This is a genomic window from Candidatus Binatia bacterium (assembly GCA_036493895.1).
GTDB lineage: Bacteria > Desulfobacterota > Binatia > UBA1149 > CAITLU01 > DATNBU01.
The window spans coordinates 1-57,545 of sequence record DASXOZ010000072.1; the positions used below are offsets into that span (position 1 = coordinate 1).

Annotated in this window: 52 protein-coding genes (1 of these 52 running past the window's edge); 29 read left to right on the forward strand and 23 right to left on the reverse strand. The window is 67.0% G+C overall.

The annotated features are described in order from the left end of the window. The first annotated feature begins 180 nt into the window (after positions 1 to 180). Both VGK20_17020 and VGK20_17025 read left to right on the forward strand, forming a co-directional pair. A complete protein-coding gene (locus VGK20_17020; protein HEY2775746.1) occupies positions 181 to 513 on the forward strand; it encodes an AbrB/MazE/SpoVT family DNA-binding domain-containing protein in 333 nt (110 codons plus the stop codon). After that, a complete protein-coding gene (locus VGK20_17025) occupies positions 510 to 830 on the forward strand; it encodes a type II toxin-antitoxin system PemK/MazF family toxin (protein ID HEY2775747.1) in 321 nt (106 codons plus the stop codon). The genes VGK20_17020 and VGK20_17025 overlap by 4 nt, the downstream gene beginning before the upstream one ends. 169 nt (positions 831 to 999) lie before the next feature. Here VGK20_17025 and VGK20_17030 read toward each other — a convergent pair whose 3' ends face one another. From VGK20_17030 to VGK20_17040, 3 genes are all read right to left on the reverse strand, one after another. Further along, entirely contained in the window at positions 1,000 to 3,684 is a 2,685-nt protein-coding gene (locus VGK20_17030) for a hypothetical protein (GenBank protein HEY2775748.1), read from the reverse strand. A 220-nt stretch (positions 3,685 to 3,904) separates the two neighbouring features. After that, on the reverse strand, positions 3,905 to 5,662 hold the full coding sequence (locus tag VGK20_17035) for a phosphoenolpyruvate carboxykinase (GTP) (protein HEY2775749.1): 1,758 nt from the start codon (positions 5,660 to 5,662) through the stop codon (positions 3,905 to 3,907). 194 nt (positions 5,663 to 5,856) lie between these two features. Continuing rightward, complete coding sequence (locus VGK20_17040; protein ID HEY2775750.1) at positions 5,857 to 6,516, reverse strand: class I SAM-dependent methyltransferase; 660 nt, start codon at positions 6,514 to 6,516, stop codon at positions 5,857 to 5,859. Positions 6,517 to 6,585: 69 nt separating this feature from the next. Here VGK20_17040 and VGK20_17045 point away from each other — a divergent pair, with 69 nt between their 5' ends. The 3 genes from VGK20_17045 to VGK20_17055 all read left to right on the forward strand — a co-directional run bounded on the left by VGK20_17045 (position 6,586) and on the right by VGK20_17055 (position 10,052). Next, the gene (locus tag VGK20_17045; protein ID HEY2775751.1) at positions 6,586 to 8,001 is read left to right on the forward strand and encodes a sulfatase; all 1,416 of its coding nucleotides are present in this window, start codon (positions 6,586 to 6,588) and stop codon (positions 7,999 to 8,001) included. A 124-nt stretch (positions 8,002 to 8,125) separates the two neighbouring features. Then, on the forward strand, positions 8,126 to 8,449 hold the full coding sequence (gene grxD, locus VGK20_17050) for a Grx4 family monothiol glutaredoxin (protein HEY2775752.1): 324 nt from the start codon (positions 8,126 to 8,128) through the stop codon (positions 8,447 to 8,449). Between the two features lie 43 nt (positions 8,450 to 8,492). After that, a complete protein-coding gene (locus VGK20_17055; GenBank protein HEY2775753.1) occupies positions 8,493 to 10,052 on the forward strand; it encodes a DUF4301 family protein in 1,560 nt (519 codons plus the stop codon). 61 nt (positions 10,053 to 10,113) lie between these two features. Here the strand turns inward: VGK20_17055 and VGK20_17060 are convergent, their stop codons facing one another. The 5 genes from VGK20_17060 to thiS all read right to left on the reverse strand — a co-directional run bounded on the left by VGK20_17060 (position 10,114) and on the right by thiS (position 15,574). Continuing rightward, positions 10,114 to 10,914, reverse strand: a complete 801-nt coding sequence (locus tag VGK20_17060; protein HEY2775754.1) for a hypothetical protein — start codon at positions 10,912 to 10,914, stop codon at positions 10,114 to 10,116. Positions 10,915 to 10,942: 28 nt separating this feature from the next. Next, positions 10,943 to 13,828, reverse strand: coding sequence for a helicase C-terminal domain-containing protein (locus VGK20_17065; protein ID HEY2775755.1), 2,886 nt, complete (start codon positions 13,826 to 13,828; stop codon positions 10,943 to 10,945). Positions 13,829 to 13,940: 112 nt separating this feature from the next. After that, complete coding sequence (locus VGK20_17070) at positions 13,941 to 14,567, reverse strand: thiamine phosphate synthase (GenBank protein HEY2775756.1); 627 nt, start codon at positions 14,565 to 14,567, stop codon at positions 13,941 to 13,943. An 18-nt stretch (positions 14,568 to 14,585) separates the two neighbouring features. Then, on the reverse strand, positions 14,586 to 15,365 hold the full coding sequence (locus VGK20_17075; GenBank protein HEY2775757.1) for a thiazole synthase: 780 nt from the start codon (positions 15,363 to 15,365) through the stop codon (positions 14,586 to 14,588). An 8-nt stretch (positions 15,366 to 15,373) separates the two neighbouring features. Next, a complete protein-coding gene (thiS, locus tag VGK20_17080; GenBank protein HEY2775758.1) occupies positions 15,374 to 15,574 on the reverse strand; it encodes a sulfur carrier protein ThiS in 201 nt (66 codons plus the stop codon). 89 nt (positions 15,575 to 15,663) lie between these two features. Here thiS and alr point away from each other — a divergent pair, with 89 nt between their 5' ends. The 6 genes from alr to VGK20_17110 all read left to right on the forward strand — a co-directional run bounded on the left by alr (position 15,664) and on the right by VGK20_17110 (position 22,410). Continuing rightward, entirely contained in the window at positions 15,664 to 16,890 is a 1,227-nt protein-coding gene (gene alr / locus VGK20_17085; GenBank protein HEY2775759.1) for an alanine racemase, read from the forward strand. Continuing rightward, positions 16,887 to 18,476 carry a bifunctional phosphoribosylaminoimidazolecarboxamide formyltransferase/IMP cyclohydrolase gene (gene purH, locus VGK20_17090; protein HEY2775760.1) on the forward strand — a complete coding sequence of 530 codons (1,590 nt, stop codon included), beginning with the start codon at positions 16,887 to 16,889 and terminating at the stop codon, positions 18,474 to 18,476. The genes alr and purH overlap by 4 nt, the downstream gene beginning before the upstream one ends. Positions 18,477 to 18,542: 66 nt before the next feature. Continuing rightward, the gene (purD, locus tag VGK20_17095; GenBank protein ID HEY2775761.1) at positions 18,543 to 19,826 is read left to right on the forward strand and encodes a phosphoribosylamine--glycine ligase; all 1,284 of its coding nucleotides are present in this window, start codon (positions 18,543 to 18,545) and stop codon (positions 19,824 to 19,826) included. A gap of 194 nt (positions 19,827 to 20,020) precedes the next feature. Further along, positions 20,021 to 20,494: a 5-(carboxyamino)imidazole ribonucleotide mutase gene (gene purE, locus VGK20_17100; GenBank protein ID HEY2775762.1), complete on the forward strand. Its 474-nt coding sequence runs from the start codon at positions 20,021 to 20,023 to the stop codon at positions 20,492 to 20,494. 28 nt (positions 20,495 to 20,522) lie between these two features. Continuing rightward, on the forward strand, positions 20,523 to 21,149 hold the full coding sequence (locus tag VGK20_17105) for an L-threonylcarbamoyladenylate synthase (GenBank protein HEY2775763.1): 627 nt from the start codon (positions 20,523 to 20,525) through the stop codon (positions 21,147 to 21,149). Then, on the forward strand, positions 21,142 to 22,410 hold the full coding sequence (locus tag VGK20_17110) for a DUF1015 domain-containing protein (GenBank protein HEY2775764.1): 1,269 nt from the start codon (positions 21,142 to 21,144) through the stop codon (positions 22,408 to 22,410). The genes VGK20_17105 and VGK20_17110 overlap by 8 nt, the downstream gene beginning before the upstream one ends. 112 nt (positions 22,411 to 22,522) lie before the next feature. On the opposite strand, the gene VGK20_17115 is transcribed toward VGK20_17110, so the two are convergent. Continuing rightward, positions 22,523 to 22,777, reverse strand: coding sequence for a hypothetical protein (locus VGK20_17115; protein ID HEY2775765.1), 255 nt, complete (start codon positions 22,775 to 22,777; stop codon positions 22,523 to 22,525). Here VGK20_17115 and VGK20_17120 point away from each other — a divergent pair. From VGK20_17120 to VGK20_17130, 3 genes are read left to right on the forward strand one after another with little or no spacing between them, the layout of a single operon-like run. Beyond that, the gene (locus VGK20_17120; protein ID HEY2775766.1) at positions 22,776 to 23,837 is read left to right on the forward strand and encodes a DUF4056 domain-containing protein; all 1,062 of its coding nucleotides are present in this window, start codon (positions 22,776 to 22,778) and stop codon (positions 23,835 to 23,837) included. The genes VGK20_17115 and VGK20_17120 overlap by 2 nt on opposite strands. A gap of 60 nt (positions 23,838 to 23,897) precedes the next feature. Further along, the gene (locus VGK20_17125) at positions 23,898 to 24,725 is read left to right on the forward strand and encodes a hypothetical protein (protein ID HEY2775767.1); all 828 of its coding nucleotides are present in this window, start codon (positions 23,898 to 23,900) and stop codon (positions 24,723 to 24,725) included. Positions 24,726 to 24,765: 40 nt separating this feature from the next. After that, the gene (locus VGK20_17130) at positions 24,766 to 25,521 is read left to right on the forward strand and encodes a hypothetical protein (GenBank protein HEY2775768.1); all 756 of its coding nucleotides are present in this window, start codon (positions 24,766 to 24,768) and stop codon (positions 25,519 to 25,521) included. A gap of 60 nt (positions 25,522 to 25,581) precedes the next feature. On the opposite strand, the gene VGK20_17135 is transcribed toward VGK20_17130, so the two are convergent. The 4 genes from VGK20_17135 to rlmD form a co-directional block, all read right to left on the reverse strand. Then, a complete protein-coding gene (locus VGK20_17135; GenBank protein ID HEY2775769.1) occupies positions 25,582 to 27,900 on the reverse strand; it encodes an MMPL family transporter in 2,319 nt (772 codons plus the stop codon). A gap of 79 nt (positions 27,901 to 27,979) precedes the next feature. Continuing rightward, positions 27,980 to 28,615, reverse strand: coding sequence for an STAS domain-containing protein (locus tag VGK20_17140; protein HEY2775770.1), 636 nt, complete (start codon positions 28,613 to 28,615; stop codon positions 27,980 to 27,982). Positions 28,616 to 28,689: 74 nt separating this feature from the next. After that, positions 28,690 to 28,953 carry a hypothetical protein gene (locus tag VGK20_17145; GenBank protein ID HEY2775771.1) on the reverse strand — a complete coding sequence of 88 codons (264 nt, stop codon included), beginning with the start codon at positions 28,951 to 28,953 and terminating at the stop codon, positions 28,690 to 28,692. Positions 28,954 to 28,992: 39 nt separating this feature from the next. After that, positions 28,993 to 30,255 (reverse strand): 23S rRNA (uracil(1939)-C(5))-methyltransferase RlmD, encoded by a 1,263-nt coding sequence (rlmD, locus tag VGK20_17150; protein ID HEY2775772.1) that lies wholly within the window; start codon positions 30,253 to 30,255, stop codon positions 28,993 to 28,995. 207 nt (positions 30,256 to 30,462) lie between these two features. Between rlmD and VGK20_17155 the strand changes: the two genes are divergently transcribed. Then, the gene (locus VGK20_17155; protein ID HEY2775773.1) at positions 30,463 to 31,206 is read left to right on the forward strand and encodes an MBL fold metallo-hydrolase; all 744 of its coding nucleotides are present in this window, start codon (positions 30,463 to 30,465) and stop codon (positions 31,204 to 31,206) included. Between the two features lie 52 nt (positions 31,207 to 31,258). Here VGK20_17155 and VGK20_17160 read toward each other — a convergent pair whose 3' ends face one another. Then, entirely contained in the window at positions 31,259 to 31,867 is a 609-nt protein-coding gene (locus VGK20_17160) for a CoA pyrophosphatase (GenBank protein HEY2775774.1), read from the reverse strand. Between the two features lie 248 nt (positions 31,868 to 32,115). On the opposite strand from VGK20_17160, the gene thiI reads away from it, so the two are divergent. The 3 genes from thiI to VGK20_17175 all read left to right on the forward strand — a co-directional run bounded on the left by thiI (position 32,116) and on the right by VGK20_17175 (position 37,070). Continuing rightward, positions 32,116 to 33,327 carry a tRNA uracil 4-sulfurtransferase ThiI gene (gene thiI / locus VGK20_17165; protein HEY2775775.1) on the forward strand — a complete coding sequence of 404 codons (1,212 nt, stop codon included), beginning with the start codon at positions 32,116 to 32,118 and terminating at the stop codon, positions 33,325 to 33,327. Positions 33,328 to 33,513: 186 nt separating this feature from the next. Then, positions 33,514 to 34,047, forward strand: a complete 534-nt coding sequence (locus tag VGK20_17170) for a DUF721 domain-containing protein (GenBank protein ID HEY2775776.1) — start codon at positions 33,514 to 33,516, stop codon at positions 34,045 to 34,047. Positions 34,048 to 34,331: 284 nt separating this feature from the next. After that, entirely contained in the window at positions 34,332 to 37,070 is a 2,739-nt protein-coding gene (locus VGK20_17175; GenBank protein HEY2775777.1) for a vitamin B12-dependent ribonucleotide reductase, read from the forward strand. A gap of 57 nt (positions 37,071 to 37,127) precedes the next feature. Here VGK20_17175 and VGK20_17180 read toward each other — a convergent pair whose 3' ends face one another. Then, positions 37,128 to 37,481, reverse strand: coding sequence for a septum formation initiator family protein (locus VGK20_17180; protein ID HEY2775778.1), 354 nt, complete (start codon positions 37,479 to 37,481; stop codon positions 37,128 to 37,130). Positions 37,482 to 37,622: 141 nt separating this feature from the next. Between VGK20_17180 and eno the strand changes: the two genes are divergently transcribed. The 3 genes from eno to VGK20_17195 all read left to right on the forward strand — a co-directional run bounded on the left by eno (position 37,623) and on the right by VGK20_17195 (position 40,171). Next, positions 37,623 to 38,897 (forward strand): phosphopyruvate hydratase, encoded by a 1,275-nt coding sequence (eno, locus tag VGK20_17185; protein ID HEY2775779.1) that lies wholly within the window; start codon positions 37,623 to 37,625, stop codon positions 38,895 to 38,897. Positions 38,898 to 39,085: 188 nt separating this feature from the next. Continuing rightward, positions 39,086 to 39,298, forward strand: coding sequence for a hypothetical protein (locus VGK20_17190; GenBank protein ID HEY2775780.1), 213 nt, complete (start codon positions 39,086 to 39,088; stop codon positions 39,296 to 39,298). A gap of 534 nt (positions 39,299 to 39,832) precedes the next feature. Further along, positions 39,833 to 40,171 (forward strand): SCP2 sterol-binding domain-containing protein, encoded by a 339-nt coding sequence (locus VGK20_17195; GenBank protein ID HEY2775781.1) that lies wholly within the window; start codon positions 39,833 to 39,835, stop codon positions 40,169 to 40,171. 146 nt (positions 40,172 to 40,317) lie between these two features. Here the strand turns inward: VGK20_17195 and VGK20_17200 are convergent, their stop codons facing one another. After that, the gene (locus tag VGK20_17200; GenBank protein ID HEY2775782.1) at positions 40,318 to 40,809 is read right to left on the reverse strand and encodes a hypothetical protein; all 492 of its coding nucleotides are present in this window, start codon (positions 40,807 to 40,809) and stop codon (positions 40,318 to 40,320) included. A 75-nt stretch (positions 40,810 to 40,884) separates the two neighbouring features. Continuing rightward, positions 40,885 to 41,880 (reverse strand): MBL fold metallo-hydrolase, encoded by a 996-nt coding sequence (locus VGK20_17205; GenBank protein ID HEY2775783.1) that lies wholly within the window; start codon positions 41,878 to 41,880, stop codon positions 40,885 to 40,887. Between the two features lie 131 nt (positions 41,881 to 42,011). Between VGK20_17205 and VGK20_17210 the strand changes: the two genes are divergently transcribed. The 5 genes from VGK20_17210 (at position 42,012) to VGK20_17230 (ending at position 47,481) form a co-directional block, all read left to right on the forward strand. Next, positions 42,012 to 42,782, forward strand: a complete 771-nt coding sequence (locus VGK20_17210; protein HEY2775784.1) for an FxLYD domain-containing protein — start codon at positions 42,012 to 42,014, stop codon at positions 42,780 to 42,782. A 219-nt stretch (positions 42,783 to 43,001) separates the two neighbouring features. Next, positions 43,002 to 43,598, forward strand: a complete 597-nt coding sequence (locus VGK20_17215; protein ID HEY2775785.1) for a 2-oxoacid:acceptor oxidoreductase family protein — start codon at positions 43,002 to 43,004, stop codon at positions 43,596 to 43,598. Further along, positions 43,582 to 44,835 carry a transketolase C-terminal domain-containing protein gene (locus VGK20_17220; protein ID HEY2775786.1) on the forward strand — a complete coding sequence of 418 codons (1,254 nt, stop codon included), beginning with the start codon at positions 43,582 to 43,584 and terminating at the stop codon, positions 44,833 to 44,835. Before VGK20_17215 ends, VGK20_17220 begins: the two co-directional genes overlap by 17 nt. Positions 44,836 to 44,848: 13 nt before the next feature. After that, positions 44,849 to 45,856, forward strand: a complete 1,008-nt coding sequence (locus tag VGK20_17225) for a thiamine pyrophosphate-dependent enzyme (protein HEY2775787.1) — start codon at positions 44,849 to 44,851, stop codon at positions 45,854 to 45,856. After that, positions 45,853 to 47,481, forward strand: a complete 1,629-nt coding sequence (locus tag VGK20_17230) for an NAD(P)-binding protein (GenBank protein HEY2775788.1) — start codon at positions 45,853 to 45,855, stop codon at positions 47,479 to 47,481. Before VGK20_17225 ends, VGK20_17230 begins: the two co-directional genes overlap by 4 nt. 18 nt (positions 47,482 to 47,499) lie before the next feature. On the opposite strand, the gene VGK20_17235 is transcribed toward VGK20_17230, so the two are convergent. Further along, positions 47,500 to 48,252, reverse strand: coding sequence for a hypothetical protein (locus VGK20_17235; protein HEY2775789.1), 753 nt, complete (start codon positions 48,250 to 48,252; stop codon positions 47,500 to 47,502). Positions 48,253 to 48,528: 276 nt separating this feature from the next. Between VGK20_17235 and VGK20_17240 the strand changes: the two genes are divergently transcribed. Further along, complete coding sequence (locus VGK20_17240) at positions 48,529 to 49,722, forward strand: glycosyltransferase family 2 protein (protein ID HEY2775790.1); 1,194 nt, start codon at positions 48,529 to 48,531, stop codon at positions 49,720 to 49,722. Further along, the gene (locus tag VGK20_17245; GenBank protein HEY2775791.1) at positions 49,719 to 50,324 is read left to right on the forward strand and encodes a methyltransferase domain-containing protein; all 606 of its coding nucleotides are present in this window, start codon (positions 49,719 to 49,721) and stop codon (positions 50,322 to 50,324) included. The genes VGK20_17240 and VGK20_17245 overlap by 4 nt, the downstream gene beginning before the upstream one ends. 6 nt (positions 50,325 to 50,330) lie before the next feature. Here VGK20_17245 and VGK20_17250 read toward each other — a convergent pair whose 3' ends face one another. Beyond that, positions 50,331 to 51,407 (reverse strand): radical SAM/SPASM domain-containing protein, encoded by a 1,077-nt coding sequence (locus VGK20_17250; protein ID HEY2775792.1) that lies wholly within the window; start codon positions 51,405 to 51,407, stop codon positions 50,331 to 50,333. Between the two features lie 54 nt (positions 51,408 to 51,461). Beyond that, a complete protein-coding gene (locus tag VGK20_17255; GenBank protein ID HEY2775793.1) occupies positions 51,462 to 52,976 on the reverse strand; it encodes a DegQ family serine endoprotease in 1,515 nt (504 codons plus the stop codon). Positions 52,977 to 53,439: 463 nt separating this feature from the next. On the opposite strand from VGK20_17255, the gene VGK20_17260 reads away from it, so the two are divergent. Then, a complete protein-coding gene (locus VGK20_17260) occupies positions 53,440 to 53,871 on the forward strand; it encodes a hypothetical protein (GenBank protein ID HEY2775794.1) in 432 nt (143 codons plus the stop codon). 72 nt (positions 53,872 to 53,943) lie between these two features. Here the strand turns inward: VGK20_17260 and VGK20_17265 are convergent, their stop codons facing one another. The 3 genes in view from VGK20_17265 to VGK20_17275 are tightly spaced (at most 13 nt apart) and all read right to left on the reverse strand, a layout consistent with a single transcriptional unit that may run on beyond the window. Further along, a complete protein-coding gene (locus VGK20_17265; GenBank protein HEY2775795.1) occupies positions 53,944 to 55,311 on the reverse strand; it encodes a cytochrome c3 family protein in 1,368 nt (455 codons plus the stop codon). Next, positions 55,308 to 57,149, reverse strand: coding sequence for a cytochrome c3 family protein (locus tag VGK20_17270; protein HEY2775796.1), 1,842 nt, complete (start codon positions 57,147 to 57,149; stop codon positions 55,308 to 55,310). The genes VGK20_17265 and VGK20_17270 overlap by 4 nt, the downstream gene beginning before the upstream one ends. A gap of 13 nt (positions 57,150 to 57,162) precedes the next feature. Continuing rightward, positions 57,163 to 57,545: the end of a hypothetical protein gene (locus VGK20_17275; protein HEY2775797.1), read on the reverse strand. The gene runs 772 nt beyond the window's last position; 383 of the gene's 1,155 nt are visible here — the last part of the coding sequence; its start codon lies beyond the right edge, outside the window; the stop codon is at positions 57,163 to 57,165.

Consider the following 57,545-nt stretch of genomic DNA (forward strand, 5'->3'; position numbering starts at 1 on the left):
CGGCACAGTGTTCCAGTGCCGCCGCCGCCGCTCATTCCGGTTCACACACAAGGCATCCCCGGAGCCGCAGGTCTTCGGGGCAGTGTAGTCCTTCTGGTCCTCGCGGAGCCGGCAGAGAGCCCGATCCCTCCACCGGGGCGATCGATTGCGAACGACGTTCGAAGTAATTACGGTAATTACATGACGACCGTGAAGCTCAAGGTCGCGCGGATCGGGAACTCGCGCGGCGTCCGTCTACCGGCGGCGTCGCTGCGCCGCTATCGGATCGGCGATACCGTGCTGATGGAGGAACTGAGCGAAGGGATCCTGCTGAGGCCATCCGGTCGCGTGACCGAGAAGCTGTCCTGGGAGGAGACTGCCCGTCAGATGGCGAGCCCAGCGGAGAGCTGGAGCGAATGGGACGTGGCGCTGGGCGACGGCCTGGAGCATCTGCCCTGGTCCGACGGAGCGACGACGATCGCCGAACCGGCGCCGCGCTACCGGAAGGGGACCGGCAAAAAGCGTTCGCCGTGAAGCGCTACGAGATCCGCTGGACCGACCTCGATCCGACGAGGGGGGACGAGATCGCCAAGACCCGTCCTGCGGTGATCGTCAGCCTGGACGTGCTGAACAGGAGCCTTGCGACCGTCGTCGTGTGCCCGCTCACGAGCCAGCTTCGTCCGAGCTGGCGGTCGCGAGTCCAGGTGCGATGCGAGGGTAGACCGGCGGACGTCGCCGTCGATCAGATCCGGGCCGTGAGCAAGTCGCGGATCGGCGACAGGATCGGAAAACTGAGCGCCGACGAGGCGGCGACTCTGCGACGAGTGCTCACGGAGATGTACGGGGAGTGAGTCGGCGGCGCCGCTCTGTGCCTGACGACTGGTGTCGCGGCGCCGCCGCTGCAGTCTCGCGATTCTGCCGACGCCGCGCAAAAAAGAAGGGCGCGCCATCCGAGAGATGACGCGCCCTTTTGTTGCCGGAGTCAGGCACCTGCGTTCCGGTGCCTGACCCCAGGTGTGGTTAGAGCTGCGAGCAGGGCGCTCCGCTGCAGACGTCGACGATCGCTCCGTTCGGCTTGAGGAACTCCGACTTCTGCGTGCGGTTGTCCACATCGCTGCGCGGGCACGAGTGCGGATCCGAGCCGTGGCCCTGCGGGCAGGGTCCGAGGTCCGACCAGCCCGGATCGGACGGCGTGATGACTGGCGGCGGCTCGTTGCCCGTCGGCGGCGCCGGGTTGCCGAAGTCCCAGACAACCATCGCCGAACCGTCGAACGGATACGACGGGATCGCCGGGATGCCGTAGTACGGCGTCACGTTCGGATCCGGCCTGGTGGGCGCGTTGATGATCGTCGGCGTGTGGATGCTCATGCCGTTGGTGCGCGCGGCGATTTCGACCGTGACGGGCGAGACCTGGTGGTCGCCGTAAGCCACCGAGTACAGCGCCTTCTTGGCCGGCGTGTTCGCGTCGTATGTATTCGACAGCAGGTGGTTGATGTGCCCGTTCGGATCGGTGCGGTCCCAGATGAGCTGGGCCAGCGAAAGCACCAGCTCCCGGTCCGTGGAGAGCGGATAGCTCCCTATCAGGACCGCGTCGAAGGTGCCGAAGTCCGAGCTGCGATTGAGCAGGGTGCTGTAATTCATGCCCGGCACGCCGAGAGAGAAACGCGTGATGTCCTGCTCGATGGCGCCCAGCACGCCGCCGAGGATGCCGCCCTGGCTGTTGCCGTCGTAGTACAGCTCGGTGTCGTCGATCATCGAAGTGCCGCCGAGCTGGAAGTTCGCGTCGCTCGCGAAACCGGTCGGGTTCAGCAGCAGCTTGCCGAGGTAGATCTGGTTGATCATTCCCTGGTGCTGGCGGTCGATGAAGTTCGGGAACCGCGAGAAGCTTCCGAGCACCGCGGCGACGAATTCCTGGTCATCATCGGCGAATCCGGTCCAGTCGGTGGCGCAGAAGAGGAAGTTGTGTTCCTGCGCCATGTCCTCGACGTTGCCGGAGTCCACTTCGGTGTGGCTGCCGAGCAGGCCGTGCCCGTACAGTGAAGGACGCGCCGGCTGCGCAGGAGCCGCATCGCCGGTCGTGGCAGCGTGCGGAATTTCACAGCGGTAACTTGCCGTGTACGAGCCGCTTGCGACAGGCAGCCCGTCGGCACCGGTGTTCAGGATCGAACCGGGGTCGCCGTTGGTTGCGCACTGGTCGTTGAACGCGGGACCGGCCGGCGGGCAGTGCAGGTAGAGAGGCACCTGGAACGTGCCGTCGATCTCGCGGAAAATGTCGGAATTGGGGTTGGTCGTGACGTGGTCGACGGTGAACGCGGGCACCCCGCCGGCCAGGCGGGTCGTCGCGTCGTCGCGCATTGCCAGCAGGCGCTTGGAAACGCTCGACGTGCTCTGGGTCGTGAAATCCCATGCCAGGTACAGGCTGCCGCGCGTGATTCCGTAGGTGGTCAACGTCGAGAAGATACTTTCCATGTGGGCGCGGCGCGCCTCCAACGGAATCACCGTGCCGAGTGGAGCGTTGTCGCGATAGAATACGAAGTTTGCCGGTGCGGGCAGCTCCACGCCCATCGCGTCCTTCATGTGGCGGAACGCGATGATGTAACGGTGCCCTTCCTTCAGGTCCTTTGCCACGCGGACGATGATCGCCGGGGTGTCGGCGCCCATGTTGCTGGCGCGCTGGTCACGCTCCACCCACAGCATCTGCTGCTCGCCGTTGGACGCATCGATCATGATCACGGGGGCGTTCGCGTTCAGGGACTGCGCGATGTCGGTGATCGGCGCCGCGCCGGTCTGGGTCAGGTCGATGCTCGGATTGTTCATCATCAGCATCGGGCCGATGCTCCAGCCGTCGGCCTCGTTCCAGCGGGTCGGATCCAGCAGGGCGGCGCCGTGGGGCGGCAGCGTCTTGCGGCCGAGTGCGATGCGGCGTCCCGTCACCTGGCTCGCGTCCGCGATCGTGAAGAAGTCGTTCGGGAACGGCATCATGCAGCGGGTCGTGTCGAGCGCGTCGCAGGGCGACTGCACGGACTGGGCGACCTGGGCCGTCGTTGCGCTCATGTAGGTGGCCGTGTCGGTGCCGACGATCGCCAGGAACGTCGGGCACTTGCCGTCCAGCGCCGTCGCGGCATCGGAAGCGGCCGTCGTGAAATCGAAGGTGCAGCCGGTCGGTGCGCACTTGGCGAGCCCACCGATGGATCCGGACAGCAGCTTGGCAGCCGACTTGGTGGCGTTCTGGAGGCACTTCTGGCCGTCGGCGTCCGTGCCGCTCCAGTGTGCGCCCGTGCTGCCGAAAGTGCGGTCCGCGACGAGCTGCGATTCCCACTTGCACTGATCCGCAACCCACGTGCCGATGATGGTCGCGTCGTAAGGCCCGTAACCCGCGTCGGCGACCGCCTGGTTGGTTGCGCACTTGGAAGATGTGCCACTGACCGCCTTGCCGTAGGCGCCCTGAAGGTCCGAGTTGTCGGCTGCGCAGTCGGCGTCGACGTCCTTGTAGCACTTGCCGTGAAGGGCTACGGCTTTCTTCACGCACTTGGCTAGCGTCTTCGCGATCCCCTCCTGGCACGCGATGCCGGGGGATGTCGCCGCCGATGCGGGAACCGCCGGCATTGCGAGCAGCGCCGCGGCAAGCGCGCCGAGGGCGAATGTTTTCGAGACAGAAGCACACAGCCGGGGCTGCGGCTTCGACGACGCGATACGAATGGTCATTTTGCGGTACCTCCCCGCGATCGGTCAGAATCCCGGGACTATGTACCGAGGCCGCACGGGAAGAAAGTGAAGATCTCTACGTCCCACCAGGCCGAACAGCGCGAGCGCGCTGCGTCACGGAATTCATAACGCCGCGTCGCAACACCGTGTAATGTTGCGCGCGTCGCGGCTAGCGTGGCCAAAAGGTTGAGCCAAACCGCTCCTGGAGGCGGTCGTTCGTTCAGATTTCGAGGCGGCCCTTCGTCGCTTCGTACTGGCTCCAGATTTCCGCCGGGCAGTGCGCGCCGAATTTCGTGAAGAACTCTTTCTGGCTCTCCAGCTCGCTCGTCCAGTCCTGCTTGTCGATGCGGAACAGCTCGTCCATCACCGGCGGCGGCACCTGCTCCTCGATGCCGCGAAGGTCGAGGCTGCCCGGCGCCGGAACGTAACCGATCGCGGTCTTGGTGGCCTCGGCCTTGCCGGTGCAGCGGTCGAGGATCCAGCGCAGCACGCGCACGTTGTCGCCGAAGCCCGGCCACAGGAACTTGCCGTCGGCCTGGCGGAACCAGTTGACGTGGAAGATCTTCGGCAGCTTGGCCGCGCGCGACGGGTCGGCGCCGAGGCTGAGCCAGTGGCCGAAGTAGTCGCCCATGTTGTAACCGCAGAACGGCAGCATCGCGAAAGGATCGCGGCGGATGACGCCGACTGCCTGGTTCTGCGCTGCGGCGGTGGTTTCCGAGGCCACGGCGGCGCCGACGTAGACGCCGTGCTTCCAGTCGAAAGACTGGAAGACGAGCGGCGCAGTCTTCGCGCGCCGTCCGCCGAAGATGAACGCCGAGATCGGCACGCCGTTCGGATTCTCCCACTCGCGCGAGATGCCGGGGCACTGGCGCGCCGGAGCGGTAAAACGCGAGTTCGGGTGCGCAGCGTTGCGACCGGAGTCGGGCGTCCAGTCGTTGCCCTGCCAGTCGATCGCGTGTTTTGGCGCGGGGCCCATGCCTTCCCACCAAACGCCGCCTTCGTCGGTCAGCGCGACGTTGGTGAAGATGCAGTTGGAATGCAGGGACGCCATCGCGTTCGGATTGGTCCTGTTGCTGGTGCCCGGCGCGACGCCGAAGAAACCGGCCTCCGGGTTGATCGCGTAAAGGCGACCGTCGGGTCCGAACTTCATCCACGCGATGTCGTCGCCCACCGTCCAGATTTTCCAGCCTTCCTGGCTTTCGGGCGGCAGCAGCATCGCCAGGTTGGTCTTGCCGCACGCCGACGGGAACGCGGCCGCGACGTACGTGACTTCGCCCATCGGGCTTTCCATGCCGAGAATCAGCATGTGCTCGGCGAGCCAGCCCTCGCGCCGCGCCATCGTCGAGGCGATGCGAAGCGCGAAGCATTTCTTGCCGAGCAGCGCGTTGCCGCCGTAGCCTGAGCCGATGCTGATGATCTCCTTGTCCTGGGGGAAATGCAGGATGTAGCGGCGCTCGGGCGAAAGGTCGCCGAGCGAGTGCAGGCCCTTGACGAACGTGCCGTGGTCGCCGAGCTGGTCGAGCGCGATTTTTCCCATGCGCGTCATGATGCGCATGTTCGCGACGACGTACGGGGAGTCGGTGATCTCGACGCCGACCGCCGAGATCGGCGAGCCGGCCGGGCCCATGATGTAGGGCACCACGTACATCGTGCGGCCCTTCATGCAGCCATGGAAAAGGGGCCGCACCAGCGCGCGGGCTTCGGCAGGGTCCTTCCAGTTGTTGGTGGGGCCCGCGTCTTCCTGCTTTTCGCAGCAGATGAAGGTCAGGTGCTCGACCCGGGCAACGTCGTTGACGTCGCTGCGGGCCAGGAAGCTGTTGGGATGAAGCGCGGGGTTGAGCCGGATCAGGTCACCGCGGCTTTCCATTTCGCGGCAGAGCCGGTCGTTCTCCTCTTCGGAGCCGTTGCACCAGTACACCTGGTCCGGCGTCGTCAGCTCGGCAACTTCCTTGACCCACTGCTCGAGTCCCTTGTGCATTTGGCGCCCTTGCCTCCGGTGGTCCCGGATCGCCTCTCCATCATGAGCCTGCATGATCATGCAGGCGTGAACTCATGACCGGCCGCAGTGGCCTCTCATGGAGGGCAATCCGGACGCAAGAATAAGCGCGCCTTCTACCGATTTCGCCTCAGTGAAGCCAGTGCGAATCAAGAGCTGGCCTGAGGCCGGCTTCTCTACAGTTGAAGGGGCTTGAATGCTTCGAGAAGCTCGAGAAGCCCGATGACGGTACGGAACCGCGTGCGCGGCTCGGCGGGGTGGAAGCGGGCGATCGAAATGGCTTCGGCCAGCGTCGGAGCCGCGCCGTCATTGGAGAAAAGCGAGTCGCGCACCAGGCGCCACGGCCAGGTGACCAGCGCCTCGATGCCTTGCGGCTCCTCTACCCAGTCGGCCACGAGCAGGCGGCCGCCCGGCCGGAGCACTCTCCAGGCCTCCCGCAGCGCCCTGGCCCTGCTCTTCGGATTGAAGGCGCCAAGGACGCGGACGGCACAGAGGATGTCGAAGCTCTCGTCGTCGAACGGAAGCTCCTCGGCCACTCCCTGGTGAAGCTCGGCAGGATGGATGGTCCCGGGAATCTTGTGGGAGGCCAGCTCGAGGGCATCTTCGTCGGGATCGAGGCCGAAAAGGATGGCACCCGGCTCCTGCGACGCGGCTGCCGCCAAGAGGTCGCCGCTGCCGCAGCCGACGTCGAGGAAGCGGTCGCCCGACTTGAGCACGACCAGGCGCAGCAGCTCGGCGGCGCAGGCCCGTTCCGGGCTCGCCCACTGCACGAGACGCTCGGTGAAGTCCGAAAGCGTGTCGAGCCCGGCAAGGGCAATCTGGGTCGGTGGCATCATCTCTGGTCCCTGCGCGCAGGGTGCCGACGTTTCCTGCACGAGCAGCTTCAAGTAAAGCATCGCCCTTCCATGAAATCCATGCAGTGGATTTGTGCACCCCGGCGCGGTCTTGCCTCATTCGTGCTGCGCGCGCTGGCGTGCCTGGCGGCGGTGCAGGGTGGTTGCCTGCATTCGGCGCCGCCGCGTCCCGACATCCTCGTCGTGACGATCGACACCCTGCGTAGCGACCACTGCTCCTGCTACGGCTACCCGATCGGGACGACACCGAACCTGGACGCGCTGGCGGGGAGCGGTGTGCGCTACAACACCGCCTATTCGGAGACCTCGACGACGGCACCATCCCACGCGGTGCTGATGACCGGGCGGCACTTCCGCAGTTTCGGCCTGACCAAGAACGGCGGGATCCTCCCCGACGACAGCGTCACGCTGGCCGAACGCCTGAAGGACGCCGGCTACGCCACCGCCGCTTTCGTCAGCTCGTTTCCGCTGATGTCGCGCTTCGGCTTCTCGCAGGGATTCGAAAAGTTCGACGACGCGTTCACGAGCGACGAAGCCTCGCTCGGCAGAAGGAAGCCGGGCGAGGCGGCGCACGACCGCTATGCCGGCGCGACTTTCGAGCATTTCCAGCGCTGGTTCGACGATTTCCACGATGCCAGGCCCCTGTTCGTGTGGGTACACTTCGTCGATCCCCATGCGCCCTATCACGCGCCGGAGAAGTTCGACGCGCAGTGGCCGGACGGCACCAGCGGAGCGATCCAGCGTTACGACGGCGAAGTACATTACGCCGACGAGCAGCTCGGCCGTGTGCTCGGGCTGTTCCGTTCGCGCGCCACCGACCGCGGCCAGCTGATCGTCGTCACCAGCGACCACGGCGAAGGTCTCGGCGACCACGGCTGGATGTCGCACGGGATCAATCTTTACGAGGAAGCGGTGCGCGTGCCGCTCGTTGCCAGCTGGCCCGGGCACCTCGCGGCTGCGCGCGTCGTGGACGAGCCCGTCGCGCTGATCGACGTTGCGCCGGGAATCCTCGATTCGCTTTCGCTGGAGGCAGGCAGCTTCACGCACGGTCGCAAGCTGTTCGGTGCGACCGATTCCGCGAGGCAGGTGTTCCTGCAACGCCGCGACTACAAGAGCAGCTCGGAGGGCGGTCAGAAGATTCGCGGCGAAATGAGCGCGGTCGTGGCCAACGGCAGCAAGCTGATCCTCGCGCCCGGAGAGAATCGCCGCGAATTCTACGATCTCGCAACCGATCCGCACGAGCTCGTCGACCTGCTCGGCGGCGGCCCGGCCAACGATCGCGAGAGGGCCGCCGCCGCTGCCGCGCCGCCGGCCAGACTGACGAAAGCCGAGGCCGAGGCGGGCGCTACGAGGCTGGACGGCCTGCTGCGCCAATGGCACAAGCAGTACCCCGCGGCACTGCGCAGCCACGCGGCGCCCGACAAGGAAACCCAGAAGGCGCTGCGCTCGCTCGGCTACATCGAGTGACGGCCTGTTGATTTGGGGACGCTCCGGGGAAACATTTGCGCATTGTCCCGCACGCGATGCGGCCCCCTTGGCTGCTCCGGCCCCTCCGGGCGCGCACTGCGGACAGGGACGAGGAGACAGAACGATGGCCGAGGACATCTTCCACAGGATCCAGTCGCAGATCGAGAAGGACCGCATCGTGCTCTACATGAAGGGCACGCCGCTGATGCCCCAGTGCGGGTTCTCGCAGAAGGTGACGCTGGCGCTCAAGGCGGTCGGCGCGAAGTTTGCGAGCTACAACGTCCTCGAAGATCCCCAGCTCCGCGAGGGCATCAAGCAGTTCTCGAACTGGCCGACCGTTCCCCAGCTCTACGTCAACGGCGAATTCGTCGGCGGCTGCGACATCACGATGGCGCTGTACGAAAGCGGCGAGCTCGAGAAGATGATCGCCGTCGAGCACGCGGCGTAGCCAGACGCGGGCCTGGCGGCGCCAGGCCTTTGCGGGACCGGTCTTGCAATCGCGACACTTTTCGCCGCCTGATCTCGCCGATCTCGAGGCACGCGGCATCGCGCGCGAGACTGCCGAGCGCCAGCTTCGTCTGTACCAGGAGCCTCCTGCTGCTGCGCGGCTGCTGAAAGCCTGCACTCCAGGCGACGGCATCGTCCGCCTGTTCGACGAACAGGCCGGCGGCTATGCGCACCGCTACGACGAGCAGGCGCGCTCGCTTTCGATCGCCAAATTCGTCCCCGCCTCCGGCGCCGCCAGCCGCATGTTCCGCTCGCTGCTTGCGGTGGGCTCGGACGCGTCGCTGCGCACGCGCGCGGATTTCGAAGCGAAAGCTGCCGGCGGCGACTCCGATGCACGCGCGGTGTCGCGCTTCCTGGCGCATCTCGTCGACTTCGCGTTCTACGATGATCTTGCCGCAGCGCTCGCGCGCGACGGCATCGACATCGACGCGGCGGCCGCGAGTGACGTGCCGGCAGTGCTGGCCGCGCTGCTCGACGACAGTGGTCTCGACTATGCGTCGCTTCCCAAGGGACTGCTGAAGTTCCATCGCGAGCACGGCGAGGTACGCACCGCGTTCGAAGAGCACCTCGTCGAGGCGGCGGCGTATGCGCGCGGCAGCGGCAATCTGTGCCGCCTGCATCTCACGGTGTCGCCCGAGCACGAGCAGCGCTTTCGCGCGCTGCTCGGCGACGTGCGCGAGCGTTACGAGAAGCGCTTCGGAGTGCACTTCGACGTCGAGTTCTCGTGGCAGAAGCCGTCCACCGACACGATCGCCGTCGAACCGGGGGGAGCTCCGTTTCGCACCGACGAAGGGCGCCTGCTGTTTCGTCCTGCCGGCCACGGCGCGCTGATCGAGAACATGGCCGACGTCGAAGCCGAGCTGCTGTTCGTCAAGAACATCGACAACGTCGCGGTCGACGCTTTCCTCGCAGAGACGGTGCTTTGGAAGAAGGCGCTCGCGGGAGTCCTGCTCGAGCTTCGCGAGGAAGTGTTCGCGCACCGGCGCGCGCTCGAGACGGGGGGCGAGGCGGCGGCCGCGGCGGCCTTCGCGATGCTGCGCTCGCGCTTCGGCGCCGCGGTTCCGGATGCCTCGGGCGGCGAGTTGCTGCGCCTCGCTGCCGATGCACTGGACCGGCCGCTTCGTGCCTGCGGAATGGTTTCCTCCGATACGAATCCCGGCGGAGGACCGTTCTGGGTAACGGACCGCTCCGGCCGCGCGAGCGTGCAGGTGGTCGAGACGTCGCAGGTCGACCGCGACGACCCCGCCCAGCGCGCGATCCTGGAAGGCGCACGACATTTCAATCCCGTCGATCTCGTCTGCATCACGCGCGACTGGAAAGGCAGGCCTTTCGACCTGTCGCGCTACATCGACCACGAAGCGGTGTTCATCGCCGAGAAATCGCAGGACGGGCGCCCGCTGCGTTCCCTCGAACGCCCGGGTTTGTGGAACGGCGCAATGGCGGGATGGAACACCGTGTTCGTCGAAGTCCCGCTGGCGACGTTCAACCCCGTCAAGACGGTGAACGACCTGCTCGAGCCCGCGCACCAGGGCAGCCGGAGCTAGCCCTCGTCCGGTCGCCGAGCAGCGGATCGACCGATTGACGACTGCGGGCTCGATCCGCCGATCAGCGCGGGTCGAGCCCGATCTGCTTCAGCCTGTGCCGGATGTCGGCGAACGTATCGCCGAGAAAAGCCCCGCCGCCGAACATCGAACCGAACCCGTGCAGGAGATCCCCGACGAACTTCTCGGTGCGGATCTTCTCTGCCTTCGTCGAGTCGTCGAACTTGTTCGCAAGGTACATCACGCCGAACCCTGCGTGCCGCGACTCGTCGCGCAGCACGAGGCGGATGAGGTCGCGCAAAAGCGGATCGGGGCTGTCGCGCTGGAAGACCTGGAACAACCCCACCGCGATGCCTTCGAGAAAGATCTGCATGCCGACGATTTTTTCGCCGTAGGAGTCGCTGTCGAGGATGCGGTGCACGATGTCCTCGAGCATCGGGTCGAGCGGCGCGTCCGCTTCGAGCTTGTCGAGATAGCGGCCGAACACCTCGACGTGGCGCGCTTCGTCGATGATCTGCCCGGCAAGGCACATGCGCGCCTCGAGCTCCGGGCACAGGTTGACGAGCTGGGCCGACAGCGCGAGCGCGGCCTGTTCGCCGAAGAAAAGCTGAGTGAACGTCATCGCGCGCCTCTCGGCAGCGAGGCGGTTGAAATCCTCGCGCGAGATGCTCGATGCGAACGGAGCGTAGGACGCTTCCGAGAAGTTGCAGATCGGCCGCGACCAGTCGATCTCGTCGGTCGCGTTCCACTGCAGCGCTTTCGTCTTCTCGTAGAGGTCGAGGCCGGACGGCATCGTAATGTGCAGCCGCCGGTGCCACAGCGGGCGGTCACGGACGGCGCTCGGACTGGTCGAAGAGTCGGACATGCCGCTGATTTTCGGCCCGACGTCGCGCTCAGTCCAGCAGTACCTTCTCGCGCGCGGCGGCAAGGCCGCTTCGCCTGAGAAAATCCTCGACGACGGCATCGAGGTCGTCGAGGCGCGCCAGGTGGTGGCGCGCGCCGGGCGGCAGCGATGCCAGCACTTTGCGGAAGTACGGCTTGTCGACGCGAGGCTCGACCAGGACGATGATCCCCCGGTCGGTGGGGGTACGGATGAGGCGGCCCATCATCTGCTTGAGGCGAAGCAGCATGCGCGGCACCTGGTAGTCCGAAAAGACGCGGCTGCCGCCGCCGAATAGCACTTCGGCGCGAAGCTGCAGCAGCGGATCGCCCGGAACGTCGAACGGCAGCTTCTCGATGACGACCGCCTGGCAGGCATCGCCGGGAATGTCGATGCCCTGCCAGAAACCGCGCGAGCCCAGCAGCACGGCGCGCGGGTTCTCGCGGAACGTGCGCACCAGCTCGTGCGGATCGGTATTGCCGGCGGCCGGAGTCGTTACCGTGATTCCGTCGGCGGCAAGCTGCCCCGCGAGCAGGTCGGCAACGCGGACCATGCGGTCGCGGCTCGTGAACAGGCCGAGGGTGCGGCCCCCGAGTCGCCGCGACACGATCGCAAGCGAGCGCGTCATGCGATCGACCAGCGCGGCCTGGTCGGTCATGTCCTTGATGAAAATGACCTCGAGGTTCTTCTCGTAGTCGAAGGGGCTCGGGATCGGCGTGGCGACACGGTAGCGAGACCCTGCGTGCACGGCGAGCTTCAGCTCTCGCAGAGCCCCGTCGTCCTCGTCGGCGACCGAAAGCGTGGCCGAGGTCGCGAGCATCGTCTGCGCGCGCTCGAGCACGTTGTCGCGAAAATCGTCGCCCGGCAGCACCGGCGTGGCGACGAAGCGCCACGACACCGAGGTCGAGCGCGCCAGCCCGCGCAGCCGGTACACGTACGTGTCGGATTTCGGATACGGCAGCGCGTGGTCGAGCACGGATGCCGCCTCGTCGAGCACTTCGACCAGGCGCATCTTCGACTCGGATTCGTCGTCGTCGCCGCCGCGGAACCTGAGCGAAAGCCGGCGCAGGCTCGTGGCCAGCTCGAGCGCCGCGTCGGTCAGCTCCTTCCATTCCGGACCGGGACCGGAGCGCGGCACGAGAAGCTCGTCGCGGCCGAACTGGAACGGGCTCTCCTCGTTCTCGGCCTTGACGATGCGGCGAGAAGTCTCGCCGACCATGGAAACCAGCGTCAGCGCGCGACGCGCCATCATCTGCGTCTCGTCGTCGTCCGCCAGGGGCGGCGAGCCGCGCATGCCGAGGATCTCCTCCAGGCGGTGCGCCAGCTCGATGCCTTCGGCTGTCCTTGCGTAGGCGTTGTCGGCCTTGTCGATCAGCTCGTGGGCTTCGTCGAAAACCAGATGGCGAAGCTCGGGGTAGTCCGGCGGCCAGCGCAGCAGCAGGTCGTGGTTGACGACCGCGATCTCCGCCGCCTCGAGGCGATGGCGCGCCGCGCGGAACACGCAGTGACCGCCGACGGTCTCGCAGTTCTGGCGGCTGCACTCGTCGGAGTCGCTGCTCGTCACTTCGCGCGCGAAGCGCTCGAAGCAGGGATTGAGCTGGTAGAGCACCGTCGGCACGCGATCGATCTCGCCGTGCGTCGCGCTGGTCGAGAACGCCGCGATCAGCGCGGACGCGTAGCCTTCCTCGGGGTCGAGCGTCGGCCCCTCGCTCTGGCGCGAGCGCAGGAAGCGGTCGAGGCGGCGCTTGCAGATGTAGTTGCCGCGCCCCTTCATCACGCCGAAGCGCAGGTCCGGATAGCCGAGAAGGCTGGCGGCTGCCGGAATGTCTTTTTCGAGAAGCTGGGTCTGCAGCAGCTTGCTCGACGTGGAGATCACGACCTGCTGTCCGCTGTGGCGCGCGAACGGAATGGCCGCGGCAAGGTAGCCCAGCGTCTTGCCGATGCCGGTGCCCGCTTCGCCGACCACCACCGACTTGCCGCCGCTGGCTGCAAAGCAGTCGAACACCTGTTCGAAGAAGCGCACCTGGCCTGGCCTCAGCTCGTAGCCGGGCAGCACGCGCTGCACGCCGTCGACGTCGTGCAGCCTCGCGACGATCGCTTCCTTCGAGAACGGCACCGGCTCCAGAGACACCTCGGGCAGCACCGGGACCGCAGCCGTGGCCGCGGCGTCGGCAAACTCGTAGCCGACCGAGCGCTCGAGGCGCACCCGCCACGCCGACGTCGGATGAAAATGCGTCAGCGCCGCAACGGCGTTCGCGGCCGCCGGTGAGCCGGCGTGCGACTCGACCAGGGTGCCGACTAGCACGCGCAGCATGTCGAGAGCGTCGTCGAGGGCGCGGTGCCGCTCCCCGCGCCCGAGGCCGCGGCGGCAGAACGTATCGAGCTTCATGTTCGCGCTGTCGGGATAGACGAGCGCGAGGATCTCGACGGTGTCGAGGAACGGGTGCGACGCGAAACGGCGGTTGACCGCCTGCGCGAGCCAGCTCTTTTCGAACGCCGCGTTGTGCGCGACTACCGGCGCATCGCCGATGAAGCGATCGAGCGCGGCTGCGACTTCCGCCAGCGGCGGCGCGGTTACGACGTCGCGCTGCGTGATGCCCGTCAGTCGCTTGATGAACGGGGTGAGCTCCTGGCCGGTGTGGATCAGCGTGTTGAAGATGCGCGCTTTCGGCGCTCCGGCGTCGATGCGGATCGCTCCGGCCTCGATCAGCTCGTCGAGCTTCGGATCGAGGCCGGTGGCCTCGAAATCGAGGAAGCAAAGAGGACCGGCCGCGACGACGGGCTCGATGCGCGCGCGATCGATGCCGAGGCTCTCGAGGTTCACGGTGAACTCGAAGCGGCCGTCGGGCTCCAGATGGAGGTCTTCCTGAAGGGCGGCGAGGCCCGCCGGACTCAACACGAGGACTGCCTACCGCACGAGAGCCCCGGTGTCACCCGGGCGCTCCCGTTTGTTGCGAAGTACGAAGACGACTCCCGCCAAAGACTCCAGGCGCTGCACCGTGCGTCGAGGCTCAAGCCCTGACGAGCCTGCGCGCGGCCGCCTCGATGTCCCCCGCATCCCACGCTGCGCCGATCATGGCGACTGCGTCCGCTCCCGCCCTTCGGCAGGCCGGCACTCTGGCGAAGGTGATTCCCCCGACGGCAATGAGCGTTGCGCGGCAGCCTTCGCGCACGGCGGTCGCGGCGTGAGCAAGCTCGGCCAGGCCCTGAGGCGGTCCGAATTCGCGCTTGGATGCCGTGTCGAAAACCGGCCCGAACTGCAGCGCGTCGAGCTCGCCGGGCGCCACCGTGCGGATCGCCGCGACGCTGTGCACCGAGCGGCCGATCCACGCGTCCCTGCCGAGCAGTTCCCTGGCGTGTCCCGCCGACATGCCGTTTTCCGGCAGGTGCACTCCGGCGCCGATCGACAAGGCCACGTCGACGCGGTCGCAGATGACGAGAAGCGCGCCGCAGGGTCGCAGCAGCGGCTCGACCGCGACGGCGGCTTCGTGCAATTCGCGCGCGCTGCGCGTCTTCGCGCGAAGCTGAATCCAGCGGATGCCGCCGCGCAGCGCCGCCTCGATGCGGCGGCGCAGGTCCGGGAGGTCGTGCCACGCTCCGGTGATGAGCTGGACCGGGGGGTTCGGCAGAGCGCGCATCGACGCCCGCCGCTCCGCTCAGGCGATCAGGTCGCCGAGCGGGGAAGATGCGCTTGCGTGCAGTCGCTTCGGCATGCGGCCGGCGCGATACGCGGCGCGACCGGCCTCGACGGCCAGCTTCATCGCGTGCGCCATCAGCACGGGATCGCGAGCGCCGGCGATCGCGGTGTTCATCAGCACGGCGTCGCAACCGAGCTCGAGCGCGACGGCGGCGTCGGATGCGGTACCGACACCGGCATCGACGATCACCGGCACCTTGGACTGCTCGAGAATGATGCGGATGTTGTACGGATTGCGGATGCCGAGGCCCGATCCGATCGGCGCCGCCAGCGGCATCACGGCCGCGCATCCGATGTCCTCGAGACGCTTGCAGGCGACCGGGTCGTCGCTGACGTACGGCAGCACGTCGAAGCCTTCGGCGACGAGCACTCGCGCGGCCTCGATCGTCGCGGCAACGTCGGGAAACAGCGTCTTCTCGTCGCCGATCACCTCGAGCTTGACGAGCTTGCCGATGCCCGCCTCGCGCGCCAGCCGGCAGGTGCGGATCGCGTCGTCGGCAGTGTAGCAGCCGGCCGTGTTCGGCAGGATCGTGAAGCGTTTCGGATCGAGGAAGTCGAGAAGGTTCGGCTTGGTCGGATCGGTGATGTTGACGCGGCGGACCGCGACCGTGACGATCTCGGCGCCGGAGGTTTCGATCGCGATCCGCGTCTGCTCGAAATCGGCGTATTTCCCCGTACCGACCAGAAGCCGGGAACGGTAGCTGCGGCCGGCCAGCTCGAAGACGTCCTGACGCTGCATTTCCACGTTCAGCCTCCGCCGACGAAGTGCACGATCTCGAGCACGTCGTTCTCTGCCAGCGCCTGGGTGGGCCATGCGGACGCAGGCAGCACTTCGCGATTGCGCTCGACCGCGACGCGGCGTCCTGCCAGGCCGAGCGATGCGACGAGCTCGCCCACGGTGATGCCGTCGGCGACGTTCTTTCCTTCGCCGTTGATCTGCAGCCGCATCGAGCCTGCGTAGCGCCACAGGTGCGGTTTTACAACCTGCTACCCGCTTGGTATCCGGTCGCGTGGCCGTCTTCGCGGCTCCCTCTGTCATGTCCCCCGAACCAGCGGCCGCAGGTGGCGGCGCCGCAGCCGGCTCCGCGCCCGCAGAAGGGGCTGATCGCGAGGCCGTTTCCACGGCGGCAGGCGACGCGTCCAGCGTCCCTCGCGCGCTCATCGATACCGCAGCGCTCGTGCACAATTACCGCGAAGCTTGCCGCCTCGCTTGCGGCGGTGCGGGTGTCCTCGCGATGATCAAGTCCGACGCCTACGGGCACGGCGCCCGCCTGTGCGCAGCCGCGCTCGAGCGCGCCGGTTGCCGCATCTTCGGTGTCGCCTCGGTCGACGAGGCTCGCCAGCTCGCGGAGTTTTCGGATCGCGGATCGCGGGTCGTCGTGTTCGGCGGAATCCTTGCCGGAGAGGCCGACGCGGCGCTGGCCGCCGGAGCCGAGGTCGTGACGCAGGAAATCGACGTCGTGCGCGCACTTGCCGGACGCGCCGCGGCTTCGGGACGCGAGGCCGTCGTCCATGTGAAGCTCGACACGGGCATGCACAGGCTCGGAGTGGTGCCCGACGCCATCGTCGAGTTCGTCCGAGCCGCCGCGGCGCTGCGCGGCGTCCGCATCGTTGCCGTCTGCTCCCATTTTGCCCAGGCGGAATCGGTCACCGGCGGCGTGACGGCGGGTCAGCTCGAGACGATGCTGGCGGCCGACGCCGCGCTGAAGGCAGCGGGATTCTCGCTGACGCGCCACCTGGCCAACAGTGCCGCCATCCTCGCGCGTCCCGAGGCCCATCTCGACCTTGTTCGACCTGGAATCATGCTTTACGGCGTCGCGCCCGATCCGTCGCTGCGGGGTCGCGCGCAGCTGAGGCCCGTGATGCGACTGGTCGCTCGTGTCGTGCGTGTCGCCGACGTCGCGGCCGGCGAGGGCGTCGGCTACGGCCATACGTTCCATACTAACGGCGCCTCGCGCATCGCGACGATCCGCTGCGGCTACGCCGACGGATATCCGCGCAACCTCGGCAACGTCGCCGAGGCGGCAATTCGCGGGCGGCGCGTGCCGGTGGCCGGACGCATCTGCATGGATCATACGATGCTCGACGTCACGGGCGTTGCCGGAGCCAGCGTCGGTGACGACGTCACGCTGTGGGGTGCCGACCCGCTCGTCGAGGAAGTTGCATCGCGCGCCGGAACGATCGCCTACGAATTGCTCGCGCGAGTGGCGGCAAGGGTGCGCCGCGAAGAAGCCGGCGCCGCGGAACAAGAGAGGAATTCATGAGCGAGGCGTCCCCCGTGATGAAGACCGCGCTGATCAGCGTCAGCGACAAGACCGGAGTCGTCGACTTCGCAAAGGGCCTGGCTGCTCTCGGCGTCAAGATCCTGTCGACGGGCGGCACCGCCAAGGCACTTCGCGATGCCGGTCTTGCCGTCGTCGATGTCAGCGAGCACACCGGCTCCCCGGAGATTCTCGACGGTCGCGTCAAGACGCTTCATCCGCGCGTGCACGGCGGCCTGCTCGGTCGTCGTACGCTCGCGTCGCACGTCCAGCAGATGAAAGAGCAGGGAATCGACCCGATCGACCTCGTCTGCGTGAACCTCTACCCGTTCGCCGAGGTCACTGCGCGCGGCTGCAGCTACGAGGAAGCGATCGAGAACATCGACATCGGCGGCCCGTCGATGCTGCGCTCGGCCGCAAAGAACCATGAAAGCGTCGTCGTCGTCGTCGATCCCGCCGATTACGCAGTCGTCCTGGGCGAGCTCCAGGCCACCGGCACGACAACGCTCGACGTGCGCAAGAGGCTCGCGCGCAAGGCCTATCGCTCGACTGCCGCGTATGACGGCATGATCGCCGACTGGCTCGGCCGCGATGCACTCGCCAACGAAGGCCGCGCGGCCGAGTTCGGAGAGACGATCCACCACCAGTGGCAGCTCGTCCAGGGCATGCGCTACGGCGAGAATCCTCACCAGCGCGCGGCGTTCTACCGTGCGCCGCGCATCGACGGACCGTCGATCGCCGCGGCCAGGGTGCTGCAGGGCAAGGAGCTTTCGTACAACAACATCGTCGATGCGGACGCTGCACTGCAGCTCGTGATGGAATTCGACGAGCCGGTCTGCGTCGCGATCAAGCACACGAACCCTTGCGGCGTGGCCACCGGGCGCGATCCGCGCGACTGTTTCGAGAAGGCGCGGCGCTGCGATCCCGTGTCGATCTTCGGCGGCATCGTCGGTCTCAACCGCGAAGTGGACCTCGCAGCCGCAGAGGCGATGAAGGACGTATTCCTCGAGATCGTGCTCGCACCGTCGTTCACGGCCGACGCTCTCGCGCTGTTCGGAAGCACCAAGAAGCTGCAGGCGGTGCGATTGCTCGAAGTGGATCCGCGCGTCAAAGGCGGCAGCGATGCGTTCGACATGAAGCGGGTGCTTGGCGGCCTGCTCGTGCAAAGCCGCGACCTCGTGCCGTCGCGCGCCGCCGACTGCAAGGTGGCGACGCGGCGCGCGCCGACGGGGGCCGAGCTTCGCGCCCTCGATTTCGCGTGGAAAGTCTGCAAGCACGCCAAGTCGAACACGATCGTGCTGGCCCACGAAGACCACGTCGTCGGCGTCGGCGCAGGCCAGATGAGCCGCGTCGATTCCGCACGCCTGGCAGTGGCAAGGGCCCGCGAGCACGGTCTCGAGCTGAAAGGCTGCGTGGCCGCGTCCGATGCGTTTTTCCCGTTTCGCGACGGCCTGGACGTCATCGCCGCAGCGGGCGCCGTCGCTGTCATCCAGCCCGGTGGAAGCCTGCGCGACGGCGAAGTCATCGCTGCAGCCGACGAGCACGGAATGGCGATGGTCATGACCGGAGTCCGCCATTTCCGCCACTGAAGCAGAAGACCCCTGGCCGCGACTCTCGATGTTCGAATCGATTTTGATGCAAGCAGCAGGGACAGCGTGAAAGTGCTCGTCGTCGGCTCCGGCGGGCGCGAGCACGCACTGGCGTGGAAAATCGCAGGCGATCCTCGCCGTCCGGTCGTCTACGCGGCGCCCGGCTCGGCGGCCATGGCAACGCTCGCGACGCTGGTGCCGATCCAGGCCGGCGACATCGATGCGCTGGCGGCGTTCGCGGCGAGCGAAGGCATCGACCTCACCGTCGTCGGTCCCGAAGGCCCTCTTGCCGCCGGCATCGTCGACCGCTTTCGCGCCCAGGGTCTTCGCATTTTCGGACCGGATCGCGCGGGCGCCGAGCTCGAAGCGTCCAAGGCATTCACGAAGCGTCTTCTCGTCGAAGCGGGCGTCCCGACTGCCGAGTACGGCGAATTCCGCGATGCGGATGCCGCCAGGCGATTCGCGCGCCACCTCGGATTTCCGGTGGTCGTCAAGGCCGACGGGCTGGCGGCTGGAAAAGGCGTCGTCATCTGCGCGGACGCCGCCGAGGCCGATCGCACGATCGCGGCGATGCTGGAAGACGGCGCGTTCGGCGAAGCCGGTCGCCACATAGTCGTCGAGGAATTCCTCGAAGGCGAGGAAGCGTCGTTCATGGCAATCACCGACGGCGTGACTTCCCTGCCGCTGGCGTCGTCGCAGGACCACAAGGCCGTCTTCGACGGGGACCTCGGCCCCAACACCGGAGGCATGGGCGCCTATTCGCCGGCGCCGTGCGTGACGCCGGAGATCCACGACACGATCATGGATCGCGTCATCGAGCCGACGGTGCGCACGCTGGCGGCGCGCGGAATCGACTACCGCGGCGTGCTGTACGCGGGGATCATGCTGACGAAGCAAGGGCCGAAAGTGCTCGAGTACAACGTTCGTTTCGGGGACCCCGAGTGCCAGGCGCTGCTGCTCCGCCTGGATTCGAGCATCCTCGATCTTTTCGACGCGGCGATCGATCGCACGCTCGATCGCCACCGCATCGAGTGGAAACAGGGTCCTTCGGTCTGCGTCGTGCTGACGGCCGAAGGGTATCCGGGAGACATCCGCAAGGGCGACGCGATCGACGGGCTGGGCGAGGCCGCCGAGATCCCCGGCGTCGAGGTATTCCACGCGGGCACGGCCCGCGACGATACCGGCACCTGGCGCACGGTCGGCGGTCGCGTGCTCGGCGTCTGCGCCGGCGGCCGCACGGTTGCCGAAGCGGCGGCAAAGGCTTACGCGGCAGTGGACCGCATTTCGTGGAAGGGCATGCACTGCCGGCGCGACATCGCGTGGAGGGCGCTGGCGCGCGAGCGCGCCTGAGCCCGGCACACCGCAACCGACCGCACCGCAATCGACCACACCGCAACCGACCACACCGCAACCGACAAGGAGGAGAGATGGCCGGGAAAGCAGCAGGCAAGGCAGCAAGCAAGGTAGCGTCGGCGGCGACCGCGAAGAAGCCGGCGCAGAAAACGCCTCCCGCGGCGAAGTCGAAGCCGCTCGTCGCGATCCTGATGGGAAGCTCGAGCGATCTCGACGTCATGAACGAAGCAGCGCGCATCCTCGAAGAGCTTTCGATCGCGCACGAAGTCGTCGTCACGTCGGCCCATCGCTCTCCGCAGCAGACCGGGGAGTACGCCCGCGGCGCGCGCGACCGCGGGATCCAGGTGCTGATCGTCGCGGCCGGTCTTGCCGCGCACCTTGCCGGAGCCGTCGCGGCCAACACGACGCTGCCGGTGCTCGGAGTGCCGCTGGATTCCGGATCGCTTCGCGGGATGGACGCGCTGCTGTCGACGGTGATGATGCCTGCCGGAGTTCCGGTGGGCACCTTGGCGATCGGTGCTGCCGGTGCACGCAACGCCGCGCTGCTGGCCGCGCAGATCCTCGCGCTTTCGGACTCGCGTCTTGCGCGCCTTCTCGAGCAGCGCAAACGCAAGATGGCCGAGGCCGTGCCCGGCAGGGTGCGCAGCTGGCCCGAGGCAAAATAGACTGTCGTACGTCGTTGCAGAGCGCGACGTGGACGCAGCAGCCCGGTTCCTCGCGGCCGGCGGCGTCGTGGCCTATCCGACCGAGACCGTCTACGGGCTCGGGGTCGACGCTCGAAGCAGCGCCGCGATCGCAGCGCTGCTCGTCATGAAGGGGCGCGACGAAGGGCGCGGCATCTCGCTGCTCGTCGAAAACCTCGACGCGGCGGCCGACCTTCTCGCCGAGCCGCCGGGTGAGGATGCGCGCGCGCTCGCGTCGCGCTTCTGGCCGGGACCGCTGACGATCGTGCTTGCAGCGTCGTCGCGGGTCGCGCCGCAGGTCGTCGGCCCGAGCGGCGGAGTCGGGCTTCGCTGCAGCAGCGATCCGTGGGCGGCGGCGCTGGTGGCAAGATTCGGCGCTCCGGTTACCTCCACGTCAGCGAACGCGAGCGGATGCGAGCCGGCACGCTCGGCCGGCGACGTGCGCAGTGCCTTTCCACATCAGGCGAGCGGCGCTGCGCCGTCGCTGTTCGTTCTCGACGGCGGCGCAAGGACTTCGAGCGAGGTTTCCACGGTGATTGAGTTTTCGAAGGGCCGTGCGACGCTCCTGCGAGAAGGCGCGATCCGCGCCAGTGATCTCGCTTCCATGATCGACCTGGCAGGAAAAAACCGTGGCTAGATTCCGCCCTTTCCGGGCGATCCGTTATGCATCGCGCGCCGGCGCCATGGAACGCATCGTCGCTCCGCCCTACGACGTCATCAGTCCCGCCGAACGCGACGCGTTCTACGAGGCCAGCGCGTTCAACTGCACCAGGCTCATCCTCAACAAGGAAAGCCACGACGCGGCGGCCGCCGAATACCGCGCGTGGCAGGACGAAGGCATTCTCGAGCGCGACGCAGCGCCTTCGTTCTATCTCTATACCCAGGAGTTCGACGCCGGCGGGCCGCGGCGCCGCGTCGGCGTGCTCGGCGCGCTGGCCCTCGAGCCGTATTCGACCGGAGTCGTGCTGCGCCACGAAAATACGTTCGCGCACCACAAGCGCGACCGTCTCGAGCTGACCCGGCGTGTGAAGGCCAACCTCTCGCCGATCTTCTGCGTGTACTCGAAACCGGGCTTCGTGCCCGAGCCCGACGGCGGCTGGCAGAGCGAGCCCGACGTCGACGTGATGCACCAGGGCGTGCGCCACCGATTGTGGGCCGTGCGCAGCCAGGCGGGCATCGCCCGTATCCGCGACGCCGTGGCCGACGAAGCGTTGTTCATTGCCGACGGCCACCATCGCTACGAGACGGCGCTCAACTACTGGTACGAATGCGTTTCCGCCGGAAAGGAACCGCCGGTCGGCGCCGATGCCCCGGGCGACGACGTGCAGCCCGCTGCGCACGTGCTGGCCTTTCTTGCTGCGTTCGAAGATCCGGGTCTCGTGATCCTGCCGACGCATCGCGAGCTCGTGAGCGCGCCTGGCGTCGGTGCGGCGGCTTTCGAGTCGGCGCTGTCCGAATCGTTCCGCCTCGAAGCCTTTTCTTTCGACGAGGCCGGTGCCGACAGGCTCGTTGCGGCGCTGGCCAACGTCGGGCCGGATCGCCACGCCTTCGGCATCGCGCTGCGCGGACTGCCGCGGTTCCTGCTCGCGACCAGGCCCGTCGCGACCGATGCCGCGTCGCCGCTGGAGCGTCTCGACGTCAAGGTGCTCCATGACGATATCGTCGACCGGGCGCTCGCGCGCGCCGGCGCGAAGCGGCCGGAGCTGGCGTACTCGATCGACGCGAAGGACATCCTGACGCGGGTGCTGCGCGGCGAGCTGCAGGGCGGATTCCTGATGAACGCGACGCGCGCGGACCAGATGGCCGATGTCTGCCGCGCCGGCGAGCTGATGCCGCACAAGTCGACGTACTTTTACCCGAAGCTGCTGACCGGCCTGGTCTTCCACGCGCTCGAGTAGGCGGGTTTGGCGACAGGCACCAGGATCCTGGTGCCGTCCCGATTCGCTGCGGGTGCCACCCCGCGTGCAAACGATTGTTGGGTTGTCTCCCGAGGTCGGGCACAGTGCACCGTCACACGGGAAGCACCGACTTGTCGCAGTCTCTTTCCACGTCTTCGTCCTCGTCCTCGCGGGCCACCCGCTGCCGGCGCGCTCTCGCGATCGCGGCCATCGTCCTCGCGTCGTGTTCGCCCCAGCTCCGCTGGCACACCGACGACACCCAGATCGCACGCGACGCAGCCCGCCTCTTCCGTTCGGAGGGGGCGTTCGGTGCTCCGCGCGAGCCGTACTCCGACGAAATCGCGCCGGTCCCGATGCGCAGGAACATGCGCCCTTGCTGCGCGTTCGGCGCCCAGCTACGCGTGCGCGTCGGGCCGGTGCCGATCCCGCTCATCTTCCTCGGCAACATCGTCGACGAGAGACACATCCGTCACCACGTATACGACAGCGGCAACGCGACGTTCGGTTCCCACGGTTCGGCGGGTCCGGAGATCGTGCACAGCGAAGGCAACGGGCTCGTCTACAGCTGTCGTGCCGGGTTCCTCGATATCGCGCACATGCGCGACTACTCGGACGCGGCGCTGTACATCATCACCGCGCTGGCGAGGAACCTCGAGAAAGGCGGGCGCATTCCGCTTCCGGACGAAGGAGCCAAAGTCGCCATCGAGCTGAAGCCTGTCGATCCTTCGCTGATTGCCCAGTACGGGCGCTGGGCCATTGCGACTTCGCTCGGCCAGTGGCTCGCGTTCCAGTCGGGGCTCTGGCACGAGGTCGCGACGTGGTTCGGATGGTCGACGTTTGCGCTGTTTCCCGAGCGGGTCTCTGCGTTCTCACCCGAAGACCTTTACTCGAACATCCTCGGCGCGCGCATCGCGGCGGCCGTGGTTTCCCAGAGCGGTGCCCGCGACGAATTCGTCTACAACCGCAACGTCGACCGCTGGCTGCAACGCACGCTCGACCTGGTAGAGACGGTGCCCGTCCCTGCAGCCGAAGAGGCCATGTTGTCGGTGGACGGGCTGTGGTGGGATTCGACCAAGCGCTTGCCGGACATGTCGCTGGTGCTTCGTCGCAACTTCTCGAGCGGCGATGCCGTCGTGCCCTGGCTGATCCCGAAGGCCCGCGTCGGGCCCAAGCTGCGAGCGGCGTGCGGAGCCGATCCCCAGCCTCTTCCGGTCGCGAATCCTTCGTCGATCGGAGCGATCGATTTCGCGTCGCTCGTCACTCTCGTCATCGAACCTTCATCTGAGCTGGCCCGCCAGGAACCGTTCGCCCACCTCTCTCGACGCATCACCCAGAAGGATTTCCCGGCGATCGTCGACTTCGTCCGTCGTCAGAACGAACAGATGTTCGGCCCCCTGGCTGACCGCCCCGACAGCGAGCTGCCGTGATCGCAGTCGTCGTGGTTGACGACGGCGACTTTCCCATACAGGGTCGCCCGCGGGTCCTTGATGACGGCACTACGCAGAACATCGTTCCTGTCGGCAGCATTCCTCGTGCTTTTTGCGTGGGCGCTCCCGGCCCCCGCAGATGAGCCTGTTCACATCCTGGTGCTGAAGGAGCACGGCGTCGGCAGTCCGACGCTGGCCCAGCCCTACCTCGACCGTTTCGTGGCCAACGCCGCGAAAGAGAACGCCTGGGGCGATGCCACAGGCCAGTACTACGTCACCCGCGCGGCGGCCCAGGAATTCATCGCCTCGCAGAAACCGCACTACGGCATTCTCTCGCTCGCGGCCTTTCTCGACTTCCGCCTGAAGTACAATCTCGAAGTCATCGGCAAGGTGGCGGTGTCGCTGGTCGGCGGCCAGCAGTACTTCCTCATCAGCAAGACCGCCCACGACCTTGCCGGCTGCAAGTCCAAGAGGCTGGCGAGCGACCACACCACCGATCAGCGTTTCATCGAGAAAGTCGTCGCGCGCGGCGCTTTCCATTTGTCCGATTTCACGCTCGATACCACCCAGCGCCCGCTGCAGACGATCAAGGAAGTCGTCGCGGGAAACGCCGATTGCGCGCTGATCGATGACGCGCAGATGAGCGAGCTTGCCAAGCTGACCGGCGCCGACGACGTCAAGCAGGTGTGGAAGAGCGAGCTGCTGCCGCCGATGGTCGTCACCGCGTTTCCCAGCGCCCCGACAGCCGAACGGCTGAAATTCCAGCGCAACTTCAGCAAGGTTTGCATCGCCGACGCCAAACCCGCGTGCGCCGAAGTCGGGATCTCGTCGCTCGACATGGCGAGTGCCGCAGATTACGCAGCGGTCGTGGCGGCGTACGGGAGTTGAGCCCGCGCCCCCGCACGAGGAGCCCCGGGAGTCGTTGATGATGAGCCACTCGCGCGCACTCCGGATCGCTCGCACTGCGACCATCGTCGCGGTCGCGACCTTGCTCTCGGCCTGCGTCGTGCTGAGGCCCCAGGGCTATTCCGAGTTCCAGGGCGCGCTGAAGAAAGGCGACGCGCTGCAGGTCTACGACCGGCTCGAATTCCTCATTGCCAACGACAACGACACGCGCAACGACCGGCGCGACGCGTTTCGCGCGGTGAAGGACCGCAACGAGGAGACGGCGGCGTTCCAGTTCGCATGGGCCGGCATCGCCGGTCGCCTCGTGCAGCAGCGCGGGCTGCTCGCGGCCGGAATGCTCAAGGACATCGAGAAGCACGCACGGCGCAGCGTCGAGCTGGATCCGAACTTCCGCGACGGCGCCGCGACCAGCCTGCTCGGCACGATGTACGTGGCCGCCCCGTCGAGCCTGCTCGCGCACGGCGATTCCGAGATCGGCCTGGAAATGCTCGCGGGCCTTGTCGAAAAGTATCCCGACAACCCCGAGGACCACCTGCGCCTGGCCGAAGCCTACATCACGCTGAACGACCCCGGTCCCGCGATCTCCCACCTGTGCACGTGCCTGGCCGTCAAGGACAAGATGCGCAAGGACGAGCAGAAGCTGCTCGTCAACCTCTTCGCCGACGCGGGGCAGGCCAAGTGCGGCGAGACGCCGGTGCCCCAGCCGAAGAAGAAGCACCACTGGCTGTCGTCGTCGAAGTCGTCGTCCAAGCCCGAGTCTCCCGAGCTCGAGCACTGAAGACCCGACAGGCCGCTGCCGGCGGATCTCGCCGCGCAGGCAGCGACAAGCGCAAGTTTTCTATTCCTGCGGGGCCGTGTCGTCCGGCTTCGCGCCGCTGAGGATCCACAGCGCCGCCGGCAGTGCGAAGAAGTCGGCGATCATCGACAATACGAAGGCCAGCGCCGCGAGCACGCCGAACTGGCGCATCGAAGGCAGCTCGGCCAACCCGAAAGCCAGGAATCCGCCCGCGTTGATCAGCGTCGCGAAGAAGATCGCGCGGCCGGCCACGACGAAGGTGTGGCGCAGGGCTTTTTCGGTGCTGCCGTCGGCCAGGCCTTCCTGGAAATGCCAGAAGAAGTGGATCTGGTCGTTCTCGGAAGTCCCGAGGATCGTCGATGCGATCAGGATCGTCGCGACGTTGAGCGGGATGTCGGCAAGCCGCATCACGCCGAACATCACGAGGATCGCGAACACCGACGGGATCATGGCCATCAGGCGAGCCGCACCGTTGCGGAACACGATGAGGAACGCGATGAAAATGATCGCGACGGTGATCTTGAAGCTGTCGACCAGCGTCGGCACCAGGCTCTGTGCCATCTTCGCGTTCAGGGGGCTGATGCCGACCATCTGGACCTGGAAAACCTTGAGCGCGGGGTCGCGCGCCACCGCGTCGGCCCACAGCTTGCGGATCGACGCGTTGAGCCTCTCGAACTCCTCGTGCTCGACGACGTGGCTGATCACCGTGAAATGCGTCTGCGCGAGCTCGTGCGCCTGCACGAAACGCTGCAGCATCGGCTCGTGGGCCATCAGCCCCTCGAGGTCGCCGGCCAGCTGGTCCATGCCGTCCGGCGTCGTCGGCCACTGCTCCGCCTCTCCGGCGATGTAGCGCATCAGGCGCAGGATCGTCGTCGGTCCGACCGCGGCGCCGACATCGGGGTCTTTCTCGAGCGCAGACTGGAAGTGGTCGAGCCCGGCGAGCACGTCGGGCTCGGACACGCTGGCCAGATCGCCCTTGAGCCAGACCTGCGTCACCGAAAGTCCCGGGATCATCTGTCCGAGGCGTTTGGTGTCCTTGTAGAGCTGGCTCTGCGGATTCATGTACTCGACAGGGTCGGTCAGGATGCGCAGCGGCGTGACGTAACCGGGCAGCCCGAACAGCGCGACGCCGCCGGCGGCAGAAAGCGCGAGCGCCGCCCCGACCAGCAGGTAGCGCCAGCGATACGTAAAGCGCGGCAGCCAGGTCGCCGCGGCGCGGACGCGTGCACCGACGGCGCGGTTTTGCGTCTCGGTCGGGGTGGCCAGCTCCTTCTGCAGCGCCGGGAACAGCGTGAAGACGATGATCCACGTGATCACCAGCCCGACTGCAACCCAGGAACCCATTTCGCGGATCGGGCGGATCTTCGAGACCAGCAGCGCCGCAAAACCGACCGCGGTCGCGAAGATCGAAGCCGTGCACGCGACGAATTTGTTCGACAGCGCGAAGAGCTGGTGCTCGGCAGGATCGCGCCCGGCAGGGCAGTCGACGAAGCGCGAGTGGAGATAGACGAGCGAGGCCGTCGCAGTGACCAGGATCGTCATCGGCACCATCGGCGAGACGATCGTGAAGCTGCCGCCGGTAAGCCCGATGTATCCGACCGACATTGCAAGGTTGACGGCCAGCGTGATGAGGAACGCCAGCAGCGTGCGCACCGAGCGGTACAGCGACAGGTTGAGCACGATGACGAACGCCGTGAACAGGATGAAATACAGCGGCGCCCTGCGCTGCGTCTCGTCGAGGTAGCGGTTCACGTACGGCTGGCCGATGCGGAAAAGACCGCGAAGCGGCGCCGGATTTGCCAGCACCGGCGCGATCGCCTTGTCGATCGCATCGAGCGTCGCGGCACGCTCCGCCGTGCCCGCAACCGTCATCACGATGCCGATCGCGAGGAAGTGATCGCCGACCAGGCCCTGCTTGCGCATGAGGTCGGTGCCCAGGACGAAGTTGCGGAACGCCTCGAGCTCGGCGGGCGTGGCCTGGAAGCCCGCCTTGGCGCGCCGGTAAATCGACAGCGCCGAGTTCGGCATGATGCCGGGAATTCCGGCCAGCGATTTTTCGATCGAATCGATCTTCGCCACGGCGGCCGGCGCCAGGGGATCGTCGGCCTCGGCGAGCAGCACCGCGTATTCGCCCGACCCGAACACCTTCTCGAACTCGCGCGTCGCGATCGCGTCGGGATCGTCGGCCACGACGAGGCGGTCGATCGAGTTGTCCTGGCCGACCTGGATCGCGTACCAGACCGACGGAACCAGGAGCAGCGCGTAAAGGACGAGGATCGGACGGCTGCGCGCGACGATCGCGCGGAAGACGCGGGACAGGCCTTTCCCGTCGCTGTGGCTGTCGGGCCCGGTATCGCTCACGAGTGCTCCGTTTACAGGCAGACGGCAGGGCGGCGCCACGCCCTCACCGCGGTTTGGCGCGGGCGCGCCCGCATCGGTATCACAGATCGGCGCGGGATGCCTTTACCTGCATCGTACCCGATGGTGATGACGACGGAGTGAAGGAGCTCGCCCCGTCCGGTGCCGCGGCACGCAGTGCATCGGCCAGCGTGTCGGTCACGACGAAGCCTGCGGGTCCCTTTCCGCGCCCCATCCTGACCAGCGTCTGGCGAGCTCCCGGCTGCAGCTCGCTCACGATCACGCGCGTATGGACCGATGCACAGCGGCGCACGAAGTCGTGCAGCGCCCTTTTCCCGCTCACGTCCACGAGGGGGACCTCCTTCATGCGCAGAATGAACACCGCCGGCGGCTGGTGCGCGGTCGCTTCGAGCAGGTCGAGCAGGCGTCCCGATGCGCCGAAGAAAAGCGGTCCGCGCAGCTCGAAAATCTCGACGCCGGCAGGCAGGCGCTCGCGCGCGAATTCACCGGCGGCGCCGTCCTCTTCGTCGAATTCTTCGTATTCGTCACCGAACAACGACGGTCCGCCCTCGAGCGCGACCGCCTCGGCCATGCGGTGCACGAACAGCACGGAAGCAAGCACGACGCCCACCTCGATCGCCATGGCAAGGTCGACGAGAACCGTCAGCGCGAACGTCAGCAGCAGGACGGCGCGGTCGCCGGCGCTCGCCCACAGCATCGCCCGGAAGCTGGGTATACGCCCGCGGCGCGAGGTTCAAACGCAGGTGGGGAAAAGCGGCCGCGTTCGCAGAGCTACTCGACGTCTTCGCCGAAATGGGCCCTGGCGATGCGAGCCTTGAGGTACTCGAGAGTGCCGAGATCCTCAATGATGTCGCCGCCGGTATCGTAGAAGAAGATCTCGCCGTCCTTGTTGCGCCCCACCGCAACGAGCCATTCGAGCTCGTCGCGGTCCTCGAGCAGGTAATTGATCGCCTGCGAGACACCCTTGCCGGGGATGATCGTGATCTTGGTGCGCGGACCGGTTGCCGTTTTTGCTGCCGGAGTCTTCTTCTTCATCCGTCGTGACCCGCCTCGAAGCCTAGGAGCGGGTCCGGATCATGTCAATTCCAGCGTGCAGACCGTTTCGACGTGGAAAGTCTGGGGAAAAAGATCCACCGGGACGACATCCACGACGCGATAGCCGGAGCCTGCAAAGGTGCGCAGATCCCGGGCAAGAGTTGCAGGATTGCAGGAAACGTACACCACGCGAGGGGCAGCCAGGGCGGCTGCGGCGCCGGCTGCCGGGCCGAGCCCGCTGCGGGGAGGATCGACGAGCAGCACATCGACGCCGTCGTGGGGCTCGGCCAGCCACCGCTCGGCGCGCGCCGCGGCGAAGCGCAGGTTGCGAAGCCCCGCGTCGCGCGCCGCGATGCGGGCCGCCGCCACTGCATTTTCGTCTTCGTCGACGGCGAGCACGCGGCCGCTTCGCGCGGCCAGCGCGAACGAAAAGTTGCCAGCGCCGGCATAAAGCTCGACGAGGTGTGCGGGCGGCGTTTCGGTGCAGCGATTCGTCACCAGTGCGACCAGGTCGAGATTCGCTTCGGTGTTGACCTGGCCGAAGCAAGCGCCGGGAAAATCGACGACGATGCCAGGGGCTACTTCGAAGCGGCGACGCGCATCGCCCCAGGCCCGCGTCCAGCCGCGCCCCTGCATGACGAGGCCCGCAATCGGACTTGCGGTGCTGTCGATGATGGCCTTTGCGGCCGCCGTGTCGTTGGGTCGAAGTCGCCCTGCGCTCTGCACGGCCACCGATACTCCCGGCAGCAATCCGCGCGATGCAATCTCGACGCGCATCACGCGCGTGGTCAGCGCGGCGACGAATTCTTCGACGGGTCCGAGTGCGTCGCGCACGACGTCTTCGGCAAGCAGGCAGTCGGGCACCGGAACGAGGCTGCGAGTGCGCGCCTGGTAGAAACCGATGCGACCGTTCTCGAAGCGCAGGCTGAGCCGGTTGCGATAGCCGAAAGGGCGGGGCGACCGGACGATGGGCAGGACGCTCACGCCGTGGAGGCCGGCGATGCGTGTGAGCGCATCGATCACGGCCTGGCGCTTGGCGGCGAGCTGCTGCTCGCCCGCGACGTGCTGCCAGGGGCAGCCTCCGCATTCATGGACGATCGGGCACGGCGGCGTCACGCGCGAGGGGCCGGCCTCGACCAGCCGGACCATCTCGGCCTCGGCCCAGGAGCCGTGGTCGCGGACGACTTTCAGGCGAACGCGGTCTCCCGGAGCCGCTCCGGGAACGAAGACCACGCGCCCTTCGTGGCGCGCCACCGCGCTGCCGCCATAGGCCAGCGACTCGACCGAAACTTCGAATTCCACGCGCTGCCGGTGTCCTGAGCCGGAAACGCGTCGGTGCCGATGCCGCGCATTTCCGGAAAGGGCACTACTGGGGCCCGGATGCGGCGCTTGCAAGCCGCGCTCGCCGGCGGGGCTGTGAAGCCGGCTCACAGCCTGTTGCCGAAGACGGGCCGAAAGTGCCTGTGTCGCCTTGACTTGCCGCATTCGGGGCCCCTAAGTTTGCGGCCCGTGAAACTGACCGTGCTCGGGTCCGGCGACGCATTCTGCTCGGGTGGCGCGTTGCACAGCTGCAATCTCCTCGAGCATGAGGGCGGAACCCTGATGCTCGAGTGTGGACCCGGCGTGCTCGCCGGGATGAAGCGCCTGGGCATCCCCACGGGGGCGCCCGACGCCTTGCTCATCTCCCACCTTCACGGCGACCACTTCGGCGGCATCCCGTTCCTGTTCCTCGAGTACCTTTTCGAGAACCCTCGCAGCCGGCCCCTGACGATCCTCGGGCCCCCGACGATCCTGGAGCGCAGCTTCGCGCTGTACTCGGCGCTCTACCGCGAGTTGCAGAGCTTCGAGCTGCCGTTCGAGATCCGCTGCGAGGAGCTGCACCCCGGCTCGCGCACGACGGTGGCAGGCTTCGAGATCGAAGCGTTCCGCGTCACGCACAATGCCGAGCCGTTCTCGCTCGGCTACCGCATCGTCTCGCCCGACGCGACGATGCTGTTCTCCGGAGACTCGGCGTGGAACGAGGCGTTCGTCGAGCAGAGCAAGGATTGCGACGTCTTCCTTTGCGAGTGCTGCACGATGGAGCCCACCGTGCCGATGCACACGAGCTACTCCGAGCTGCTCGCCCAGCGAAAGCGCCTCGGCTGCCGCAGGCTGCTCCTGACTCACCTCGGCGCCGACGTGCGCCTCGCCACGGATTTCCGCTTCGAGCGCGTCGAAGACGGAATGGTCTTCGATCTGCGCCGCGGCTCCTGATCGCATCGATCCTGGTTCCTTCCCCGAACGCACGGACTTGCGGGCCGGAGCTTCAGCGGCGTGCGCGCAGCTCGGAGAGGATCGCCAGCAGGTTGTAGGTAATCTGCAGCGTCGCGCCCCAGATCTCGTGGCGACCGGCGGTGATCACGGGAAGCTCGTAGGAATTTCCGCCCCAGTGGCGCGTTGCCTGCGCGTGGTGGCGCGGGTCTGCCAGCGCCGAAAGCGGCACTGCGAAGATGTCGGCAACCTCGCGGGGATTGGCGCGGAACGCGTAGCCGGGCGGCAGCAGGCCGATCCACGGCGTGATCACGAACTGTCCCGCCATCGTGCTGACGTCGTCGATGCATCCGATGACCTGCACGTCGGCGGGGTCGATGCCGATCTCTTCGGCAGTCTCGCGCAGCGCCGTCTCGAGCGACTGCTCCTGGCCGCTTCGCTTGCCGCCGGGAAACGCAACCTGGCCCTTGTGGCTCGGCAGGTGCTCGCTGCGAAGCGTGTAGACGATCTCGTAGTCGTCGCTGGCGCTGTCGGCGGAGACGATCGTCGCAAGCACGAGCGGGATCAGCACCGCGCACGGCGTCGCGCCTGCCGTCGTGATCGAGAGGCGGCGGCGCGCGCGAAGGTGGTGCGTGAGTGTCTCGGGCAGCGTCACGCCGGTCATCGTGCGCAGGCGCCCCGGCGCGGGCAAACGGCGATCGGACCGCGCTGCTGTCTTTGCTGCGCCATCGCGCCAGCAGGTTGCGGAAAAACCCCTCCCGTCGGCCCGCACGCCGCTTGCACGCGACACCGGCGTTGCGAAAACTTGCTGCAGGATGCAGCTACAGCGGCGTTTTCGCGCCTTGGTGTCGCGCGCAATCGACGCACGGGCCTCGGTCCGGAGTTTTTCCGCAACCTGCTAGACTCCCCGCCGTGCGCGCCGACGTCGTCATCGTCCATTTCAGCGAGATCGCGCTCAAGCTCGGTCACCGGCGCATGTTCGTCGAGCGCCTCGTCGAGAACGTTCGCCGCGGCCTCGTCGGTTCCGGTTCCGGACCGGTGCATCACCGCTGGTCGCGCCTGGTCGTCGAGCTTCGCGGCGCCGATCCTGCTCCCGTGATTCAGCGCCTGGTCGCGATGCCCGGCATCGCCGCGTGTTTTCCGGCGCGTTGGGTGCCGGCGAGCCTGGACGACCTCGACCGGGCCGTCGAGGCGGCGATGGACGAGGGATGGAAGCCGCAGGGGTCGCTGGCGGTGCAGGTCCGCCGCGTGGATCGCTCGTTTCCTTCGACGTCGCCCGAGATCGGCCGCCGCGTCGGCGCGCTGATCGTCGAGCGCACCGGCGCGCGCGTCGACCTCAAGCATCCGGACACCAGCGTGCACGTGCACATTGTACCCGGCGAAATCCTGCTGTCGTTCGAGCGCTTCGAAGGATGCAGCGGGCTGCCGGCCTCGACGTCGGGCCGCCTGATGCTGCTTCTGTCGGGCGGCATCGATTCGCCGGTGGCCGGTCTTCGCATGCAGAGGCGAGGGGCGCGCATCGACGCCGTGCACTTCCACAGCGTTCCGTATCTTTCGGCAGCCAGCCAGGCCAAGGCGCGCGAGCTTGCCGGCGTCCTGGCGCGCGGCCAGCAGAGGATGCGCCTGCTGATGGTTCCGTTCGGCGACTGCCAGTCCGAGATCGTCCGCCACGCACCGCGGCCGCTTCGCGTCGTGCTGTACCGCCGCATGATGATGCGCATCGCATCGGCGCTCTCGCGGCGCTGCCATTGCCACGCGCTCGTCACCGGCGAGAGCCTGGGCCAGGTGGCTTCGCAGACGCTGCGCAACATGAATCTCGTCGAGCAGGCAGCGACGTTCCCGGTGCTGCGACCCCTGGTCGGAAGCGACAAGCTCGAGATCAGCCGCTACGCAGACCGCGCCGGCACGTTCGAGATCTCGATCCAGCCGGACCAGGACTGCTGCACGCTGTTCGTGCCGAAACATCCTTCGACGGCTGCCGGCCGCGAAGAAGTGCTCGAGGCCGAGGCGCTGCTCGACGTGGACGCACTGGTTGCCGCGTGCGTCGATGCGTGCACCGAGGAGTGGATCGATCCGTCGTGGCCGCACCCGAATGCCGGACAGAGGCGCGTTGCGCTGGTCTAGCCGCCTGCGGAAAACTGCAGAATCGGCGGCGACGCGGCAGCATTGCGACGGCAACGCGACAGCACCGCGACGGCGTTGCGGGGGCATTGCGGGGGCATTGCGGGATATTGCGCGGCATTGCGCCGGCCTTGCGCAACTTGCGCGGGCCCATGGGCAGGTTCGTTCGGGATTTGATATGGGGGCTGCGTGAAGCGGTCCGGCCCCACCAAGCTCTCGGCCATTCTCGAGCAGACGCTGGCGCGATTCGGCCTGGATCGCCGGCTCGACGACTATCGCGTCTGGCAAGCGTGGGACGAGGTGGTGGGCCTTACGATCGCCCGCAATGCGCAGCCCGTTCGCCTCGATGGATCCCGCCTGGTCGTCACCGTGCGCTCGTCGACGTGGCTTCAGGAGCTCAGCCTCCTGCAGCGCGAGCTGATCCTGAGGCTCAACGAATGGATGCAGCGCGAAGTCGTTCGCGAATTGTTCTTCGTCGTCGGACGCGTCGAAGACGACGGCGCGCGACGGGCGGCCGCGGCGACCGTCGCCAGGAATACCGCGGCGGCCGCGAAGAATGCCGCGCCCACAACTTCGCGAAGCGTCGATGCGCCGCCGGCGCAGTTGCCGGCCGAAGCGGCCGGGCTCAGTCCCGAAGTCGCGGCGACGTTCGAGCGACTGTGGCGTGCGGCCAGGGCCCGCGCCGAAACCCATCCGGGCGGCGCCCGCAAGACGCGCGGGTGAGGCGCGGATGACCCGGCCCCGCCGGATGATGCGCACAGTCCCTGGGCGTGGATCTGGACAGATCGGGTACGCTCAAGTTTAACGGCCCAACGCAGGAGCTCGATTCCGCTAGATGTTGTGGTATCGAGCTCCTGGCAGTACAATATATTGATATTCCCGCTGACCCCGTGGGCTGCTCTCGACCGCAACGAGAGAGCACCCGCGGCATTGCTCGATCGCCCCGGTGCGGCGAAACCATGGAGAAAGTGAGTATGGCGGAGGAAGCTGTCCCCGTTGCAACCCCAGTGTCCCCCGAGACCGCCGCGGAACTCGCGCGATCGACGGGCCTCGTGTTCACCCGCCGCCTGTCCCGCCAGGGTGTAGACCCCTGGACGACGGTCGAGTGGGAAACGAGGGACGCGACCATCCAAGGCGAAGGCGGCAAGGCCGTCTTCGAGCAGCGCGGCGTCGAATTTCCGACGACCTGGTCCCAGCTGGCGACCAACGTCGTTGCGTCCAAGTATTTCCGTGGCCACCTCGGCACTGCCCAGCGCGAGTCCAGCGTGCGCCAGCTCATCGGCCGCGTCGTCACGACGATCGTCGGCTGGGGCGAGGCCCAGGGCTATTTCGCCGATTCCGCCAGCCGCGACGTCTTCCGCGACGAGCTGACCCACCTGATGCTCCAGCAGGAGGCCTGCTTCAACAGCCCGGTGTGGTTCAACGTCGGCGTCGAGCCCAAGCCGCAGTGCTCGGCCTGTTTCATCCTGTCGGTCGACGACACGATGAACTCGATCCTCGACTGGTACCGCAAGGAAGGGGTGATCTTCAAAGGCGGCTCCGGCTCGGGCGTCAACCTGTCGAACATCCGCAGCTCGCGCGAGCCCCTGGTCGGCGGCGGCACGGCATCCGGACCGGTTTCGTTCATGCGCGCGGCCGATGCGTCCGCCGGAGTCATCAAGTCGGGCGGCAAGACCCGCCGCGCCGCCAAGATGGTCGTTCTCAACATCGACCATCCCGACGTCGAGGACTTCATCCGCTGCAAGGGTGACGAAGAGAAAAAAGCGTGGGCGCTGATCGACGCCGGCTACAACGGCGCGATCGACGGCGAAGCCTACGGTTCGGTGTTCTTCCAGAACGCGAACAACTCGGTGCGCGTCACCGACGAGTTCATGCGCGCGGTGCTGAACGACGCCGACTGGAGCACCCGCAACGTCACCGACAAGAGGCCGGGCAGCACGCTCAAGGCGCGCCACCTCTGGCAGCTCATCGCCGAGCAGGCGCACTTCTGCGGCGACCCCGGCCTGCAGTTCGATACGACGATCAACGACTGGCACACCTGCCCGGCCTCGGGCCGCATCAACGCGTCCAACCCGTGCTCCGAGTACATGCACCTGGACAACTCGGCCTGTAACCTCGCTTCGCTGAACCTGATGAAGTTCACCGACGTGTCGGGCCGTTTCGACGTCGAGGGCTTCAAGCACGCCGTCGACGTCATCATCACGGCGCAGGACATCGTCGTCGCGAAATCGAGCTATCCGACGTCGGAGATCGAGAGGACTTCCCACGATTTCCGCCAGCTCGGGCTCGGCTACGCCAACCTCGGCGCGCTGCTGATGTCGATGGGCATGCCGTACGACTCCGATGCCGGCCGCAGCTTCTCGGCTGCGGTCACTTCGCTGATGTGCGGCGAAGCCTACGTGCAGTCGGCCCGCATCGCCGGCGCGCTCGGTCCGTACAACGGCTTCGCGGTCAACCGCGACGGGCAGATCCGCGTGCTCGACAAGCACCGCGAAAAATCGCGCGCGATCGATTCGGCCTACGTGCCGCTCGACCTGCTCTCGGCCAGCCGCGAAGTGTGGGACGAAGCCTGCGCCGGCGGCCGCGCCAACGGCGTGCGCAATTCCCAGGTCACCGTGCTCGCGCCGACCGGAACGATCGCGTTCATGATGGATTGCGACACCACCGGCGTGGAGCCCGACATCGCGCTGGTCAAGTACAAGAAGCTCGTCGGCGGCGGCATGCTGAAGTTCGTCAACACGACGGTGTCGCGGGCCCTGCGCAAGCTCGGCTACGAGTCGCGCGAGGTGACCGACATCCTCGAGCACATCGACGAGAACGACACGATCGAAGGTGCGCCGCACCTCAAGTCCGAGCACCTGGCGGTCTTCGACTGCGCCTTCAAGCCGCGCTCCGGCGTGCGCTCGATCGAACCGCTGGGCCACGTCCGCATGATGGGCGCAGTGCAGCCGTTCCTGTCCGGCGCGATCAGCAAGACCGTCAACATGCCCACCGACGCCACGGTCGAGGACGTCGCGGGCATCTACCTCGAGGCGTGGCGCCTCGGCCTGAAAGCGGTGGCGATCTATCGCGACGGCTGCAAGCGCAGCCAGCCGCTCAACACCGGATCGGACGCCAAAGCCGCGCCGGCGGCCGACGAGGGCGCGGGACGTCCGCAGCGCCGCCGCCTGCCGGCCGACTGCCGCTCGATCCGCCACAAGTTCGATGTGGCCGGGCACGAAGGCTACATCCACATCGGCTTTTTCGACGACGGTGCACCCGGCGAGATCTTCATCAAGATGGCCAAGGAGGGCAGCACGATCTCCGGCCTGATGGACACGATCGCGACGCTGACATCGATGGCGATGCAGTACGGCGTGCCGATCGACGCCCTGGTCAACAAGTTCGCGCACGTGCGCTTCGAGCCGTCCGGGTTCACGAAAAACCCGGAGATCCCGAACGCCAAGTCGCTGACCGACTACATCTTCCGCTTCCTCGGCGTGCGCTTCGGCGGCGAATCGGGCGTGGCGACGGCAGCGGCGGCGGTCGCGGCCGAGACCGCCCAGACCGGGGCTCGCGCGAAGGCGGCCGCGACGGCGGCGGCAAGGCCGAAACTCGAGCTGGTCGAGGGAGGTCAGCCGAGGCCGACCGACCTCATCCTGTCGCAGAGCGATGCGCCGACCTGCTCGGACTGCGGCTCGATCATGATCCGCAACGGCGCCTGCTATAAATGCAACAACTGCGGAGCGACGAGCGGCTGCTCGTAAGGACGCAAGGACGCAAGCACGTAAGGAAAGAAAAAACGGACTGGACCGCGCGCCGCGCTAGTGCGGCGCGCCCTGGGCCTGGCCTTGGGGCTGGGCCTGGTCGGGCGGCAGGACGATCATGACGTCCCCCGGCCTGACCCAGTTCTGGGTGGAGCGCAGCTCCTCGTCCAGGGCGCGAGGGTCCTTCTGCAGGGAATCGAGGCGCTGCTCCAGGGCCTGGTTGGCCTGGATGCGCTCGAAGACACGGCTGGAACGTTCGGCGACGCTCGCGCGCTGCTCGGCCAGGCCGCGAAAACCGTAGGGTCCGAGAAACAGGGAATAGGCGAGCACCAGCGCGAGGGCGCCGAGCGCGCGAACCATCCACAGCAGAAACGTATGCGACGATCGCATCGGGAGCAGGCGCGGCGCCACCGCCGCGACCGCCTTTCAGGATACCGCGTCGAGGGCTACAGGTTCAATGCGCGCCGCTCTCGCGCACACGCCGGATGAGCGCAGCACGAGGCGCGGCCAGCGCATGAAGCGCGCACGACGAGCGCAGGAGAAGCCAATTCCATGAAGATCGAAGCGGTGATTGCACGCGAGGTGCTCGACTCCCGGGGCAACCCTACCGTCGAAGCCGAAGTCCGCGTCGCCGGCGGGTCCCTCGGGCGTGCCTGTGTCCCGTCGGGCGCATCGACCGGTGCGCACGAAGCGATCGAGCTTCGCGACGGCGACAAGAAGCGCTACGCGGGAAAAGGCGTCCTCAAGGCCGTCGCCAACGTGCAGAAGATCCTCGGCCCCGCCGTCCGCGGCATGGACGTGCGCGGGCAGGAGGCGATCGATCGCCGCATGATCGAGCTCGACGGCACGCCGAACAAGGGAAAGGTCGGGGCAAACGCGATCCTGGCCGTGTCGCTGGCATCGGCCCACGCTGCCGCGGCGGCGACAGGGCAGCCGCTCTACCGCTCGATCGGCGGCGCGAAGGCGAAGATCCTGCCGGTGCCGCTGATGAACATCGTCAACGGCGGCGCCCATGCCGACAACCGCCTCGACTTCCAGGAATTCATGATCGTGCCTCACGGAGCGCCGTCGTTCGCCGAAGCGCTGCGCATGGGAGCCGAGGTGTTCCACTGCCTGAAGGCGGTGCTCAAGGGCCGCCGCCAGAGCACCAACGTCGGCGACGAGGGCGGTTTCGCGCCCGACCTGGCGAGCAACGACGCTGCGATCGCCGTCGTGCTCGAAGCGATCGAAAAAGCCGGTTACAAGCCGGGAAAACACGTTTCCCTCGCCCTCGACGCTGCGGCGACCGAGCTGTGGAAGGACGGACGGTACGTCTTCCACAAGTCCACCGGCGCTCGCCTGACCTCGACGCAGATGGTCCGCCTCTACGAAAAACTGGTGTCCCGATATCCGATCCTGTCGATCGAGGACGGGCTGGCCGAGGACGACTGGGACGGATGGGTGGAGCTGACGAAGAAGATCGGACGCAAGGTCCAGGTGGTCGGGGACGATCTTTTCGTGACCAACCGGGAGAGGCTCTCGCGCGGGATCGACTGCGGCGCCGCCAACTCGATCCTGATCAAGGTCAACCAGATCGGCTCTCTGACCGAGACGCTCGACACGATCCGGACTGCACGAAAAGCCCGGTATACATCGATGATTTCGCATCGCTCGGGAGAGACCGAGGACGCCACGATCGCCGATCTCGCGGTGGCAACCGGGGCCGGTCAGATCAAGACCGGGTCGCTGTCCCGCGGCGAGCGCACGGCCAAGTACAATCAGCTCCTGCGCATCGAACAGCAGCTCGGCAGGCGAGCGGTGTATCCGGGTCTCGAGGCGTTCGCATGACCTTCGTAACGCGCGCCGCCGGACCCCGGGCTCATGGATGCGTGCAAGAACGCACGGCGGGAGGTTCGTTCTTGTTGACTACCTTATGAGAGGGTCACTATAATTCGTTTCGCATGCACGGTGTGCATGCGTGTTCGATGCTTCGCCTGCGAGGGTGATCGCGGAAGACAGCTGAAGGAGGCAAACCAATGGCTGGACGTAAGAAGGCATCGAAGAAAAAGGCCGCCAAGAAGAAGGCGACCAAGAAGAAGGCCGGCAAGAAGAAGGGCGGCAAGAAGAAGGCTGCCAAGAAGAAGGCCACCAAGAAGAAGGCCGGCAAGAAGAGAAGGGCGAAGAAGGCTGCTGCTCCCGCTGCCGAGGGTGCGGCTCCCAAGCGTCGCCGGGCTCGCCGCAAGAAGTAAGCCCGAGCTACGGTTCCCAACCGACCAAACCGATAACAACAAAGGTACGGGCGCCCGGTTCGTACCACCGCCAGACACCCTCACAGGCGAACACCGAACCCTCACGGGTTCGCAAGAAGCCCTCCGGAAACTCCGGGGGGCTTTTTGCTGGCGTCTTCGCATCTGCAGCAGCCATTGCGGAACCCGCGAAGGACACCCACTCCGGATCAGCGGCCTGGATCACATAGGGATACTCGCCGGATGTCGCCCGGCACCGAAATCCGGCGCCCGGACGCTCCGGCGGGCAGACCGGCGGCGGCGAGTAGCGCCGGGCCGGCCGGGCAGCGCCGGCGAGCCATTGGAGAGCTGCCGGGAACCGGCCGCCGGCCTGCCCGCCGGCCCGATTCTGCGCGGGCGGAGGTCCGATCGCAGCGGCGGGATTGGTCCCGGGAGTGGGAAAGCGGATGTCGAAAGTTCTACTATCCGCTTTGACAATATCCGGGGCGTCCCGTACGAAACTGCGAAATTACCCCTCCCGGAGGATCAGGAGACACAATGGCAGACGCACCTACCAACGCTCAGCAAGTATTCGACATGATGCCCTCGCGCTTCAACGCGACGGCCGCTTCGGGCGTCAACGCGACGTACCAGTTCGACCTCACCGGCGACAACGGCGGCACCTGGCAGGTCGCAGTGGCCAACGGCGCGTGCAACGTCGCCAAGGGCACCCCGAACGACAAGCCGAACATCACGATCACGATGGCGGCCAACGACTACCTCGACATGATCACCGGCAAGCTCAACCCGCAGATGGCCTTCATGGGCGGCAAGCTCAAGATCAAGGGTGACATGAGCCTCGCCCTCAAGATGCAGCAGATCTTCCCGAACGCCTGATCCCAGGCGCGACGGTCGTTTCGAGTTCGAGAAGGGGAGCCCGCGAGGGCTCCCCTTTTCTGATTGGGAAGCCCGCAACGCCTCCCCTTTTCTGATTGGGAAGCCCGCAACGCCTCCCCTTTTTCATGGGGACAGGCACCAGCCCGTCAACTCGCCGCGGACGAACCGTTTATGCGGCTGGTGCCCGTCCCCATTTCGGCAGACGCGCCGGTGCCCGTCCGAAAGGCTGACCCCAAGTCCGGCACCGGGTCGACCAGCGCCGCCAGTTTGCGGACGAGCTCGAAGCTGCGCTCGCGCCTTTGCGCGAAATCGGCGGCCTGCCAGCGGAACGCGGGAACCGGCTCGAGCGAATGCGGCTCTTCGAACGTGTGGTGGCGTGGATCGGGCGAGACCGCGCTGCGTATCGATTCCAGGAAACGCTCGGCCTCGTCGGCAACCTTTCCGGCTTCGTCGCCGCCGCCGGCGCGGGCGTGGTCGATGAGGTGCTCCAGCGTGGCCAGGTAGCGCGCAAAGTCGATGCCGGCTCGGGCCAGCTCCCAGCGGGAACGGCGGTCGCTGGCTTTCTGGTAGCGGCGATGCACCTGCTTGGCCAGGTTGCCCGGGCCGACGTCGACGACGACGTAGGCCCCGCCCAGCACGACCGCCAGCAGCAGGGTGAGCGTCCCTCTTTTTTTCAGGCGCGCCCCGTCGGCGTGGACGTCAGGGGCGCGCGACTATTCAGCGGGTGGGAGCGCGGCGGCGCTCGGCTGCTTTTCGGAAAGAGTCGGCATCGAGGCGAAGCCGCGGGAATCGTGGGCCGGCACCAGCGTAAACTCGGGGAAACGCTGCGCGATTGCCGACATTCTGCGGATGTTCTCGCGCACGGCGCCGGGATCGACGTCGGCCAGCGTTCGCCACAGCCAGGGCCTCTCCTCGAGCTCGCGAATGCCCTCGAGCTGCCAGACGAGATCGCCGACGAGCGCGTAGCGCTTGCCGCCCGGAACTGCGAGGAAGATGACGACCGAGCCTGGCGTGTGGCCGGGCGCCGGCACGATGACGATGGAGCCGTCGCCGTAAACATCGTGGTTGTGGGGAAAGCCGAGATACGGTCCGCCCTCGAACGTGTAGGTCTGGAAGCGCGCTGCCGGGATGCTGCGCGCTACCGCCATCACGACGCTTCCTTCCGAAATGAAACGCTGCTCCTGCGGCGTGACGAGGATCGGGATGCCGGGAAGATCCGCGGCGCCGCTGACGTGGTCCCAGTGCGCGTGGGTCAGCAGGATTGCCGAGATCTTTTTGCCGGGACCGTCGCCGCCGGAAACATCGTAGCCCGCTGCGCGCAACTGGTCGGCGGCAGGAGTGAGCTTCTCGTACGAAGTCATCAGCCGAAACGGCAGCGGCAGCAGGCGGATCTGCTCGTCGACCGAGCGCCCGAAGCCGGTATCGATCAGGATGTCTCCCTTCGGATGATGCACGAGCACCGCAGTCATCGAGAAATCGCGCTTGTCGCCGAAGGAGCCGCCACGGTACGCGAATGCAGCGGTTCGGTGAGTAATGCCGGTCGGAAGCTGGAAGACCTGCATGTCGGCCGGCGGCGATGCCGCAGGCAGGGGATCGGCGAGAGGGGGAGGAACGGGAAGCGGCGCGGCCGAATCGACCACCGCAAGGGCCAGTGCGGCGACGACGACGGCGGCAACAACGGCAGCGACGATTTTTGCCGCGATGCTCACGGGTGCCCTGCGCCGGGACGCATGCGTCCCATCCATTCCAACTTGCCCATCGTGGCCATCTTTTCCATCTTTTTCATCTTGGCGCTCGCCCTCTCGCCAAGGCCAGCGACGGGGCATACCTTGGCGCTGCCATGATTCGCGGTGGGACATGGATCTTCATGCTGGTCGTGGTGCTCGCGGCCGCGGTCTCGAGTGACGCGGCTGCCGGGGCGCAACCGGTCCAGGCGCGCCATCCGAAGTTCCGCGACGGCAGGCTCGAGCCCGGCGAGAAGATCTTTGCGATCGTCGTCCAGGCAGAGCCGCGCGCGTATTGCCTGACCGAGCTGGGTGCTGCGGGCTCGGTCGTCCACGACTCCGTCGCCAGCGGCGCAGTGGACATCGGCTCGGACGGAGCGACGGCACACGTCGCGCACGCCACTGTCCGGGTCACCGACAGCGAGACGACGACCTGGTCCGACTGGAGCCGGCGTCATCCGGATACTTCGTTGTGGCATCCCGTCGCCGTCGCCGAAGCGCAGGTGACGCGGCCGACCAGCGACGTGCGCGTCACCGAGTCGCGCCACTACCGCACCGTGATCGGTTGTGCGCTTTCCCAGTCGCGGCTGACGTCCCCGAACATGGAGGCACCCGGTCTCGTCGTGATCAGCGGCACGATTCGAAACGTCGCGGCAACTCCTGTCGATCACGTCGTGCTGCGCTACGAGCTGCTCGACGGTCGCGGTCGCGTCGTCTTTCGCGACGAAGGCTTCAACCGCTCCGCGGAGGACCTGGCCGGACCGAAGCTGACGTCGCCGGTGGTCCCGCTCGCAGCCGGCGCGACCGATGCGTTTCGAATGATCCTGCTCGAAGACGAGCTTCCGGATTTCAAGAACGCGCGCGTGAGCGTCGCTCGCATCTACTGATCGCTCGTCACTGCGGGTGTCGATGCGGTCGGTGCGGCGGCCGCGCGTCGGCAGCCGGACGACGCGCAAGCGGCGCGGCGACCTCTGCGGGCGGCCGACAGGCTGCGCAGGCGCGCCGTGCTGGTATTTCCAGCGCGCCGCTCCTGATCGCTGCAGCACGATATCAATCTCCGCCTGCCACAGGCATCGTCTGGCGCTGGAGAGGCGGACAAGAGCATCGTGTACCAGATCCGGATTCACGGACGCGGCGGTCAGGGCGTCGTCACGGCAGCCGAGCTGCTGTCGGTCGCCGCTTTTCGCGAAGGCCGTCATTCCCAGGCGTTCCCCAGCTTCGGCTCCGAGCGCACCGGCGCGCCGGTCGTCGCGTTCTGCCGCATTCATGACGCAGCGATCCGCCTGCGCGAGCCGGTGCTCGCTCCCGATGCGCTGATCATCCAGGACCCGACGCTGCTGCACCAGGTAGAAGTCTTTGCCGGGCTCGTTGACGGCGGTTTCGTGCTGATCAACAGCGCGCGCGGCATCGGCGAGCTCGGACTCGACGACTTCGTAGCTTCGCGCGCCGGCTGCCGCGTCGTCACTGTTCCCGCCACCGAAATCGCGATGCGCTCGATCGGCAGGCCGCTGCCCAACGCGGCGCTTCTGGCAGCCTTTGCCGCGGCCACCGGTCGCGTCGCGCTCGGCTCGGTCTGCGAAGCGATTCGCGAGCGTTTTCGCGCGGGCGTCGCGGATGCGAACGTTGCCGCGGCCGAGGCGGCGTTCGAACACGTGCGGGCGGCGCAGTCCGCGACGGAGGGGGAGCATGCTCAAGCAAATTGAAGGATCGGCGGCCGTCGCCGAAGCGATCGCGCTTTGCCGTCCCGAGGTCATCTGCGCCTATCCGATCTCGCCGCAGACCCACATCGTCGAGGCGCTCGGCCGCATGGTCGATTCGGGGACGCTTGCGCCGTGCGAGTTCATCAACGTCGAGTCGGAGTTCGCGGCGATGTCGGTGGCCATCGGAGCCTCGGCCACCGGCGCGCGCGCTTACACCGCCACGGCGAGCCAGGGCCTGCTGTTCATGGCCGAGGCCGTCTACAACGCGGCCGGGCTCGGGCTTCCCATCGTGATGACCGTGGCCAACCGCGCCATCGGGGCTCCGATCAACATCTGGAACGATCACACCGATGCGCTGAGCCAGCGCGACTGCGGGTGGATCCAGCTCTTCGCCGAAGACAACCAGGAGGCCCTCGATCTGCACATCCAGGCATTCCGGCTTGCCGAAGAGCTTTCGGTGCCGGTGATGGTCTGCATGGACGGCTTCATTCTCACGCATGCGGTCGAGCGCGTGGACATGCCGACTGCGCAGCAGGTGGACGAATGGCTGCCGCCTTACGACCCGCGCCAGATCCTCGATCCTGCCGAGCCCGTGTCGATCGGCGCGATGGTCGGCCCCGAGGCTTTCATGGAGGTGCGCTACCTCGCGCACGTCAAGCAGAAGCAGGCGCTCGAACGCATCCCGCAGTGGTCCGACCGATTTCGCGAAGTGTTCGGGCGCGACAGCGGCGGCCTCGTGCGCAGCTACCGCGCAGATGACGCCGACGTCATGGTCGTGGCGCTCGGATCCGTGCTCGGCACGATCAAGGACACCGTCGACGAGATGCGCAGCGAGGGCGTGAAAATCGGCGTCCTCGGCATCACGTGCTTCCGGCCCTGGCCGGCGGCGGCGGTGCGCGGCGCGCTCGCGCATGCGAAGCGCGTGATCGTGCTCGAAAAGAGCCTTGCCGTGGGTCTCGGCGGCATCGTCGCGAACAACGTCGGCGGGTCATGGACGGGCCCTTCCGACGACGTGCATACGGTGGTCGCCGGGCTCGGCGGTCGCGCAATCACGCGCCAGTCGCTGCGCCGCGTTTTCGAAGAAGGCTGCCGCGGGCGCCTCGACGCGCTCACCTTCCTCGATCTCGACCACGATGCTGCCGGGCGCGTGCTCGCGCGCGAGCGGGAGCAGAGGCGTTCGGGACCCATTGCCGAGAGCCTGCTGAAAGACCTCGGCGCCGCCGCCACGCGTATTGGCTGAAGGGGAGGGGACGATGGCTGACCAGCCGGTGCGATTCTACCAGACGGGGACCTTCACCGTCGGAGGGCGCCTCCTGCCCGAGGACGAGCGCAGCGTGCAGGCCAACATGCGCCGTACCAACTCGCTCAACTCCGGGCACCGCGCGTGCCAGGGCTGCGGCGAAGCTCTCGGCGCACGCTATGCGATCGATGCGGCAATGGAGGCGACCGGGCGGCGCATGATTGCCGTCAACGCGACGGGATGCCTCGAGGTGTTCTCGACTCCGTATCCCGAGACGTCGTGGCAGATCCCGTGGATTCACTCGCTGTTCGGAAACGCGGCAGCGGTTGCCACCGGTGTTGCCGCCGCGCTCAAGGTCAAGGGTCGCAGCGACGTGCGCGTCGTTGCCCAGGGCGGCGACGGCGGAACCACCGACATCGGCTTCGGCTGTCTTTCGGGAATGTTCGAGCGCAACGACGATGTGCTCTACATCTGCTACGACAACGAAGCGTACATGAACACCGGAGTGCAGCGCTCGTCGGCTACGCCTCCGGCCGCGCGCACCAACACGACGATGCCGGTGGGCGCGAGCAGCGGGAACCGCTTCGGGCAGGGAAAGAACCTTCCCCGCCTGGCGATGGCGCACGAGATTCCGTACGTGGCCACTGCCACGGTTGCCGAGCTTCACGACCTCGAAGCCAAGGTGCGGCGTGCGATGGAGTTGCGCGGAGCGCGCTACATCCACATCCTCGTTCCGTGTCCTCTTGGCTGGGGCCACGGCTCCGAAGCCACCGTGCGAATGGCGCGCCTGGCGAAGGAAACCGGCCTTTTCCCCGTGTTCGAGGCCGAACACGGCGAAGTCACCTCCGTGTCGAAGATCCGGCGCAAGGTTCCGGTCGAGGAGTATCTGAAGCCGCAGATGCGTTTTGCCCACCTGTTCGGAGAAAACCCGAACCGGGAAGTGCTCGACCGCCTGCAGCAGCTCGCGGACCGCAACATCGCGCGTTACGGCCTCGTCACTCCCGAAGCGGAGGCGTCGTGAACCGCAAGCCGTTCGCGATCACGCTCGATCCTGGCTCGAGCCTGGCCAACCACACCGGCACCTGGCGCACCGTGCGTCCCGAGTACATCGATCGCCTTTCGCCGTGCAACCACGCGTGCCCGGCCGGCGAAAACGTGCAGCAGTGGCTCTACCACGCCGAATCGGGCGATTACCACACCGCGTGGACCCGGCTCACCGAAGACAACCCCCTGCCGGCGGTGATGGGGCGCGTCTGCTATCACCCCTGCGAAACCGTCTGCAACCGCGCCCAGCTCGACGAAGCCGTCGGCATCAACGCGATCGAGCGTTTCCTCGGTGACGAGGCGCTGCGCCACGGGTGGCGGTTCGCGCAGCCGACGACGTTCAGCGGCAAGCGCATCCTCGTCGTCGGTGCCGGTCCGTCGGGGCTCTCGGCCGGCTACCAGCTCGCGCGTGCCGGTCATTCGGTGACGATCCGTGATGCCGGCCCACTTGCGGGCGGGATGATGCGTTTCGGCATTCCCAAATACCGGCTGCCGCGCGACGTGCTCGACGGTGAGATCCAGCGCATCGTCGATCTCGGCGTCGCCCTCGAGCTGAACTCGAAAGTCACGAGCGTGCTCGAAGCGAAAGAGAGCGGCGCTTTCGATGCCGTGTTCCTCGCGGTCGGCGCCCACCTGGCCAAGCGCGCGTACATTCCTGCCGGCAGCGCGGCGCACATGGTCGATGCGATCCAGGTGCTGCGCAGCATGGAGACGGGCGACAGGCCGCTGCTCGGCCGCCGCGTCGTCGTCTACGGTGGAGGCAACACTGCGCTCGATGTCGCGCGCACAGCCCGTCGTCTCGGCGCCGACGAATCCATCATCGTCTACCGCCGCACGCGCGAAAAAATGCCCGCGCACGCGTTCGAGGTCGAAGAAGCGCTCGCCGAGGGTGTGCTCGTCAAGTGGCTGTCGACGATCACCCAGGCCGACGGCGGCTCGATTACGCTCGAGAAGATGGAGCTCGGCGCCGACGGGAAGGCGGTGGGCACCGGCGAGTTCGAGACCCTGGCTGCCGACTCGGTGGTGCTCGCGCTCGGCCAGGACGTGGACCTGTCGCTGCTCGACGGCGTGCCGGGCCTCGCGATCGAAGACGGCGTCGTCAAGGTCGGACCCGACATGATGACCGGTCACCCGGGAATTTTTGCGGGCGGCGACATGGTGCCGGGCGAACGCACCGTCACGGTCGGAATCGGACACGGCAAGCTCGCTGCGCGCCACATCGACGCCTGGCTTCGCGGCCTGAAGTGGGTGCATCCGACCGCGCACGAGCTGGCGACCTTCGACAAGCTCAACACCTGGTACTACGCCGACGCACCGCGCTCGAAGGCACCGCTGCTCGACCTGGTGCGGCGCCAGTCGACGTTCGATGAGGTGGTCGGCGGCTTCGACGAGTCGACCGCGCAGTGCGAAGCGCGCCGATGCCTTTCGTGCGGCAACTGCTTCGAGTGCGACAACTGCTACGGCGTCTGTCCCGACAACGCGGTGGTCAAGCTCGGCCCGGGTCTCCGCTACGAGTTCAACTACGACTTCTGCAAGGGCTGCGGGCTTTGCGTCAGCGAATGCCCGTGCGGCGCGATTCGCAGCGTGCCGGAAAAAATCTGAAGTCGCGCCGCCGCGGTGTTATTTCGCCGCGGTCGCCTCGGGTTCCGGAGCGAGCTCCAACAGCGCATGGTCGATCGCTGCGGTGTTGCGCTGTTCGTCCAGGAACAACTCCGAAAGCGGTTTCTCCTTGAAGCCGCCCGCACCGTAGCTGGCGAGCGATTCGAGTCCGGCAGCCTTGGAATAGAGGTCCTTGCCCGTCGTGTCGCCGATCACGACGCCGATCGCAGTGGCGCCAACGGTCCCGGACACGGTGACGCCGCCGAGCATCCGGAGTGCAAGGCTGCCGCCGGTTTCGATCCTCTGGGACGTTCCGAGCCAGCTTGCGACCCCGTTGCGGAAGGCCGCCTTGACGGGATAGACCGCCGAGTACAGCACGGCGTCGGCGTGATAGCGCTCGGCTACTTCCGCCAGAGCTTTGCGATCGGCTTCGTCCTGCTTTTCCTTGTTCCGCTCGCCCGTCGTCGGATCGAAAAGGTTGCCGGACTCTTTCCGGACCCGGTCGAAGACTTCCCCGGCCTTGTCGGGCGCGAGCGCCGTGAACCCGAGTAGCTGGAGCTTTCCGGCCAGCATCGCGGCGAATTTCTGCTGCACCGCTTCGCGATTCTCGATGTCGGTGGGCATCTTCGTCGGCATCAGTGCGATCGTGTGGACGCGCTGGCGGAAATCCGCCTTTTCGATGCGATACGGGTTGTAAGGCTGCTGGGCGGCGCAGCCGTACAGCAGGCTGCCCGAGCTGATGAGGAGGAACGCTAGTACGGTGCGGGAGCGCATGGCCGGGTTACTCCTGGAAGGGGACTTGCGCGCGCAGAGGTAACGGCTGGCCCGACCAGACTCAAGGAACCCCGCTCAGGTCTCGCCGAAACGCTCGCGCCGGTCCCGGCGCTCCGCTGCAGCCTGCGCACGGAGCTCCGAGCAGCGCTGTGGGTGTCAGGGTTCCAGTAGGTCGCGATCCGGGTTAACACGCCGCATGGGCCCGCTGCCAACGCTCGCCGCCGGGCTGCTGCCCGGCACCGTATGCCTCGCTCCTTTACGTGAGCGCCGTGACGCATGAACGACTCCGATTTCGAGCTGTCGGTCGTCATGCCGTGCCTGAACGAGGCGCGCACGGTCGCTGCCTGCGTCGGGCAGGCGATGCAGATGCTCGCGAGCTCGGCAATTCGCGGCGAAGTGATCGTCGCCGACAACGGCTCGACCGACGGCAGCCAGCAGATCGCGCGCTCCAAAGGCGCCCGCGTGGTGGACGTTCCGGAGCGCGGCTACGGCGCCGCGCTGCTGGGCGGCATCGCCGCCGCTCGCGGGCGCTACGTGATCATGGGCGACTGCGACATGAGCTACGATTTCGGTCATGCGCCGCGCTTCGTCGACGAGCTGCGACGCGGCGCCCAGTTCGTGATGGGAAACCGCTTTCGCGGCGGCATTGCACCGGGCGCGATGCCGGCGTTGCACCGCTACCTCGGCAACCCCGTGCTGACCAGGATTGCGCAACTTTACTTCGGCGCATGGGAGGTTGGCGATTTCCACTGCGGCCTTCGCGCTTTCGACAAGGAAGCGATCGATCGGCTCGATCTCGGCTGCACCGGCATGGAGTTCGCATCCGAGATGGTCGTCAAGGCCAAGCTCCACCGGCTGCGGATCGTCGAGGTGCCGACGACGCTGGCGCCGGACGAACGCGGCCGGCCGTCGCATCTTCGAACCTGGCGCGACGGCTGGCGGCACCTGCGCTTCCTGCTGTGTTATTCGCCGCGCTGGGCCTTTCTGATCCCGGGCGTGCTCTGCGGCACCGCCGGTCTGCTGCTGATGCTGCTCGTCCTTCCCGGTCCGCGCCGCATCGGCGGCGTCGTGCTCGACATCCATACGCTGATCTACGGCGGGGCGATGATCCTCGTCGGTGCCCAGGGCGTCTTCTTTGCGGTGCTCTCGAAGGTCTATGCGATCACGCAGGGACTGCAGCCGGCGCCGCGCGGCTCGACGCGGCTCTTCCAGCGCATCACTCTGGAGCATGGGCTGGTGGTGGGCCTGCTGCTGCTCGCCTGCGGCATCGGCGGCACGATCTTCGCGCTCTATGGCTGGGCCGAAGTCGGCCTTGGCCCGTACGATCCGGCTCGCGCGATGCGCATCGTCGTGCCGTCGGTCGTTGCGCTCGCCCTCGGCGCCCAGACGATGTTCTCGAGCCTTTTCCTGAGCCTGCTCGGCATGGCGACCAAGCGCACGCTGAAGGTCGAGGAAGCGGAGCGCCGGTGATCGAGCGCACGCTGGATCGCCTGCACGGCGGCATGGTTTTTCGCCGGCGCGTGCGTGTGTTGGCTGCGCACCTTGCGCGGCTGATTCCGGGCGGATCGACGGTTCTCGACATCGGCGCCGGCGACGGATCGATCGGAAGCGCGATCTGCGCCCAGCGCTCCGGATTGAGGATGCGCGGAATCGATGTCCTCGTTCGCGGGCACACCGCCTATCCCGTCGATGCCTTCGACGGCCTGCACATCCCGCATCCGGACGGCAGCTTCGACGTCGCGCTCTTCGTCGACGTGCTGCATCACACGGTCGATCCGGCAGCGCTGCTGGCGGAGGCCGCGCGCGTTGCCCGCACCGTCGTGATCAAGGATCACCTGCTCGAAGGGCTGCTGGCGTCGCCGACCCTGCGGCTCATGGACTGGGTCGGCAATGCCAGGCACTCGGTCGTTCTTCCGTACAACTACCTGACCCGGCGCCAGTGGGACGAAGCATTTTCCCGTTCTGGACTGACGATCGAGGAGTGGCAGCAGCGCCTCGGGCTCTACCCTTTTCCGGTCGACCTCCTGTTCGACCGCTCGCTGCACTACGTCGCGCGGCTGCGGTCGCGTTGACCGGCGTCAGCTCCTGGCAGCAAGTCGCGCGGTACGGATGCGCGCGATCTCCGCAGCAAGGTGTTTCTCGAAATACGCGTCGCAGCCCAGGCAGACGTTCTCCATCTCGCGGCCTCGAGGATCGACGGCGCGCGACGAGCGCCGGTAATCGGAGCGCGACCAGCCGACGTTCTCTCCCATCGATTCGGGGTCTCCTGCGTTGATCGCTTCGAATGCCGGATGACCCTTGAGGCTGTCGAGGATCTCGACCAGTCGTTCCTCGCAAAGATTTCCGAGCGGAGCCTTGGTTTTCAGGCAGCACGGATAGACCGACCCGTCCGGTTCGATCGCGACCTCCGCGCCCGCATCGCCATAGTTCAGGAAGTTCTTGCCGCCACTCCAGCGCGCGCAGAAATTGGTTTCGTACGTGGCGTTGGACAATCCGTTCGTCCACGCGCGTCCGCGCGGCCACAGCTCGCCGATCCACAGCTCCGGCTGGGCGCCGAAGAACAGGAAGAACGGACCGTCGCCGCTTCTTGCGCGCCCGAGTCCCGGACCCTTCAGCCGCGGATCGCGCGCGATGCCGAGATCGACCTCCTGCACGCCGAAGCTCGCCATCATGCGCCGGACGCGATCCATCAGCGCGAATTTCCCGTCGCCGTTCATGCCGACGTGATAGTCGTCGATGCTCGCGACCGCGATGGTGCCGACGCCGCGCTCGAGCATCTCTTCGATGTGTCCGGGTTGCATGATGTCGCCCGTCGTCTGGATCGAGACGTGCGGCGCCGCCGCGCCCCATCGCGCACGGATCGCGTCGAGCAGCGGGTAGAAGAGCTCCTGGCGGACGCCGTCCATCAGCACTTCGCCGCCGGCCAGGATGAGCGAGGAGCGGTGCCGTGACGCAGTGCCGCCGGGCCCCGGGCGCGACGGGTCCTGGTACGACATGTCGTCGGGGAGGTTGGCCAGAATGCGGCGGTACGCGTGGCTTTCTTCGGCGACGAGGCGCGTCAGGTCGTCGCGAGCGTAAGGCCGGAAGCGGTCGTCGTAGCAGTGCCTGCACTTTCGATGGCAGGCCCAGGTGATGACCCAGTAGATCGATTCCACGGCGCAGCTCTAGCGCAGAAACGTGCGCGGCGCATCCACGCGAGCCGCGACCGGCTACGGCTGGATGACGACGAACGCCGACATTCCCTCGCGATTGACCAGCAGCACGACCTGCTGGTTGCCGGCTTCCTTCATTCGCCGCGTGTAGTCGGCCACCGACGTGACCTGCTGGCGGTTGACCTGCTCGATCACGTCCCCGCGCCGCAGCCCGGCGTCGGCTGCCGGTGTTTCATCCTCGACGTCGGTGACGATCACGCCCTTGACGTCCGCCTTGATGCCGAGGTGACCGCGAATGTCGCGGCTGAGGTCCTCGACCTCGACGCCCTGCAGGACGCCGGCGTTCCTGCCCGACTGCGGCTGCGCATTGCCCGGCCCATTCCCGGCAGGCGCTTCACCGAGGGTCACTGCAACGTCGCGCGATTGGCCTTCATGATTGACGGTCAGGCGCACTCGCGTTCCGGGCGCCATGTTGCCGACACGCAGCCGAAGGTCGTTCGGTCCGGTGAGGATCGTGCCGTCGAGCGCGGTGATCACGTCGCCGCGCTCGAGCCCCGCCCTGGCGCCCGGACTGTCGGCGGCGACGCCGCCGACGAGCGCTCCGGTCTCCGCGGGAATCTTGAAGGCTGCGGCAAGATCGGGTGTCACTTCCTGGATTCCGACGCCGAGATAGCCGCGCACGACCTTGCCGCGCTTGATGATCTCGGACATCACGTACTTGGCCATGTTGATCGGGATCGCGAACCCGATGCCCTGGTTTCCTCCGGTTGCGCCCGAAAGAATCGCGGTATTCACACCGACCAGCTCGCCTGCGGCATTCAGAAGCGGACCGCCGGAGTTGCCGGGATTGATCGCCGCGTCGGTCTGGATGAAGTCCTCGTAGTCTTCGATGTCGAGGCCATTGCGGCCGGTCGCGCTGATGATGCCCATCGTCGCCGTTTCGCCGACTCCGAACGGATTGCCGACGGCGAACGCGTAGTCGCCGACCTGGAGCTTCGACGAATCCCCGAGCGTCGCAGTGGGAAGCCCGCTCGCGGGAATCTTGACGACGGCGATGTCCGTCGCCTTGTCCGCTCCCACGACTTTTCCCGTGAACTGCCGCTTGTCGGCCAGCGTGATCTTGATGTCGGATGCCTCGTCGACGACGTGGTCGTTCGTGAGGATGTAACCGTCGGGGCTCACGACCACTCCCGAGCCGAGACTCGACTGGCGCTGCTGCCGCGGCGTTTCGCGGCCACCACGTCCGTGCGGCTGCCCGCCGAAGAACTGCTGGAAGAACGGGTTGACCATCTGCATCTCGGGCACCTTGACGATCTGCGATGTCGTGATGCTGACGACGGCGGGCAGCGCGTGGCGAAAGACGGAAGCGAACCCCATCGAGCCCGGGGCCGGCGCATCCGCGGACGCGCGGCTCTGGAAGGACACGTACATCGGTACGGGGCGCTCGGGCTCGAACGGCGGATGACCGATCCATGTTGCGGCCAGCGCACCCAGCAGCGTGCCGGCGGCAACGCCGACGGTACCAGACGAAAGCGCGAATGACGTTCGCGTCGAGCTCGCGAAGGCTCTCATGAAAAACCTCTCTCCTGCCTGGGATCATGTGGCATAGCCGCACCAATGCCGCCCGCTTGCGCCGCCCGCTTGCGGGACCGGAGCGCACGCCGTCGAGGGAAGCTCGTCGGGAAAACGGGCACGCGACCTTTCAGACAGCCTTCGCGGCGAGCCATTCGACGCAGGCGCGTTGCCAGGCGCAGGCGCCGAGAGTCTGTGGCGGGGAATCTTGCGAGTTGCCCCCCTCGTGTTCGTCCTGCCGCATCGGCAGATTCTGATGACTTCACGCCGGCATCCATCGTCAGCGGCGTCCTGTCGCCGCCCGTGACTGCGTCGGCCTGTCGGGGGACCAGCACACCGGCAGACATCCTGGCCAGGCTGGGCAATCTCAACTGCACCACAGGCCATGTGATGGCCGTCGGACGGCTGCTGACGGGAGAGCAGACGCCTTGATTTTTCCGCGGCGCGCACAAAAGAACTGCGCGTGCGCACCTACCGGATCACCACCGGCGACGGTCGCCCGACCGAAGATCTCGTCGAGGCCGGGCGCTACGCCTACGCGCACTCGTGCGTATTCTCCGACAATTTCCCGGCGCGGCACCACGGCGGCCCATGGACGCGGGAGATCGTGCTGGTCGAATTCGGGCGTGACGTTTCTGCCGACGAAGCGATCGAGGAGGCGAAAGCGCTCGGCCTTGCGCGACCACGCTACGAGGACGCGCTCTATTTCGGCATCGAGCACCCGGACGTGCAGCGGGAGCGGCCCGTCGTTTTCCTGCACGACCCCTGGTACGGCTACTTCGCACGCCGCGACGTGCTGCTGCTGTGGACGAACATGGGCAGCCGCGAGCTGGGGCTCGAAGGTTTCGACGATCCGATGAGCAGGGACTACTGGTTCGCGTTCGTGCGACCGTAGCCCCGGCTGCGGCTGCATCGGTCGCAAGGCCGCCCACCAAGGCGCGGAAATCTTCCCGCTCGCGCCGGGCCGCTAAGGCGCCTGTTCGTCCGCCCTGGCCACGGCCGTCTTCTTTCCCGGCTTGTCGCGATCGTAGAACTTCTGCCGATGGCATCCCGGCGCGCAGCTTCCGCCGGTGTCGGTCTTGTTGAAATTCAGCTTCATCGTCCACTTGCCGAAAGGGATCGCGTCCTGGATCAGCTTCGGATGGTCGCTGCCGTGCACGGAGTGGCACATCAGGCAGCCGCGGCCCTTGGCGTCGTCACCGACGTGCACGGCATGGAGGTTTTTCTTCCCGTCGCGGAACCCCGTTGCGGTGGTCGTCTCGCGGTCGGTCACCATCGTGCGCTCGTGGCACGAGAAGCAGAGCGGGTAGGCCTTGTCGTTCCACGGGTGATAGTTGCCGTCGGGAAATTCCTTGACGAGCAGGTTGTCGAGGTCGCCTCCGTGCGGCGCGTGGCAGTCGGTGCACTTGCCGTCGTGGTTCTTGCCGTGGAGGAATTTCGCGTTGGCAGGCATGTCGCCGTCGTGGCATTCGAGGCAGGTCGCCCGCATCGGCTTTTCCAGCAGCGCATCGTTGTCGCTCGCATGCGGCGAGTGGCACAGCAGGCAGCTTTTGTCGTCGTCGAGCGCGCCGTGGGAGACTTTCGCGTCCTTGATCTCCTGTTCCTTGGTGTCGTGGCACGAGTAGCAGACCTTCGGGACCTTTTCGCTGAGCATCGCCGGAAACTTCGACCCGTGCGGGTCGTGGCAGGTGATGCAGCCGTCCTCGACGGGCGCGTGTACGTCCTTCTTCTTGATCTCGTCGGCCTTCTCGGTGTGGCAGTCGAAGCAGAGCGCGTTGCCTTCCTTGACCAGCAGCGACTTGGTGTCGGTCTCGTGGGGGTTGTGGCACTCGGTGCAGTCGCCGTCTTCGACTGGCCCGTGCAGCTTCGGACCTTCGTACGGCGCGTCGTGACAGTCCTTGCAGAGCTTGCCGACGGGCTTGATCAGCAGCTTTTCCTCCGCGGTCGAGTGCGGGTTGTGGCAGTCCGTGCAGCTTCCGTCCTGCACCGGGGAGTGCACGGTCTTCTTCTTGCCGAACGTGTCGTGGCACGTGTAGCAGAGGTCCGGCACGTCGTTCAGCAGCTTGAACGTCTTCTTTCCCTTGGCCGGATGCGGCGTCGATACCGACTCGTGGCAGTCGGTGCAGCCTTCGGCCGGGTCATGGACGTTCTTCTTCGAAAGGATGTCGACGTGGCACTTCGACGTGACGCAGCCGCCGGCTTTCGTCTCGTCGGAGGACGCCGGATGAGCAGCGGCAGTCTTCGCATCCGGCGCTTCGGCCGCGACGGCGCCGGGCAGCGGCATCGCAACGAACGCAGCGGCCGCCAGCACCGCGATGAGGAACGTCTTCTTCACGGGTAGGCCGCTCCATCGTGGACGACGCCGTGGCAGACGAGGTCGCAGCTTCCGGCGAACGTTCCCTTGTCGGTGAATACCGGCGCTGCCGCGCCCGGCTTCGGTGCGACGATGCTGGTGTCGAAATTGATCAGGTGCGTGTGCGATCCGGTCGCACCAGCCAGCGGCGAGCCGGTGCTTTCGATGCCGTGTGCATCGTGGCAGGCCGAACAGGGTGCGCCGGCTTCCAGGTGGCCGCGGTGTCCGGCGCCTCGAGCATGGCCGTTTCGTGCCGCTCCGGGTCGGAAGCTGCGGTCGGAAAGGATGCTCTGGCGATCGTGGCAGCGGTAACAGAGCGCGTAGTTCTCGGAGCTCTCGACGGTCATGTCGGCGGTCTCGTAGCGCTCGCGCAGGATCGGCTTCCACATGGACCCGTGCGGACCCCGCGTCGCACCGTCGTCGTCGGCGTGGCAGCTCGTACACGTGATCATCGACGTTGCCGTCATCGACGGCTCGAACGACGAGGGAATGCTCGGTACGTCGGGATCCCTGCCGAGCGCGAATACCGGGTGAAACGAAGCATTGGACGGATCGAACACGCGACGCAGGTTGATTCCGGGAACGACGCGCGGCGTGCGCAGCAGCGCAGGCGAATTGTCGCCGTGGCACTTGAGGCACACTTCGTACGAGTAGCGGACGCTGGAGACGGTAATGCCGTTGCGGTCCACCCCGGAAACGCCACGCAGTGCCCCGCCGGCAACAGTCGGGTCGTCGCCGGCAGAAACTGCTCCCTGCCCGGCAACGAGGTGAGGGTTGTGACAGTCCGTGCAGGTCACGGATCCGGGATCGCCGCCGCGTCCGCTGCGGGTTGCGGCGCGACGTTCCAGCTCGCCGGGAACCTCATGATGCGCCGACGGCTTGCCGATCGCCGCAGCGATGTCGATACCGCCCGAAACGGAGGCTCTCGCCGACACGCCGCGCGCACCCGCGGCGGTGCGCGCGACGAGATGGGCAGGCCCGCTCGGATCGGTGCTGTGGCAGCCGCTCGTCGTGCACGAAAACGGAGCGGGCGGCAGGTCGGTGAAGTTCAGCAGTCCGGCGGGCGTCGGCGCAAAATGCGGAGTGTGGCAGGTCTCGCATCCCCATTCGGCCAGCGTCGGATAGTTCGGCCACGTCTTTGGCGGCCGCGGAAGGATGCCGACGACGGACGCGGGCGACGTCGCGTGCGCCGAGCCGGGCCATCCCTGGATCTGGTGACACGTGGTGCACAGCGCCGAGTAGCGGTTGTCCTTCAGCAGGAAATCTCCGAACTGGTTGTTGTGCGGATCGTGGCACGTCGTGCAGTGCACTTCGTCGCTGCCGCCGAACACGAGGCCCGGCGGCGGCTGCTCGACCAGCTCGGGGTTCGGCAATGCGGCCTGGTACGAGAACGAAACAGGGTGGTGGGCGGAAAGATCCAGCCCGAAGTTGGAAAGGCTGTCGGGAGCAAAAATGTCGGCGCCTGCCATCGTGATTCCGGTCGACGGATTGACGACGGAACCCATCGCGATCGTGCCGTCGTGGCAGCTCAGGCACAGCTTGGTGGGACCGAACGGCTGCGGCAGCGGAGCCGCGTGCAGCGTCGGGCTCGTATAGACGGTGTAGACCTGCCCCGGCAGCTCCTTGTTCCACAGCGGCGTCAGCGGCGTCGAGTTGTGCGGCGTGTGGCAGAAGATGCAGATGCGCGACTCGCTGGCCGCGCGGATCTGGCCGGTGCCGGACACCGACAGGTTGTGCGGGGTGTTGCGGATGTCCTCGGTTGTCTGCGCGAGCGCCGGGCCGCACAAGGCGACGAGAGCCGCGACCGTCGCAGCACGCACGATGCTTGCGCTTTCAGGACGCCGCGGCGGCATGGGAGCCCTCCACCTGGAAGAACTGGATCCGGCGATTGTAGGTATCGCAGACGGCCAGGCGTCCGCTGCCGTCGATGGCAGCGCCCGACGGAAGCCAGAACTGGCCGAAGTCGCTTCCACGTCCGCCGAGCGTCAACAGGAAGCGGCCGCTGCGGTCGAAGAGCTGCACGTTGTCGAACATCGCGTCGACGACGTAGACGACGCCGTCGCGATCGACGGCGATGCCTTTGGGCATCGCGAAATCGCCGGAGGCGTCGCCGTGGTGCCCGAATCCGCCTGCGACCGAGCCGTCGGGCGCGAAGATCACGATGCGGAAGTTGAGCGAGTCGGCCACGTACAGCGAGCCGTCGGGACCTTCGGCGA

Coding starts and splice junctions, on each gene's coding strand:
- VGK20_17255 (HEY2775793.1), bottom strand. CDS start 52,976: ATGAGAGCCTTCGCGAGCTCGACGCGAACGTCATTCGCGCTTTCGTCT.
- VGK20_17160 (HEY2775774.1), bottom strand. CDS start 31,867: ATGACCGGCGTGACGCTGCCCGAGACACTCACGCACCACCTTCGCGCG.
- thiS (HEY2775758.1), bottom strand. CDS start 15,574: ATGCGGCTGCAGATCAACGGCGAAGGAAAGAACGTCGCCGACGGCATC.
- VGK20_17060 (HEY2775754.1), bottom strand. CDS start 10,914: ATGTCCGACTCTTCGACCAGTCCGAGCGCCGTCCGTGACCGCCCGCTG.
- VGK20_17225 (HEY2775787.1), top strand. CDS start 44,849: ATGGCTGACCAGCCGGTGCGATTCTACCAGACGGGGACCTTCACCGTC.
- VGK20_17220 (HEY2775786.1), top strand. CDS start 43,582: ATGCTCAAGCAAATTGAAGGATCGGCGGCCGTCGCCGAAGCGATCGCG.
- purH (HEY2775760.1), top strand. CDS start 16,887: ATGAGCGAGGCGTCCCCCGTGATGAAGACCGCGCTGATCAGCGTCAGC.
- VGK20_17115 (HEY2775765.1), bottom strand. CDS start 22,777: ATGTTCCTGCGCATCGGGACCGGCGCGATTTCGTCGGAGTACGGCTCG.
- VGK20_17240 (HEY2775790.1), top strand. CDS start 48,529: ATGAACGACTCCGATTTCGAGCTGTCGGTCGTCATGCCGTGCCTGAAC.
- grxD (HEY2775752.1), top strand. CDS start 8,126: ATGGCCGAGGACATCTTCCACAGGATCCAGTCGCAGATCGAGAAGGAC.
- VGK20_17210 (HEY2775784.1), top strand. CDS start 42,012: ATGATTCGCGGTGGGACATGGATCTTCATGCTGGTCGTGGTGCTCGCG.
- VGK20_17140 (HEY2775770.1), bottom strand. CDS start 28,615: ATGCTGTGGGCGAGCGCCGGCGACCGCGCCGTCCTGCTGCTGACGTTC.
- VGK20_17035 (HEY2775749.1), bottom strand. CDS start 5,662: ATGCACAAGGGACTCGAGCAGTGGGTCAAGGAAGTTGCCGAGCTGACG.
- eno (HEY2775779.1), top strand. CDS start 37,623: ATGAAGATCGAAGCGGTGATTGCACGCGAGGTGCTCGACTCCCGGGGC.
- VGK20_17075 (HEY2775757.1), bottom strand. CDS start 15,365: ATGCAGCGTCAGGACGTCTTCGAGCTGGCCGGCCGCAGCTACCGTTCC.
- VGK20_17145 (HEY2775771.1), bottom strand. CDS start 28,953: ATGAAGAAGAAGACTCCGGCAGCAAAAACGGCAACCGGTCCGCGCACC.
- VGK20_17235 (HEY2775789.1), bottom strand. CDS start 48,252: ATGCGCTCCCGCACCGTACTAGCGTTCCTCCTCATCAGCTCGGGCAGC.
- alr (HEY2775759.1), top strand. CDS start 15,664: ATGTCCCCCGAACCAGCGGCCGCAGGTGGCGGCGCCGCAGCCGGCTCC.
- VGK20_17070 (HEY2775756.1), bottom strand. CDS start 14,567: ATGCGCGCTCTGCCGAACCCCCCGGTCCAGCTCATCACCGGAGCGTGG.
- VGK20_17195 (HEY2775781.1), top strand. CDS start 39,833: ATGGCAGACGCACCTACCAACGCTCAGCAAGTATTCGACATGATGCCC.
- VGK20_17045 (HEY2775751.1), top strand. CDS start 6,586: ATGAAATCCATGCAGTGGATTTGTGCACCCCGGCGCGGTCTTGCCTCA.
- VGK20_17120 (HEY2775766.1), top strand. CDS start 22,776: ATGCGCCCTTGCTGCGCGTTCGGCGCCCAGCTACGCGTGCGCGTCGGG.
- VGK20_17125 (HEY2775767.1), top strand. CDS start 23,898: ATGACGGCACTACGCAGAACATCGTTCCTGTCGGCAGCATTCCTCGTG.
- VGK20_17030 (HEY2775748.1), bottom strand. CDS start 3,684: ATGACCATTCGTATCGCGTCGTCGAAGCCGCAGCCCCGGCTGTGTGCT.
- VGK20_17190 (HEY2775780.1), top strand. CDS start 39,086: ATGGCTGGACGTAAGAAGGCATCGAAGAAAAAGGCCGCCAAGAAGAAG.
- purE (HEY2775762.1), top strand. CDS start 20,021: ATGGGAAGCTCGAGCGATCTCGACGTCATGAACGAAGCAGCGCGCATC.
- VGK20_17130 (HEY2775768.1), top strand. CDS start 24,766: ATGAGCCACTCGCGCGCACTCCGGATCGCTCGCACTGCGACCATCGTC.
- VGK20_17020 (HEY2775746.1), top strand. CDS start 181: ATGACGACCGTGAAGCTCAAGGTCGCGCGGATCGGGAACTCGCGCGGC.
- VGK20_17040 (HEY2775750.1), bottom strand. CDS start 6,516: ATGATGCCACCGACCCAGATTGCCCTTGCCGGGCTCGACACGCTTTCG.